The 55,526-nt window shown below is 74.9% G+C and carries 58 protein-coding genes (1 of these 58 running past the window's edge); 19 read left to right on the forward strand and 39 right to left on the reverse strand.

The window, feature by feature from the left end; all coding sequences use genetic code 11:
- Positions 1-297: 297 nt before the first annotated feature.
- From tyrS to argC, 9 genes are read right to left on the reverse strand one after another with little or no spacing between them, the layout of a single operon-like run.
- On the reverse strand, positions 298-1,590 hold the full coding sequence (gene tyrS / locus E4P43_RS11115; RefSeq protein ID WP_245159083.1) for a tyrosine--tRNA ligase: 1,293 nt from the start codon (positions 1,588-1,590) through the stop codon (positions 298-300).
- Entirely contained in the window at positions 1,587-2,249 is a 663-nt protein-coding gene (locus tag E4P43_RS11120; protein WP_135145517.1) for a DNA-3-methyladenine glycosylase, read from the reverse strand. The genes tyrS and E4P43_RS11120 overlap by 4 nt, the downstream gene beginning before the upstream one ends.
- Positions 2,250-2,251: 2 nt before the next feature.
- Positions 2,252-3,694: an argininosuccinate lyase gene (argH, locus tag E4P43_RS11125; protein WP_135145518.1), complete on the reverse strand. Its 1,443-nt coding sequence runs from the start codon at positions 3,692-3,694 to the stop codon at positions 2,252-2,254.
- Positions 3,691-4,230, reverse strand: coding sequence for an arginine repressor (locus E4P43_RS11130; RefSeq protein ID WP_135145519.1), 540 nt, complete (start codon positions 4,228-4,230; stop codon positions 3,691-3,693). The genes argH and E4P43_RS11130 overlap by 4 nt, the downstream gene beginning before the upstream one ends.
- Entirely contained in the window at positions 4,227-5,171 is a 945-nt protein-coding gene (gene argF / locus E4P43_RS11135; RefSeq protein ID WP_135145520.1) for an ornithine carbamoyltransferase, read from the reverse strand. The genes E4P43_RS11130 and argF overlap by 4 nt, the downstream gene beginning before the upstream one ends.
- Positions 5,168-6,355: an acetylornithine transaminase gene (locus E4P43_RS11140; RefSeq protein ID WP_135145521.1), complete on the reverse strand. Its 1,188-nt coding sequence runs from the start codon at positions 6,353-6,355 to the stop codon at positions 5,168-5,170. The genes argF and E4P43_RS11140 overlap by 4 nt, the downstream gene beginning before the upstream one ends.
- Positions 6,352-7,353, reverse strand: a complete 1,002-nt coding sequence (argB, locus tag E4P43_RS11145) for an acetylglutamate kinase (protein WP_209313838.1) — start codon at positions 7,351-7,353, stop codon at positions 6,352-6,354. Before argB ends, E4P43_RS11140 begins: the two co-directional genes overlap by 4 nt.
- A complete protein-coding gene (gene argJ / locus E4P43_RS11150; protein WP_135145522.1) occupies positions 7,350-8,501 on the reverse strand; it encodes a bifunctional glutamate N-acetyltransferase/amino-acid acetyltransferase ArgJ in 1,152 nt (383 codons plus the stop codon). Before argJ ends, argB begins: the two co-directional genes overlap by 4 nt.
- Complete coding sequence (gene argC / locus E4P43_RS11155) at positions 8,498-9,535, reverse strand: N-acetyl-gamma-glutamyl-phosphate reductase (RefSeq protein ID WP_245159084.1); 1,038 nt, start codon at positions 9,533-9,535, stop codon at positions 8,498-8,500. Before argC ends, argJ begins: the two co-directional genes overlap by 4 nt.
- A 142-nt stretch (positions 9,536-9,677) precedes the next feature.
- On the opposite strand from argC, the gene E4P43_RS11160 reads away from it, so the two are divergent.
- Together E4P43_RS11160 and E4P43_RS11165 are read left to right on the forward strand one after the other, a co-directional pair.
- Positions 9,678-9,989, forward strand: coding sequence for an STAS domain-containing protein (locus E4P43_RS11160; protein WP_167759153.1), 312 nt, complete (start codon positions 9,678-9,680; stop codon positions 9,987-9,989).
- A 51-nt stretch (positions 9,990-10,040) separates the two neighbouring features.
- A complete protein-coding gene (locus E4P43_RS11165) occupies positions 10,041-10,451 on the forward strand; it encodes a VOC family protein (RefSeq protein WP_135145525.1) in 411 nt (136 codons plus the stop codon).
- A gap of 22 nt (positions 10,452-10,473) precedes the next feature.
- Here the strand turns inward: E4P43_RS11165 and E4P43_RS11170 are convergent, their stop codons facing one another.
- The 3 genes from E4P43_RS11170 to pheS are packed head-to-tail and all read right to left on the reverse strand — an operon-like array spanning position 10,474 to position 14,796.
- Complete coding sequence (locus E4P43_RS11170) at positions 10,474-11,277, reverse strand: SDR family oxidoreductase (RefSeq protein WP_135145526.1); 804 nt, start codon at positions 11,275-11,277, stop codon at positions 10,474-10,476.
- The gene (gene pheT / locus E4P43_RS11175) at positions 11,270-13,732 is read right to left on the reverse strand and encodes a phenylalanine--tRNA ligase subunit beta (RefSeq protein ID WP_135145527.1); all 2,463 of its coding nucleotides are present in this window, start codon (positions 13,730-13,732) and stop codon (positions 11,270-11,272) included. The genes E4P43_RS11170 and pheT overlap by 8 nt, the downstream gene beginning before the upstream one ends.
- Positions 13,729-14,796, reverse strand: a complete 1,068-nt coding sequence (gene pheS, locus E4P43_RS11180; protein ID WP_135145528.1) for a phenylalanine--tRNA ligase subunit alpha — start codon at positions 14,794-14,796, stop codon at positions 13,729-13,731. Before pheS ends, pheT begins: the two co-directional genes overlap by 4 nt.
- Positions 14,797-14,907: 111 nt before the next feature.
- On the opposite strand from pheS, the gene E4P43_RS11185 reads away from it, so the two are divergent.
- Positions 14,908-15,750 carry a DMT family transporter gene (locus E4P43_RS11185; protein WP_135145529.1) on the forward strand — a complete coding sequence of 281 codons (843 nt, stop codon included), beginning with the start codon at positions 14,908-14,910 and terminating at the stop codon, positions 15,748-15,750.
- 87 nt (positions 15,751-15,837) lie between these two features.
- A complete protein-coding gene (locus tag E4P43_RS11190; RefSeq protein WP_167759154.1) occupies positions 15,838-18,075 on the forward strand; it encodes an EAL domain-containing protein in 2,238 nt (745 codons plus the stop codon).
- 3 nt (positions 18,076-18,078) lie between these two features.
- Here the strand turns inward: E4P43_RS11190 and E4P43_RS11195 are convergent, their stop codons facing one another.
- Entirely contained in the window at positions 18,079-18,375 is a 297-nt protein-coding gene (locus E4P43_RS11195) for a DUF4873 domain-containing protein (RefSeq protein WP_135145530.1), read from the reverse strand.
- A gap of 14 nt (positions 18,376-18,389) precedes the next feature.
- Positions 18,390-19,064 carry a TetR/AcrR family transcriptional regulator gene (locus E4P43_RS11200; RefSeq protein WP_135145531.1) on the reverse strand — a complete coding sequence of 225 codons (675 nt, stop codon included), beginning with the start codon at positions 19,062-19,064 and terminating at the stop codon, positions 18,390-18,392.
- Between the two features lie 63 nt (positions 19,065-19,127).
- Between E4P43_RS11200 and E4P43_RS11205 the strand changes: the two genes are divergently transcribed.
- Positions 19,128-20,054 (forward strand): diiron oxygenase, encoded by a 927-nt coding sequence (locus E4P43_RS11205; RefSeq protein ID WP_135145532.1) that lies wholly within the window; start codon positions 19,128-19,130, stop codon positions 20,052-20,054.
- 12 nt (positions 20,055-20,066) lie between these two features.
- Here E4P43_RS11205 and E4P43_RS11210 read toward each other — a convergent pair whose 3' ends face one another.
- From E4P43_RS11210 to E4P43_RS11230, 5 genes are all read right to left on the reverse strand, one after another.
- Positions 20,067-20,855 carry an RNA methyltransferase gene (locus E4P43_RS11210; protein WP_135145533.1) on the reverse strand — a complete coding sequence of 263 codons (789 nt, stop codon included), beginning with the start codon at positions 20,853-20,855 and terminating at the stop codon, positions 20,067-20,069.
- Between the two features lie 150 nt (positions 20,856-21,005).
- Positions 21,006-21,395, reverse strand: coding sequence for a 50S ribosomal protein L20 (rplT, locus tag E4P43_RS11215; RefSeq protein ID WP_135145534.1), 390 nt, complete (start codon positions 21,393-21,395; stop codon positions 21,006-21,008).
- Positions 21,396-21,430: 35 nt separating this feature from the next.
- Entirely contained in the window at positions 21,431-21,625 is a 195-nt protein-coding gene (gene rpmI / locus E4P43_RS11220) for a 50S ribosomal protein L35 (RefSeq protein ID WP_104525481.1), read from the reverse strand.
- 94 nt (positions 21,626-21,719) lie between these two features.
- Complete coding sequence (gene infC / locus E4P43_RS11225) at positions 21,720-22,406, reverse strand: translation initiation factor IF-3 (RefSeq protein WP_348522229.1); 687 nt, start codon at positions 22,404-22,406, stop codon at positions 21,720-21,722.
- Between the two features lie 289 nt (positions 22,407-22,695).
- Complete coding sequence (locus E4P43_RS11230; protein ID WP_245159086.1) at positions 22,696-23,184, reverse strand: PH domain-containing protein; 489 nt, start codon at positions 23,182-23,184, stop codon at positions 22,696-22,698.
- A gap of 51 nt (positions 23,185-23,235) precedes the next feature.
- Here E4P43_RS11230 and E4P43_RS11235 point away from each other — a divergent pair, with 51 nt between their 5' ends.
- The 3 genes from E4P43_RS11235 to E4P43_RS11245 all read left to right on the forward strand — a co-directional run bounded on the left by E4P43_RS11235 (position 23,236) and on the right by E4P43_RS11245 (position 26,048).
- A complete protein-coding gene (locus E4P43_RS11235; RefSeq protein WP_209313839.1) occupies positions 23,236-24,291 on the forward strand; it encodes an MBL fold metallo-hydrolase in 1,056 nt (351 codons plus the stop codon).
- On the forward strand, positions 24,270-24,833 hold the full coding sequence (locus E4P43_RS11240) for a uridine kinase (protein ID WP_135145536.1): 564 nt from the start codon (positions 24,270-24,272) through the stop codon (positions 24,831-24,833). Before E4P43_RS11235 ends, E4P43_RS11240 begins: the two co-directional genes overlap by 22 nt.
- 93 nt (positions 24,834-24,926) lie before the next feature.
- Complete coding sequence (locus tag E4P43_RS11245; RefSeq protein WP_245159087.1) at positions 24,927-26,048, forward strand: uroporphyrinogen-III synthase; 1,122 nt, start codon at positions 24,927-24,929, stop codon at positions 26,046-26,048.
- A 3-nt stretch (positions 26,049-26,051) separates the two neighbouring features.
- On the opposite strand, the gene E4P43_RS11250 is transcribed toward E4P43_RS11245, so the two are convergent.
- Positions 26,052-26,624, reverse strand: coding sequence for a GNAT family N-acetyltransferase (locus E4P43_RS11250; protein ID WP_135145538.1), 573 nt, complete (start codon positions 26,622-26,624; stop codon positions 26,052-26,054).
- 40 nt (positions 26,625-26,664) lie between these two features.
- Entirely contained in the window at positions 26,665-28,059 is a 1,395-nt protein-coding gene (locus tag E4P43_RS11255) for a nitrate/nitrite transporter (RefSeq protein ID WP_135145539.1), read from the reverse strand.
- 146 nt (positions 28,060-28,205) lie between these two features.
- Here E4P43_RS11255 and E4P43_RS11260 point away from each other — a divergent pair, with 146 nt between their 5' ends.
- Positions 28,206-29,009: a hypothetical protein gene (locus E4P43_RS11260; protein WP_135145540.1), complete on the forward strand. Its 804-nt coding sequence runs from the start codon at positions 28,206-28,208 to the stop codon at positions 29,007-29,009.
- Here the strand turns inward: E4P43_RS11260 and E4P43_RS11265 are convergent.
- Together E4P43_RS11265 and E4P43_RS11270 are read right to left on the reverse strand one after the other, a co-directional pair.
- Entirely contained in the window at positions 29,006-29,680 is a 675-nt protein-coding gene (locus tag E4P43_RS11265; RefSeq protein ID WP_135145541.1) for a class I SAM-dependent methyltransferase, read from the reverse strand. The two genes, E4P43_RS11260 and E4P43_RS11265, sit on opposite strands and share 4 nt — an antisense overlap.
- Positions 29,677-30,624 (reverse strand): NAD(P)/FAD-dependent oxidoreductase, encoded by a 948-nt coding sequence (locus E4P43_RS11270; protein ID WP_135145542.1) that lies wholly within the window; start codon positions 30,622-30,624, stop codon positions 29,677-29,679. Before E4P43_RS11270 ends, E4P43_RS11265 begins: the two co-directional genes overlap by 4 nt.
- 68 nt (positions 30,625-30,692) lie before the next feature.
- On the opposite strand from E4P43_RS11270, the gene E4P43_RS11275 reads away from it, so the two are divergent.
- Together E4P43_RS11275 and E4P43_RS11280 are read left to right on the forward strand one after the other, a co-directional pair.
- Entirely contained in the window at positions 30,693-31,274 is a 582-nt protein-coding gene (locus E4P43_RS11275) for an XRE family transcriptional regulator (protein WP_135145543.1), read from the forward strand.
- Position 31,275: 1 nt separating this feature from the next.
- Positions 31,276-31,680, forward strand: coding sequence for a hypothetical protein (locus E4P43_RS11280; RefSeq protein ID WP_135145544.1), 405 nt, complete (start codon positions 31,276-31,278; stop codon positions 31,678-31,680).
- Between the two features lie 10 nt (positions 31,681-31,690).
- Here E4P43_RS11280 and E4P43_RS11285 read toward each other — a convergent pair whose 3' ends face one another.
- Genes E4P43_RS11285 through E4P43_RS11295 form a run of 3 tightly spaced genes read right to left on the reverse strand, consistent with a single transcriptional unit; the run spans position 31,691 to position 37,151 of the window.
- Complete coding sequence (locus E4P43_RS11285) at positions 31,691-32,017, reverse strand: Rieske (2Fe-2S) protein (RefSeq protein WP_135145545.1); 327 nt, start codon at positions 32,015-32,017, stop codon at positions 31,691-31,693.
- Positions 32,014-34,542, reverse strand: coding sequence for a nitrite reductase large subunit NirB (gene nirB / locus E4P43_RS11290; protein WP_135145546.1), 2,529 nt, complete (start codon positions 34,540-34,542; stop codon positions 32,014-32,016). The genes E4P43_RS11285 and nirB overlap by 4 nt, the downstream gene beginning before the upstream one ends.
- Positions 34,542-37,151 (reverse strand): molybdopterin oxidoreductase family protein, encoded by a 2,610-nt coding sequence (locus tag E4P43_RS11295; protein WP_135145547.1) that lies wholly within the window; start codon positions 37,149-37,151, stop codon positions 34,542-34,544. The genes nirB and E4P43_RS11295 overlap by 1 nt, the downstream gene beginning before the upstream one ends.
- A 119-nt stretch (positions 37,152-37,270) precedes the next feature.
- Here E4P43_RS11295 and E4P43_RS11300 point away from each other — a divergent pair, with 119 nt between their 5' ends.
- The 4 genes from E4P43_RS11300 (at position 37,271) to E4P43_RS11315 (ending at position 39,870) form a co-directional block, all read left to right on the forward strand.
- The gene (locus E4P43_RS11300; RefSeq protein ID WP_135145548.1) at positions 37,271-37,933 is read left to right on the forward strand and encodes a GNAT family N-acetyltransferase; all 663 of its coding nucleotides are present in this window, start codon (positions 37,271-37,273) and stop codon (positions 37,931-37,933) included.
- Positions 37,934-37,956: 23 nt separating this feature from the next.
- A complete protein-coding gene (locus E4P43_RS11305; RefSeq protein WP_135145549.1) occupies positions 37,957-38,856 on the forward strand; it encodes an alpha/beta hydrolase in 900 nt (299 codons plus the stop codon).
- Positions 38,853-39,503 carry a class I SAM-dependent methyltransferase gene (locus E4P43_RS11310; protein ID WP_245159088.1) on the forward strand — a complete coding sequence of 217 codons (651 nt, stop codon included), beginning with the start codon at positions 38,853-38,855 and terminating at the stop codon, positions 39,501-39,503. The genes E4P43_RS11305 and E4P43_RS11310 overlap by 4 nt, the downstream gene beginning before the upstream one ends.
- A gap of 85 nt (positions 39,504-39,588) precedes the next feature.
- Positions 39,589-39,870 (forward strand): DUF1905 domain-containing protein, encoded by a 282-nt coding sequence (locus E4P43_RS11315; protein ID WP_135145550.1) that lies wholly within the window; start codon positions 39,589-39,591, stop codon positions 39,868-39,870.
- Here the strand turns inward: E4P43_RS11315 and arfB are convergent.
- The 5 genes from arfB to E4P43_RS19900 all read right to left on the reverse strand — a co-directional run bounded on the left by arfB (position 39,867) and on the right by E4P43_RS19900 (position 43,247).
- Positions 39,867-40,307, reverse strand: a complete 441-nt coding sequence (gene arfB, locus E4P43_RS11320; RefSeq protein ID WP_135145551.1) for an alternative ribosome rescue aminoacyl-tRNA hydrolase ArfB — start codon at positions 40,305-40,307, stop codon at positions 39,867-39,869. The genes E4P43_RS11315 and arfB overlap by 4 nt on opposite strands.
- 23 nt (positions 40,308-40,330) lie before the next feature.
- On the reverse strand, positions 40,331-41,344 hold the full coding sequence (locus tag E4P43_RS11325) for a phosphotransferase (protein ID WP_135145552.1): 1,014 nt from the start codon (positions 41,342-41,344) through the stop codon (positions 40,331-40,333).
- A 43-nt stretch (positions 41,345-41,387) separates the two neighbouring features.
- Positions 41,388-41,879, reverse strand: a complete 492-nt coding sequence (yidD, locus tag E4P43_RS20510; RefSeq protein WP_245159089.1) for a membrane protein insertion efficiency factor YidD — start codon at positions 41,877-41,879, stop codon at positions 41,388-41,390.
- Between the two features lie 152 nt (positions 41,880-42,031).
- A complete protein-coding gene (locus E4P43_RS11335) occupies positions 42,032-42,889 on the reverse strand; it encodes an SDR family oxidoreductase (protein WP_135145553.1) in 858 nt (285 codons plus the stop codon).
- A gap of 217 nt (positions 42,890-43,106) precedes the next feature.
- On the reverse strand, positions 43,107-43,247 hold the full coding sequence (locus E4P43_RS19900; protein ID WP_167759155.1) for a hypothetical protein: 141 nt from the start codon (positions 43,245-43,247) through the stop codon (positions 43,107-43,109).
- 157 nt (positions 43,248-43,404) lie between these two features.
- On the opposite strand from E4P43_RS19900, the gene E4P43_RS11340 reads away from it, so the two are divergent.
- From E4P43_RS11340 to E4P43_RS11355, 4 genes are all read left to right on the forward strand, one after another.
- Positions 43,405-45,945 (forward strand): DEAD/DEAH box helicase, encoded by a 2,541-nt coding sequence (locus E4P43_RS11340; protein ID WP_135145554.1) that lies wholly within the window; start codon positions 43,405-43,407, stop codon positions 45,943-45,945.
- 143 nt (positions 45,946-46,088) lie between these two features.
- Positions 46,089-46,286 carry a hypothetical protein gene (locus tag E4P43_RS11345; RefSeq protein WP_135145555.1) on the forward strand — a complete coding sequence of 66 codons (198 nt, stop codon included), beginning with the start codon at positions 46,089-46,091 and terminating at the stop codon, positions 46,284-46,286.
- Between the two features lie 60 nt (positions 46,287-46,346).
- Positions 46,347-47,126, forward strand: coding sequence for a sulfite exporter TauE/SafE family protein (locus E4P43_RS11350; protein WP_135145556.1), 780 nt, complete (start codon positions 46,347-46,349; stop codon positions 47,124-47,126).
- A complete protein-coding gene (locus E4P43_RS11355) occupies positions 47,123-47,887 on the forward strand; it encodes a sulfite exporter TauE/SafE family protein (protein ID WP_135145557.1) in 765 nt (254 codons plus the stop codon). The genes E4P43_RS11350 and E4P43_RS11355 overlap by 4 nt, the downstream gene beginning before the upstream one ends.
- Positions 47,888-47,935: 48 nt before the next feature.
- Here E4P43_RS11355 and E4P43_RS11360 read toward each other — a convergent pair whose 3' ends face one another.
- The 8 genes from E4P43_RS11360 to E4P43_RS11395 all read right to left on the reverse strand — a co-directional run.
- On the reverse strand, positions 47,936-48,475 hold the full coding sequence (locus tag E4P43_RS11360; RefSeq protein ID WP_135145558.1) for a hypothetical protein: 540 nt from the start codon (positions 48,473-48,475) through the stop codon (positions 47,936-47,938).
- Positions 48,476-48,584: 109 nt separating this feature from the next.
- Positions 48,585-50,255, reverse strand: coding sequence for an alpha-amylase family protein (locus E4P43_RS11365; RefSeq protein WP_135145559.1), 1,671 nt, complete (start codon positions 50,253-50,255; stop codon positions 48,585-48,587).
- Positions 50,252-51,244, reverse strand: a complete 993-nt coding sequence (locus E4P43_RS11370) for a TIGR03885 family FMN-dependent LLM class oxidoreductase (protein ID WP_135145560.1) — start codon at positions 51,242-51,244, stop codon at positions 50,252-50,254. Before E4P43_RS11370 ends, E4P43_RS11365 begins: the two co-directional genes overlap by 4 nt.
- A 9-nt stretch (positions 51,245-51,253) precedes the next feature.
- Positions 51,254-52,402, reverse strand: coding sequence for an acyltransferase family protein (locus E4P43_RS11375; protein WP_135145561.1), 1,149 nt, complete (start codon positions 52,400-52,402; stop codon positions 51,254-51,256).
- Positions 52,399-53,220 carry an alpha/beta hydrolase gene (locus tag E4P43_RS11380; protein ID WP_245159091.1) on the reverse strand — a complete coding sequence of 274 codons (822 nt, stop codon included), beginning with the start codon at positions 53,218-53,220 and terminating at the stop codon, positions 52,399-52,401. Before E4P43_RS11380 ends, E4P43_RS11375 begins: the two co-directional genes overlap by 4 nt.
- 80 nt (positions 53,221-53,300) lie before the next feature.
- The gene (locus E4P43_RS11385; RefSeq protein ID WP_135145563.1) at positions 53,301-53,984 is read right to left on the reverse strand and encodes a response regulator transcription factor; all 684 of its coding nucleotides are present in this window, start codon (positions 53,982-53,984) and stop codon (positions 53,301-53,303) included.
- The gene (locus E4P43_RS20215; RefSeq protein ID WP_209313840.1) at positions 53,981-55,246 is read right to left on the reverse strand and encodes a sensor histidine kinase; all 1,266 of its coding nucleotides are present in this window, start codon (positions 55,244-55,246) and stop codon (positions 53,981-53,983) included. The genes E4P43_RS11385 and E4P43_RS20215 overlap by 4 nt, the downstream gene beginning before the upstream one ends.
- 77 nt (positions 55,247-55,323) lie before the next feature.
- On the reverse strand, positions 55,324-55,526 hold the 3' portion of the coding sequence (locus E4P43_RS11395) for a LysE family translocator (protein ID WP_135145564.1). Its footprint extends 430 nt past the window's final position; the window shows 203 of its 633 coding nt (coding positions 431-633); the start codon falls outside the window, past its right edge — the gene reads right to left on this strand; it ends in the stop codon at positions 55,324-55,326.

The raw sequence follows: 55,526 nt of genomic DNA on the forward strand, positions 1-55,526 counted from the left end.
CAGGAGCACAAAGCCCTGGCACGGGGTATTACTTGGCACTGACTTTCGGCACGCTGTTGAGTTCTCAAGGAGCGGACGCGCAGAAACTCGACCCTTCCGGGCTTCGTCCCTGGCTGGATGTCCAACTCTACGCCGGTTTCCGGTCGGCCCGCTACCCGCAGGCCCCGGTCCGGCGGCCCTCCCGGGCCGCGCGGCGCAGAGAGAAAGTTACACGCCCGTTCACTGCGACGTCAAACCCGGGCCCGGGTGACGCCGGACACGCCCTGGAGGCCGGCTCCGGACCGGTGGGTCCGCAGGTCAGGCGCCCCGTCGCACCCCGGCGACGGTCCGCCGTCCTCGGCGCAGGACCAGCCACCCGCCGGGCAGCCAGGCCTCCTCCCCCGGCACGACGTCGGCGTCCGTGACGCGCTCGTTGTTGAGGTAGGCGCCGCCCTCCTTGACGGTCCGCCGCGCCTCCGACAGGGAGCCCACGAGGCCCGTCTGCTGCAGCAGCTGCGCGACGGTGGGCAGCTCGCCCTCGACCGTCACGCTCCCCGCCTCCTGCAGCGCCGCCGTGAGGGTGCCGGCGTCCAGCGACGCCAGGTCCTCCCGCCCGAACAGCGCCCGCCCCGCGGCCTCGGCCTGGCGGAGCTGCTCCTCCCCGTGGACCAGCCTCGTGAGCTCCTCGGCCAGCGCCCGCTGGGCCGTCCGGGCCGCCGGGCGCTCCACGCTCTCCGCGACGAGCGCCTCCACCTCCTCGGCCGGCCGCTCGGAGTACAGCGGGAGCCAGGCGCGGGCGTCGGCGTCGTCGGCGTTGAGCCAGAACTGGAAGAAGGCGTACGGCGACGTGAGCGCCGGGTCCAGCCAGACGGCGCCGCCCTCGCTCTTGCCGAACTTGGTGCCGTCGGACTTCGTGACCAGCGGCGTGGACAGGGCGTGCACCGACGCCCCCTCGGTGCGGCGCACGAGGTCGATGCCGGCGGTCAGGTTCCCCCACTGGTCCGAGCCGCCGGTCTGCAGGGTGACCCCGTGCCGCAGGTGCAGCTCGCGGTAGTCGTTGGCCTGCAGGATCTGGTAGCTGAACTCGGTGTAGCTGATGCCGGCCTCGCTGTTCAGCCGGGCCGACACCGCCTCCTTGGCCAGCATCTTGCTCACGCGGAAGTGCTTGCCCAGGCCGCGCAGGAAGTCGATGGCCGACAGCTCACCGGTCCAGTCGAGGTTGTTCACGTAGACCGGGCTCTTGAGGCCGTCGGCCTCGGCGGGCAGCTCGAGGAAGGGGGCGACCTGACGGCGGATGCTGTCCACCCAGGCGGCCACGACCGACGGGTCGTTGAGCTGCCGCTCGGAGGAGGGGCGCGGGTCGCCGATCAGCCCGGTGGCGCCGCCGACGAGGACGACCGGCTGGTGCCCGGCCCGCTGCAGGGCGCGCAGGACCATGAACTGCAGCAGGTGCCCGACGTGCAGGCTCGGCGCCGTCGGGTCGAAGCCGGCGTAGTAGGCGACGGGGCCCGCGGCGAGGTGCTCACGCAGCTCGGCCTCGTCGGTGCTCTGGGCGATCAGGCCTCGCCGGTGCAGCTCGTCGATCACTCCGGGGGCGGAAGGCGTGGTCACGGGAGACCATCCTGCCCGGCGCCCCGCCGCCGCGGCTTCCCACCCGCCCGGAACGCGCTCACCGAGGGTGCGCCGGTCTCCCAGAACCGCCACGGCAGCTCGGTCGCCACGCTGATGCCGACCCGCGGTCCGGCCGAGATGCCGGCCGGCGCCGGCCCCTGGTGCAGGCGCACCGGGGATGCCGGGTCCAGCAGGTCGGTGTCGAGGTCCGTAGGCCCGATGGCCAGCGCCTGGGTCAGCCGCGCCGGCCCGCCGGCCAGGTCCCGGGCGGTGCGGGCCGCCGGCCGTCGCGACCGGGCGAGCTCCTCCCCCACCACGACCTCCCCGGCCCGCAGCAGCACCGCCTCGCCGTCGCCCTCCGGGCCGACGACGACGTTGGCGCACCAGTGGACGCCGTAGGAGAAGTAGACGTAGAGCCGCCCCGGCGGGCCGAACATGATCGCCGCGCGCGGCGTCGGCCCGCGGTGGGAGTGGGCGGCCGGGTCGATGCCCGAGCCGGAGTACGCCTCGACCTCGGTGAGGCGCAGCGCGGCCGTGCCCTCCGGCCGGTCGGTCACCACCCAGCAGCCCAGCAGCGACCGGGCCACGACGTCGACCGGCCCGAGCAGGTCCTCCTCGCGCACGAGGGGGCCCGGCCCGGGCCGGGAGGGCTCCGCCATGCTCAGAGGGCCGGCGCCACCGGCGACGACGACGCCCAGCCCGCGTGCTCGGTGGCCAGCGCCTTGAGCCCGGCCATCTGCTCGGCCACGCGCACCGGCGCCGTCCCGCCACGCGTGCTGCGGGCGGCCAGGGCGCCGCTCACCGAGAGCACCGAGCGCACGTCGGGCGTGAGGCGCTCGTCGATGCCGGCGAGCTGGTCGTCGTCGAGCTGGTCGAGCTCCAGGCCGGCCTCCTCGCAGAAGGCCACCATCGCGCCGCTGATCTCGTGCGCCGAGCGGAACGGCACGCCCTGGCGGACGAGCCACTCGGCGACGTCGGTGGCGAGCGCGAAGCCCTGCGGTGCGGCGGCCTCCAGGACCTCGGGGCGCAGGGTCAGGGTCGCGACCATCCCGGTGACGGCGGGCAGCAGCAGGAGCAGCTGGTCCATGGAGTCGAAGACCGGCTCCTTGTCCTCCTGCAGGTCCCGGTCGTAGGCCAGCGGCAGGCCCTTGAGCATCGTGAGGATGCCGGTCAGGTTCCCGACGAACCGGCCGGACTTCCCGCGGGCCAGCTCGGCGATGTCGGGGTTCTTCTTCTGCGGCATGATCGACGACCCGGTCGCCCAGGCGTCGTCCAGGCGGGCCCAGCCGAACTCGGTGGAGGTCCAGAGCACGACCTCCTCCCCCAGCCGGGAGAGGTGCACGCCGAGCAGCGCCGCGACGAAGCAGAACTCCGCGGCGAAGTCGCGGTCGCTGACCCCGTCGATCGAGTTCTCCGACGCCCGGTCGAAGCCGAGCTCGGCGGCGACGGCGTCGGGGTCCAGCGGCAGCGAGGAGCCGGCCAGCGCCCCGGAGCCGTAGGGGCTGACCGCGGCGCGCCTGTCCCAGTCGCGCAGCCGGTCGACGTCCCGGGCGATCGAGTGGGCGTGCGCCAGGAGCTGGTGGGCGATGAGCACCGGCTGGGCGTGCTGGAGGTGGGTCATGCCGGGTGCCGCGACGTCCTGGTACCGCTCGGCCAGCCCCAGCAGGGCGAACTCCAGCGAGGACAGCTCGCCCACGAGGGTGCGCACGTGGTGGCGCAGGTAGAGCCGCAGGTCGGTGGCGATCTGGTCGTTGCGGCTGCGGCCGGCGCGCAGCTTGCCGCCGAGCGCCCCCAGCTTCTCGGTGAGGCCGCGCTCGAGGGCCTCGTGCACGTCCTCGTCGCTCTCGATCGCGGTGAAGGTGCCGTCGGCGACCTCGGTGGAGAGCTCGCGGAGGGCGCCGAGCATCTGCTCGAGCTCGTCGTCGGCGAGCAGGCCGGCGCGGTGCAGCACGCGGGCATGGGCCCGGGAGCCGGCCAGGTCGAACGGCGCGAGCTGCCAGTCGAAGTGGGTGGACTTGCTCAGCGCCGCCATCGCCGGCGACGGGCCGCCGCCGAAGCGACCGCCCCAGAGCCGGGTCTGCGATCCAGGTGCGGGGCTGCTCACGTGCCGGGTTCCTCTTCCAGGTCGGCGCTCAGTTCGGGGTAGACGGCCGGCGTGCGCTGCGCGAGCGCCCGCAGCCGGTCGGCCAGGGCGGGCCCGCCGTCGGGGGCCCGCGAGACGACCAGCAGAGTGTCGTCCCCCGCGATCGTGCCCAGGACGTCGGGGAGGCCGACCTTGTCCAGCGCCGAGGCGAGGAACTGCGCCGCGCCGGGTGGCGTCCGCAGCACGGCGAGGTTGGCGCTGCCCTCGGCGCTGGTGAGCAGGTCGGCCAGCAGCCGGGTCAGCCGCGCCGGAGCGGCCTGCGCCGGTCTCAGCGGGGCGTTCTCCGGCGGGACCACGTAGGACGCCGGAGCGCCGTCGGAACCGCGCAGCTTGACCGCACCGAGCTCTTCCAGGTCCCGCGACAGCGTCGCCTGGGTGACCTCGATGCCGGCCTCGGCCAGCAGGGCGGCCAGCTGGGTCTGGGAGCTGACCGGCTGCGCCTCGATCAGCTCCCGGATGCGGGCCTGGCGGGCCGAGCGGCCGACGGCGGAGGTCATGACCGCTCCAGCAGCCAGAGCAGGAGGGCCTTCTGGGCGTGCAGCCGGTTCTCCGCCTCGTCCCAGACCGCGCTCTGGGGCCCGTCGATGACGTCGGTGGCGATCTCCTTGCCGCGGTAGGCCGGCAGGCAGTGCAGGACGACGGCGTCGTCGGCGGCCCGGGCCAGCGCCGCCTCGTCCAGCGCGTAGGGCAGGAACGGCGCGACCCGCGAGTCGTGCTCGCCCTCCTGGCCCATCGACACCCAGGTGTCGGTGACCAGCACGTCGGCGCCGTCGGCCGCGGCGTCGGCGTCGGCGGTCCAGCCGACGGAGCCGCCGGTCGCGGCGGCGATCTCCTCGGCCCGCTTCAGCACCTGCGGGTCCGGCTGGAAGGTCTCCGGGGACCCGATCCGCACGTGCATGCCGGCCGTGGCGCCGCCCAGCAGGTACGAGTGCGCCATGTTGTTCGCGCCGTCGCCCAGGTAGGTCATGGAGCGCCCGGCGAGCGAGCCCTTGTGCTCGATGACCGTCTGCAGGTCGGCCAGGATCTGGCACGGGTGGTACTCGTCGGTGAGCGCGTTGACCACCGGGACGCGGCTGGTCGCCGCCATGGCCTCGATGCGCTCCTGGCCGAAGGTCCGCCAGACGATGGCGGCCACCTGCCGGTCGAGCACCCGGGCGGTGTCCTCCACCGACTCGCCGCGGCCGAGCTGGCTGCTGCCGGCGTCGACGACCAGCGGGAAGCCGCCGAGCTCGGTGATGCCGACGGAGAAGGACACGCGGGTCCGGGTGGAGGGCTTGTCGAACAGGACCGCGACCGGGCGCGGCGTCCCGTTGGCCGCGCGCAGCGGGGTGGGCGCCTCCGCCGTGCCCCGGCCGGCCTTGAGCGAGGCGGCCAGCGCCAGCACCTCGGCCTGCTCGGCCGGGGAGAGGTCGTCGTCCTTGAGGAAGTGCCGGGTCACTGCTGGGTCTCCATCGCGGTGTCGAGGGCGCTCGGCAGGGCGGCGACGAAGGCGTCGACCTGGGCGTCGGTGAGGACGAGCGGCGGGGCGAGCCGGAGCACGCCCGGGGCCACCGCGTTGGTGAGGAAGCCGGCCGAGCGCAGCGTGGTCTCCAGGGCCGCGGCGACGTCGGCGGTGAGGACGACGCCGAGCAGGGCACCCCTCCCCCGGACACCGCTGATGCCGGGGTGGCCGAGGCCCTCGATGCCGGCGGTGAGCCGGTGCTCGAGCTCCTTGGCCCGCTCGAGCAGGCCCTCGTCGCGGATCGTGTCGAGGACGGCGAGGGCCGCCGCGGCGGCGATCGGGTTCCCGCCGAAGGTGGAGCCGTGCGAGCCGGCCGTCAGCAGCTCCGCGGCCTCCCCGAAGGCGAGCATCGCGCCGATCGGCAGGCCGCCACCGAGCGCCTTGGCCAGGGTGATGACGTCGGGCTGCAGGCCGTCGGCCTGGGAGGCGAACCAGTGGCCGGTGCGGCCGATGCCGGTCTGCACCTCGTCGAGGGCGAACAGTGCGCCGGCGTCCTTCGCGGCCGCCTCGGCCGAGGCCAGGTAGCCGGGGGGCGCGGGCAGCACGCCGCCCTCGCCGATGATCGGCTCCAGCAGCACCATCGCGGTCTGCTCGGAGACGGCGTCGGCCAGCGCGTCGGCGTCGCCGTAGGGCACGTAGGACACCCCGCCCGGCAGCGGGGCGAAGGCGGCGGCCTTGGACGGCTGGCCGGTGAGCGCGAGCGCGCCCATGGTCCGGCCGTGGAAGGCGCCCTCGGCGGTGATCACCTGCGGGCGGCCGGTGAGCCGGCTGAGCTTGAACGCCGCCTCGTTGGCCTCGGCCCCGGAGTTGCAGAAGAAGACGCGGCCGGGGCGGCCCGCGAGGTCGAGCAGCCGCTCGGCGAGCAGCACCCCCGGCTCGTGCATGGCCAGGTTGGAGACGTGCCCCAGCTTCCCCGCCTGGGCGGTGATCGCCTCGACGACCTTCGGGTGGGCGTGGCCGAGGATCGTCGTCGCGATGCCACCCAGCAGGTCGGTGTACTCGGCGCCGTCGACGTCGGTGACCGTGGCACCGCTGCCGGAGGCCAGCGCGACCGGCGGCACCTTGTAGTTGCTCATCATGACCGCCGACCAGCGGCGGGCCAGCTCCTCCGTGTGCGTCATGGTGCTGTGCCCTCCTTCGTGGTCGTGGCAGGGACGACCATCGTCCCGGTGCCCTCGGTCGTGAACATCTCCAGCAGCAGGGCGTGCGGCGTGCGGCCGTCGACGACGGTCGCCCGCTTCACCCCGCTCTCGACCGCCCGCAGGCAGGCGGCCATCTTCGGGACCATGCCCGAGTCCAGGCCCGGCAGGATCTCGGCCAGCTCGGTGGCGTCGATCTGCTGCACCAGGGAGTCGCGGTCCGGCCAGTTGGCGTAGAGGCCCTCGACGTCGGTGAGGACGACGAGCTTCACCGCGCCGAGCGCCGCGGCCAGCGCCGCCGCGGCGGTGTCGGCGTTGACGTTGTGCACGACGCCGTCCCGGTCGGGCGCGACGCTGGCGACGACGGGGATCTGGCCGGCGTCCAGCAGCGCCTGCACCGGGGTGGTGTCGACGGCGACCACGTCACCGACCAGGCCGACGTCGACGGGCTCGCCGTCGACGACCGCGGTGGTCCGCTGCGCGGTGAACAGGCCGCCGTCCTCACCGGAGAGGTGCACGGCCATCGGGCCGTGCTGGTTGATCAGCCCCACGATGTCGGGGCCGACCTGGCCGGTGAGCACCATGCGGACGACGTCGATCGTCTCCGGCGTGGTGACCCGCAGCCCGCCGCGGAACTCGCTGGCGATGCCCAGCCGGGTGAGCATGGCGCTGATCTGCGGGCCGCCGCCGTGCACGACGACCGGGAGGATGCCGCAGGTCCGCAGGAACACCATGTCCTCGGCGAAGGCCCGGCGGCAGGCGTCGTCGACCATGGCGTGGCCGCCGTACTTGATGACGACGACGTTGCCGTGGAACTCCTTGAGCCAGGGCAGCGCCCCGGTGAGGACGGCGACCTTCGCGGCGTCGCCCTCGGGGTCGTGGGTGCGCATGACCCGGTGGGTCCCGACGGTGCGCGGCAGCTTCGGCGGCGGGGCGTGCTCGTCGATCCGCACGTCGGGCGGGGTCGGGTCCTGGTTCATGTGGAGTAGGCCGAGTTCTCGTGCACGTAGGCGATGGACAGGTCGTTGGTCCAGACGGTGGCCTGCTCGGCGCCGGCCCGGAGGTCGACGTCGATGGTGATGGCGCGGCCGGTGAGGTCGACGCCCTCGCGCGGGTCGCCGATGGAGCCCCCGCGGCAGACGGTGACGCCGTTGATGGTCACGTCGACCTGGTCGGCCTCGAAGGCGGCGTCGGTGGTGCCGATCGCGGCCAGCACCCGGCCCCAGTTCGGGTCGTTGCCGAACAGGGCCGTCTTGAGCAGGTTGTTGCGCGCGCACGCCCGGCCGGCGGTGAGCGCGTCCTCGACGCTGGCGGCGTTGCGGACGGTGATCGCGATGTCCTTGGTGGAGCCCTCGGCGTCGGCGAGCAGCTGCATGGCCAGGTCGGTGCAGGCCGCGGTGAGCGCCTCGGTGAGCTCCTCCTCGGACGGTGTCGCGCCGGTGGCCCCGTTGGCCATGACGAGCACCGTGTCGTTGGTCGACAGGCACCCGTCGGAGTCGACCCGCTCGAAGCTGACCGCCGTCGCCTGCTTCAGCGCCCGCTGGAGGACGTCGGGGTCGGCGGTCGCGTCGGTGGTGAGGACGACGAGCATCGTCGCCAGGCTCGGCGCGAGCATGCCGGCGCCCTTGGCCATGCCGCCGACGGTCCAGCCCTCCCGCTCCTGCACGGTGGTCTTCGGGACGCTGTCGGTGGTCATGATCGCGCGGGCGGCGTCGGGCCCGCCGTCCTCGCCGAGCGCCTCGACCGCGGCGGTGACGCCGGCGGTGAGCTTGTCCATGGGGAGCCGCACGCCGATCAGCCCGGTGCTGGCGACGGCGACGTCGATCGCGCCGATGCCCAGCCCGGCCGCGGCGTGCTCGGCGGTGGCGTGGGTGTCCTGGAAGCCCTCCGGGCCGGTGCAGGCGTTGGCCCCGCCGGAGTTGAGGACGACGGCACGCACCCGCTGACCGGCGAGGACCTGGCGGCTCCACTGCACGGGCGCGGCCGGGAAGCGGTTGGTGGTGAAGACGGCGGCCGCGGCGTCGTCCGGCCCGGTGTTGAGGACGACGGCGACGTCGGGGTCGCCGGAGGACTTGAGCCCCGCGGCGACGCCGGCGGCGGAGAACCCCTGCGGGGCGGTGACGCTCACGGTGCGACTCCTACGACCGGGAGGCCGGTGGTCTCGGGGAGGCCCAGGGCGATGTTGGCGCACTGGACCGCCGCTCCGCCGGTGCCCTTGGTCAGGTTGTCGACGGCGGCCACGACGACCAGCCGGTTCGCGTCGGCGTCGACCGCGAGCTGCAGCGCGACGGTGTTGGCGCCGAGCACCTGCGCCGTGGTGGGCCACTGGCCCTCGGGCAGCAGGTGGACGAACGGCTCGTCGGCGTAGGCCTGCACGTAGGCGGCGCGGGCGGCCGCGGCGTCGACGCCCGGATCCAGGGGCGCCGAGCAGGTGGCGAGGATGCCGCGGCTCATGGGCACGAGGGTCGGCGTGAAGCTCACACTCACCGGTCCCCCGGCGGCCTGCGACAGCCCCTGGACCATCTCGGGGGTGTGCCGGTGCACTCCCCCGACGCCGTAGGCGCTGGCCGCGCCCATGACCTCGCTCCCCAGCAGGTGCGGCTTCGGCGACTTGCCGGCCCCGGACGTGCCGGAGGCGGCGACCACGACGACGTCGGGCCCGACGATGCCCGCCGCCAGGGCCGGCGCCATGGCGAGGGTGACCGAGGTCGGGTAGCAGCCGGGGACGGCGACCCGGGTCGCGCCGGCGATCCTCTCCCGCTGGCCGGGCAGCTCCGGCAGGCCGTAGGGCCAGGTGCCGGCGTGCACGCCGCCGTACCAGCGGTTCCAGGCAGCGGGGTCGTTGAGCCGGTGGTCCGCGCCGCAGTCGATGACCAGCGTCTCGGCCGGGAGCTGGTCGGCGATGGCCGCGGACTCCCCGTGCGGGAGCGCCAGGACGACGACGTCGTAGCCGGCGAGGCTCGCCGCGTCGCTGGGCTGCACCTCCATGTCGGCGAAGGGCAGCAGGTGGGGCTGCAGCTCGCCCAGGCGTCGGCCGGCGCTCGAGTTTGCGTGCACCCCGGCCAGCCGGAGGTTCGGGTGCCCGGCCAGCAGCCGGCACACCTCGCCTCCCGCGTACCCGGTGGCGCCGGTGACCCCGACCGTCCACGTCTGCGCGTCCACGATGCATGACCATACACGACCATGCATGAACGTTCATACGGGGTTCACAGGTGAGGGACAGTCACCGTCCGCGTTTCTGTCAGCACCCAGCGGCACAGTGGTTCGTGTGCGGCGAGGTGCGCCGCGCAGGGAGGAGCCCACCGTGACCGTCGAGGCCTTCGGCACCATCGAGCTCGTCGACGAGGAGTCTGGGCCGGTCCTCCTGCTGCGCGGCGAGGTCGACTCGACGGTCGTCGCGCTGTGGGACGCCACGGACCACGACCGCCGGCCGCCGGTCGCCGTCGACGTCTCCGGCACCACGTTCCTCGACTGCCGCGGCCTGCGCATGGTCGTGCGGGCCACCGAGGAGACCCGGCGCTCCGGCCGGATCCCCGAGCTGCGCCGGCCGTCGAGCTCGGTGCGCCGCCTGGTCGACCTCTCCGGCGCCACCCCGCTGTTCGCGACCGTCGCCTGACCCGTCCAGCCGGTGGCGATGAGTTCCGGCCCGGCCGGAGGTCTGAGCCGTATGACCACCTCACAGGCCACGGCCACCACGCTGACCCAGCTCTCCACCGCGATGTTCACCGTGCGCGACCAGGACGCCGCGCTCGCCTTCTACACCGACGTCCTCGGCTTCGAGGTCCGCGGCGACCAGCGCTACGGGGAGGCGGGCGAGGACCGCTGGCTGGAGGTCGCTCCCCGCGGCTCGGCCGCCCGCCTCGCCCTGAACCCGCCCATGGGCGGCGACGAGCCGGGTGGCTCGGCGATCGGCGTCGAGAGCACCGACGTCCTCGCCGAGCACGCCCGCCTGGCTGCCCGGGGCGACGTGGAGGTCGGCCCCACCCCGACCCGGGCGCCCGGCGCGCCGCTCCTGTTCGGCGTCACCGACCCCGACGGCAACATCGTCTGGATCGTCGAGGCCGAGCCGGCCGAGTGAGCTCCCCGTCCGGGGACCGGGCTCAGGCCAGCGGGTCGGTGTCGCCGTAGGGGCGCAGGCGGAGCCGGCGGGCGGCGTCCTCGGGCGAGGTCGCCCGCAGCACGTCGAGGTCGTCCTTGCCCGCCCGCACGAAGCGGCCGGTCCACTGGTCGAGCTCGCCGGCGGCGATCGCGGCGACCAGCTCGACGACGGCCTCCGGCGGCGTCCAGTCCGTGAACCCCTGCCACATGTGCATCGAGCGGGTCATGGGGGTGTCGACGACGCCCGGCGCCACGTCGAAGGCGCGCACGTCGGAGCCCTCGAGCGCGGTGGCCAGCGACTCGGTGAGCCGCATCAGCCCGGTCTTGGCGACCGAGTAGGCCGAGTAGTCGGGGTTGGCCCGGGTGCTCATGCCGCTGGCGATGTTCACGACCCGCCCGCGGTTGCGCAGCACCATCCACGGCACCACGTGGCGGATGGTCAGCTGCGCGCCGCGGACGTGGCTGGCGACGACGTCCCACCACTGGTCGGCGTCGGCCTCCCACACCGGGACCTCGTACTCGTCGATCAGCCCGGCGTTGTTGACCAGCAGGTCGACCTGGCCCAGCTTCTCCACCACCTCCGCGACCGCGGCCTCGACCGACGCGCGGTCGGTGACGTCGGCGGCCACGGCCAGGGTGCGGGCACCGGTGGCCGACGCGACCTCGTCCATCGCTGTGCGCAGCCGGTCGGCGTCCCGGGCGAGCCCGGCCACCGCCATGCCGCGGGCGGCCAGCCCCTCGACGAGGTGCCGGCCGATCCCGGTGGACGCCCCGGTCACCAGGGCCACGCCGGACAGCTCAGGCACGGAGCTGGGCCCCGGTCGCCGCGGTGGCGGCGGCGAGCGCCGCGTCGCGGACCGCCGTCGCCTCCTCGCCGGTGAGCGTCCGGTCCGGGGCCCGGAGGGTCAGCGCGTAGGCCAGGGAGCGCGAGCCCGACGGCACCGGCGCACCGGTGTAGACGTCGAACAGCCGAAGGGACTCCAGCAGCTCCCCCGCCCCCTCGCGCAGCGCGGCGGCGACCTCCGCCGCCGGCACCTCGTCCCGCACGACGACGGCGAGGTCGATGAGCACCGGCGGGAACGTGGAGATCGGCGGCGCCTGCGGCACGGCGGGCGCGGGCAGCGCGTCGGCGTCCAGCTCCATCACCGAGGTGCGCGGCGGCAGGCCGAGGTTCTCGCAGACCTTCGGGTGCAGCTCACCGGCGTACCCGACGACCGTGCCGTCGACCAGCAGCTCGGCGCAGCGGCCCGGGTGCCACGGCGCCCGCTCACCCGCGCGCACGGTCAGCTCCGCACCGGCCGCCTGCGCCACCACGCGCGCAGCCTGCACGGCGTCGGCCCACTCGGCCGGGCGGCCCGGGCCCCACCAGCCGCGAGGCTCGCGCTGGCCGGTGATCGCCACGGCCACGTGCCACGGCTGGGCCGGGACCGCGCCCAGCAGCGCGGCGAGCGTGGCGTCGTCGGGACGGCGGTCGACCCCCGGCAGCGGCGCGGCGGACCGCTCCCCACCGGGGAAGACGGCGCCGTGCTCGAACAGCGCGACGTCGCGGAGCCCGCGGGCGAGGTTGCGGCCCAGCGAGGCCAGCAGCCCCGGCAGCAGCGTCGTCCGCAGCGCGGGCGCCTCCTCCGACAGCGGGTTGCGCACGGTGTTCACCCGGCGGCGGTCGTCGTCCTCCGGCAGGCCGAGCGCGTCGAGCTGCGGCGCCCCGGTGAAGGGGAAGGCCGGGGCCTCGACGTAGCCGGCGTCGGCCAGCGCGCGACCGATGCTGCGCCGGCGGCGCTGCCGCTCGGTGAGCCCGCGCCCGGGCGGCGCGGTCGGCAGGATCGAGGGGATCTCGTCGAAGCCGCGGAAGCGCACGACCTCCTCGACGAGGTCGGCCGGCTCCAGCAGGTCGGCTCGCCACGACGGCGGAGTCACCCGGATCGCGGCGCCCTCGCCGACCACCTCGGCGCCGACCGCCGCCAGCACCTCGACCACCTGCTCCCGGGTGTAGGCGACCCCGGCGACGCGCCCGGGCAGGGCCGCGTCCATGGCGATGACCGGGCGCGGGCCTCGGGTGTCCACGTCGACGGGGGCACCCACCACCCGGGCGCCGCCGTGCTCCACGAGCAGCCCGGCGGCGCGGGCCAGGGCGACGACGGTGACCTCGGGGTCGGTGCCGCGCTCGAAGCGCTTGCCCGCCTCGCTGGGCAGCCGGTGCCGGCGCACCCCGCGGGAGATGCCGGTCTGCTCCCAGTGCGCGGCCTCCAGCAGCACCGCGGTCGTGCCGTCCCCGATCTCGGTCGAGGCGCCACCCATGACCCCGGCCATGCCGATCGGGCCGGACTCGTCGGTGATGAGCAGGTCGTCCTCGGTCAGCGCGCGGTCGGCGCCGTCCAGGGTGGTGAGCCGCTCCCCCGCCGCCGCCCTCCGGACCGTGATGGGCCCGCGCACGGTGTCGCGGTCGAAGGCGTGCATCGGCTGGCCGAGCTCGAGCATCACGTAGTTGGTGACGTCGACCGCCAGCGAGATGCTGCGGATCCCGCACTGGGCGAGCCGCTGCCGGAGCGCCCACGGGCTGGGCGCCGCCGGGCCCAGGTCCTCCAGCGCCAGCATGGAGAACCGGTCGCAGCGGTCGGGGTCGGCGACGCTGACCTGCCACGCCGGGGCGCCCGACCACTCGGGCAGGGGCAGGTCGGCCGGGTCGCGCCAGGAGACGCCGAGGACGCCGGCCAGGTCGCGGGCGATGCCGCGCATCGACATGGCGTAGCCGCGGTCCGGCGTCACCTCGAGGTCGAAGACGACGTCCTCCAGGCCCAGCACGTCGGCGGCCGGGGTGCCCGGCTCGAAGCCCTCCTGCCCCAGCACCAGGATGCCGGCGTGGTCCTCGCCGATGCCGAGCTCGCGGACCGAGCAGATCATCCCGTCGGAGACGTGGTCGTAGGTCTTCCGCGCCGCGATGGCGAAGTCGCCGGGCAGCACGGCACCCGGCAGCGCCGCGACCACCAGGTCGCCGACGGCGAAGTTCCGCGCGCCGCAGACGATGCCCCGAGGCTCGCTCTCCCCGACCTCGACCTGGCAGTAGCGGATCGGCTTCTTGAAGCCGGTCAGCTCCTCGATCTCCAGCACGCGGCCGACGACGAGCGGGCCGGTGGTCGCCGGCGGGCGGACGATCTCCTCGACCTCGAAGCCCAGCCGCACGAACGCGGCGTCCAGCTGCTCGACGGTGATGCCGGCCGGGAGGTCGACGATCTCGGACAGCCAGCTGACAGGGACCTTCACTGCTCAACCCCGAACGCAGAAGTGAAACGGACGTCGGCCTCGGCGATGTCGTGCATGTCCGAGACGGCGGAGCGGAACTGCAGCGCCCGCTCGATGCCCATGCCGAACGCGAAGCCGGAGTACTCGTCGGGGTCGATGCCGCAGGCGCGCAGCACCCTGGGGTTGACCATCCCGCAGCCGCCCCACTCGACCCACTGCGGGCCGTCGCGGTGCTCGGGGAACCAGACGTCGAACTCCGCAGAGGGCTCGGTGAAGGGGAAGAAGTGCGGGCGCCACCGGGTGCGCGCGTCGGGCCCGAACAGCTGGCGGGCCAGGTGGTCCAGCGTGCCGCGCAGGTGGGCCATGGTCAGGCCCTTGTCGACGGCGAGGCCCTCGACCTGGTGGAAGACCGGCAGGTGCGTCGCGTCGAGCTCGTCGGTCCGGTAGACCCGCCCCGGCGCGACGACGTAGATGGGCGGCTGCCGGTCGAGCATCGTGCGCGCCTGCACCGGGCTGGTGTGCGTGCGCAGCACCAGGCCCGAGTCCTCCGGTGCGACGAAGAAGGTGTCCATCATCGAGCGCGACGGGTGGTCCGGCCCGATGTTGAGGGCGTCGAAGTTCAGCCACTCCGCCTCGAGCTCCGGCCCCTCGGCCACCTCGTAGCCCATGCCCACGAAGATGTCGGCGATCCGGTCGGTCAGCGTCGTCAGCGGGTGGCGGGCGCCGCGGGGCGTGCGGTCCCACGGCAGCGTGACGTCGACGCGCTCCTCGGCCAGCACCCGGGCGTCCCGCTCGGCCTCGAGCTGCTCCAGCCGCTCGGCGTAGGCCTTCTTCAGGTCGCCGAGCACGCCGTTGAGCCGCTTGCCGGCGTCGGACCGCGCGGCGGGGGGCAGCGCCCCGAGCTCGCGACGGGCCAGCAGCAGCGGCGCGCGGTCGCCCAGGTGGTCGGGCCGGACGGCGGCCAGCTGCTCCAGGTCCGCGGCTGCTGCGAAGGCGGCGACGCCGAGCGTCAGCGCCTCCTCCAGGGACTCCTGGGAGAGCGCGGCGACCTGCTTCGGGTCGTACGGATCGTTGGCGCCAGACACGGGAGGCCATTCTGCCCGCCCTCCTGCCCGGCCCGCGCCTGGGTTCCCCGTACGGGGGTGCTAGAACGACCGCGGGCGCGCACCGGCGCGGACCGGACCCGGGAGGTGGGCGTGGCGGTCGTCCTCGCGCTGGCGTCGGCCGTCGTCTACGGGGCCTCGGACTTCCTCGGCGGGCTGGCCAGCCGCAGGGCGTCGGTGTTCGCCGTCGTCGCCCTCTCCCAGCTCGCGGGCCTGGCCGCGCTGCTCGTCCTCCTCCCCTGGCTCGGCGGCCCGGTGACCGCCGCCGACGTCGGCTGGGGGGCCGCCGCCGGCCTGGCGGGCTCCACCGGCCTGCTGGTCTTCTTCCGAGCGCTGGCCACCGGCGTCATGAGCGTGGTCGCCCCGGTCACCGCCGTCACCGCCGCGGCCGTCCCGGTCCTGGTCGGTCTGCTGGGCGGCGAACGCATCGGGCCGTGGGCCGCCGCCGGCATCCTGCTCGCGCTGGTCGCCGTCGTCCTCGTCTCGGCCGAGGGCGGTCTGCGCGCGCTGCGGGCCGCGCGGCCGGGCAGCCTCCTCCCGGCCCTGCTCGCCGGCACGGCGTTCGGGTTCTTCTTCGTCCTCCTGGACCGGACCTCGGAGGACGCCGGCCTCACACCTCTGGTCGCCGCGCGCGCCGCCTCGGTCGGGCTGGTCCTGCTGGTCGCGCTCGCCGGGCGCCGGTCGGTCCGCCCGACGAGGGCCGCGCTGCCGCTGGTCGTCGTCTCCGGCGTCGGCGACATGGCGGCCAACGCGCTGTTCCTGCTCGCCACCCAGGCCGGCGGTCCGCTGGCGATCACCGGGGTGCTCGCCTCGCTGTACCCGGTGAGCACCGTCGTCCTCGCCCAGCTCGTGCTGCGCGAGCGGCTGGTGCCCGCCCAGGTGGCCGGGCTGACGACGGCGGCCGCGGCGGTCGTGCTGATCACGCTGCCGGCCTGACCTCCCCCTTCGGGGTGGGACGCCGCGGCTCGGCTTCGGTCCGGGCACCGAGCGGCCGATCGACGACCCGTGGACCCCGTGCGCCCGATGCCCGACCCTGCCCTGGTCACAGCCCTCGCCGAGGCGCTGGCCCCCGGCGGGGTCCGCAGCGTCTTCCAGCCCATCGTCGAGCTCGACACCGGCCGGGTCGTCGCGCACGAGGCCCTCGCGCGCGGGCCGCAGGGCCCGCTGGAGCGCCCCGACCAGCTCTTCGCTGCGGCCCGCGTCGCCGGCCGGCTGGCCGAGCTCGACGGCGCCTGCCGCGTCGCGGCGTTCGACGGCGCGGTGCGGCACGGCGTCCTCGCCCCGCTCGCCCTGTTCGTGAACGTCGAGCCGGAGGTGCTGGACACCGCACCCCTCGACGAGCTGCTGGCCATCGCCGACTCCGCACCGGGCCGGCTGCGCGTCGTCCTGGAGATCACCGAGCGGGCGATCGCCGCCCGCCCGGCGGAGCTGCTGCGCACGGTCGCCCGGGTGCGGGAGCTCGGCTGGGGCATCGCGCTGGACGACGTCGGCGCCGAGCCGATGTCCCTGGCCTTCATGCCCCTGCTGCGGCCCGACGTGGTGAAGCTGGACCTGCGCCTGGTGCAGGAGCGGCCCGGCCCCGCGATCGCCCAGATCATGAACGCGGTCAACGCCTACGCCGAGGCCACCGGCGCCGCCGTGCTCGCCGAGGGCATCGAGGACGGCCGGCACCTGGCGATGGCCCGCGCCCTCGGCGCGACGCTCGGGCAGGGGTGGCTCTTCGGCCGCCCCACCGACACCCCGTCCACCGACCGGCCCGCCGGCGCGCTCCCCGCGCCGGCGCACGAGGCGCCGGTCGGGGCGTCCGACTCACCGTTCGCCTGCCTCCCCGAGGGCACCCGGCTGCGGCGCGCCCCCAAGACGCTGCTGATCGAGCTGAGCAAGCAGCTCGAGCGCGAGGCGATGCGGCTGGGCGAGACCTGCGTCGTCGCGGCCGCGTTCCAGGAGGCCCGCCACTTCACGCCCTCGACCACCCAGCGCTACCGCGACCTCGTCGAGCGGACCGGGTTCGTGTGCGCCCTCGGCGAGGGCCTCCCGGTCGAGCCGCTCCCCGGGCTGCGCGGTGCCGACCTCGCGCCCGCCGACCCGGTGCGCGGCGAGTGGGACGTCGTCGTCCTGGCCCCGCACTTCAGCGTGGCCCTGCTGGCCCGCGACCTCGGGACGACCGGCCCGGACCTGGAGCGGCAGTTCGAGTACGCGCTCACCTACGACCGCGACGTGGCGGTGCGCGCCGCGCGCAGCCTGCTCGGGCGGGTGGCACCCGGAGCGCCCGGCAGCGCGCCGGACCCCGCGTCCCGGCCGGCGCTGCCGGCAGCCACGGCAGCCACGGCGGCCGCCGCCGGGCTCCTCGGCGGCGACGCGCTCGCCCGGCGCGCGCTCGACGCCACGCCGAGCGGCGTCTGCCTGGTCGACGTCCGCCTGCCCGACCAGCCGCTGGTCTACGTCAACGCCGCCTTCGAGCGGCTCGCGGGGCTGCCCCGCGAGGAGCTGCTCGGGCGCAACTGCCGCTTCCTCCAGGGACCGGACACCGACGCCGCCGCGGTCGCCCGCATCCGGGACGCCGTCGCCGCCGGTGCGGAGTGCCGAGAGGTGCTGCTCAACGTCCGTGGGCCGGAGCGCTACCCGTGGTTCAACGAGCTCCACCTGTCGCCGGTCACCGACGAGTCGGGTGCGGTCGTGCAGTACATCGGCGTGCAGGTCGACGTCACCGAGCGCGTCGAGGCCGAGCGCGCGCTGCAGCGGGAGCGGGACCGCTCCCACAGCTACCTCGCGCAGATCGAGGAGCTCGCCGTCACCGACCCGCTGACCGGCCTGCCGACGGCGGCGCACCTGCGCCAGCAGGTGGAGACGGCGCTGTGGAACGCGCGCGCCACCGGCGACGCCGTGGCGCTCATCGTGGTCGTCGTGCAGGGCCACGCGCAGCTGGAGTGCGAGCACGGCCCGGCCGCCGCGGAGGCCGCGATGCGGGCCACCGCCGAGCGGCTGCGGAGCCGGCTGCGCCGCGGCGACCTGGTCGCCCGGTGGACCCGCGACTCGTTCGCCGTCGTCCTCTCGGGGCTGGCCTCGGCCACCAGCGAGGAGGAGACCGAGCGGGTGCTCGACCAGCTGACCGGGGCCGTCGCCGGCCCGGTCGTGGTCGAGGACCTCCCCGTGGTGCTCAGCGTGTCGACCGGCGCGGCCCGGTTCCCCGCCGACGCCGACGACCTGGCCGGCCTGCTGGCCGCCGCCGAGCACGCGGCCGGGCGGACCGCGGCGCGCTGACCGTCAGCCGCCGACCTCGTCCAGCAGCTCCACGCGGAACGGCGGCCGGCCCACCCCGGTGACCCGCGTGTTGCCCCAGGGGTCGGTCTCGGTGGCCTCGGCGACGGAGCTGCCCTGCGGCGTGGTGATCTCCAGCCGCGTGCGCGGAGCCACCCGCGCCGCGACCCGGCCGGACCACACCACGGACCCGGCGAGCGGGTCGAAACGGGCGCCCAGTGCCGCCCGGGCGGTGCTGGTCACGCCGTCGACGACGACGGTGACCTCGCCCTCGTAGCCCTCTGGCTCCTCGTGCTCGCCCATCGGCCCCCTTCCGGTCAGCTCCGCGGTGGGAGCAGCGTCCCCAGCCCGCCGTCGGCCAGCGCGGTGAGCTGGTCGACCAGGTCCTGCGACGGCACGGTGCGCGCCACCGACCACCAGTGCGCCGCCAGCTGCACCATGCCGACGACGCCGTACGCCCACGTCATGGCGCCCTCGGTGGGCCGGCCCGCCTTGGCCAGCCGGTCCTCGATCAGCCCGCCGAGCGCCGTGGCGACGGCGTGCTCGGTGGCGGCGACGAGGTCCGCCCGGCCGGCACGGCCGGTCTGGGCGTAGGCGAAGCGGTAGAGGGCCGGCTCGTCCTCGATGAGCGCGACGAACGCGGCGATGACCGCCCGCAGCCGGTCGCGGTCGTCCCCCCGGTCGACGACGAGCTCGCCGAGCAGGCGCGGCAGCAGGATCGCCTGGGAGATGCGGTCCAGGACGGCGTCGATCAGCTCGTCCTTGTCGCTGAAGTAGCGGTAGATGACGGTCTTCGAGACCCCGGCGCTGCGCGCGACGTCGTCGACGGAGAAGTCCGGTCCGACCAGCCGCACCGCGGCGACGGCGGCGCCGACGAGGTCCTCGCGACGGGCCCTGCGGTGCTCGGTCCAGCGGGACCGCCGCCCGTCGGTCGCGGGTGGCGGCGGGGTGGCGGCCTGGGACGCACCCGGCGTCTCGGCCACCCGTTGCATGTGTTCCAAGGTAACAGCTACCTTCCGTTCCAGTCGTACTCGACGTCCTGGGGGAGCCCGCCGATGACCACCATCCTTCCGTCCGCGCCCGACCGCTCGACGAGCAAGGCGCCCGTCGACCGCCAGGCGCTGTCCACCCGGCTGCTCGGGTCGGCGGCCAAGAGGTCCTACGACCCGGTGGTGGACATCGACTGGACGGCGCCGATCCCCGAGGACCTCTACGGTCTGTCACCCGAGTGGTCGACGCTGTACGGCACGCCGCTGTGGCACTCCCTGGACCACTCCCAGCGGGTCACGCTGACCATCCACGAGTACTGCTCGATCTCCGGCATCGGCATCTGGTTCGAGCACCTGCTGATGCAGCTCGTGCTGCGCGACATCTACGGCGACGACCCGGCCCAGCCGCACGTGCAGTGGGCGCTCACCGAGATCGCCGACGAGTGCCGGCACTCGGTCATGTTCGCCCGGACCGCCCAGACGTTCGGGGCGCCGTCCTACGGGCCGCCGGCGACCCTGCTGAAGCTGGGCAAGGGCTACGCCAAGCGGGCGGACGGGCCGGCCGCGTACGCCGCGATCCTGGTGGCCGAGGAGATCCTCGACATCTTCCAGCGCGACCTCATGAAGGACGAGCGCGTCCAGCCGCTGACCCGGGCGACGAGCCAGATCCACGTCGTCGAGGAGGCGCGGCACATGCGCTTCGCCCGCGAGGAGGTCGCCCGCCGCACCCCGGAGCTGTCCTTCCTCCAGCTGCGCCGGCACCGGACGATGGTGGCCGCGTGCGCCGCCATCGTCGCCGAGAACCTGGTGCAGCCCCAGGTCTACGCCGCGGTCGGCCTCGACCCGAAGGTGGCCCGGGCGGCGGCGCGGGGCAACGAGCACTACAACGCGAAGCTCAAGGAGTCCGCGGCCGGGCTGGTCTCGTTCCTCCGCGGCGTCGGCCTGGTCGGCGGTCCCTCGGAGCGCCTCTGGAAGCGTGCCGGGCTGATCTGACCCCGCGCCGGCTCAGCGCTGGGCGAGCTGGGTGGTGTAGAGGCAGATCGCGGCGGCAGCGGCGAGGTTGAGGCTCTCGGCCCGCCCGCGCATCGGGATCCGGACGCGTGCGTCGGCCAGTCCGGCGAGCTCGGTGGGGACCCCACGGGCCTCGTTCCCGAAGAGCCACAGCACCGGGCCGGCGAGCTGCGGGCCCAGCTGGTCGAGGGAGTCCTCTCCCCCGCCGTCGGCGGCCAGCACCGTCACCCCGGCGGCCCGGAGGGCGGGCAGCAGCGTCCCCAGCGGCGCGCCGCGGACGACGTCGACGTGGAACAGGCTCCCGGCGCTCGACCGCACCGCCTTGCCGCCGTACGGGTCGGCCGACCCGGCGCCGAAGACGACGGCACCCGCGCCGCACGCGTCGGCGGTCCGCAGCACGGTCCCGGCGTTGCCCGGGTCGGCGAGCTCGGCCAGCGCCACCGACAGCCGCGGCGGCGCCGTCGTGAGGCTCTCGGCCGGGACGTCGCGGAGCGCGCAGACGGCGACCAGGCCCTGCGGGGTCACGGTCTCCGAGAGACCGGCCGCGGCCTTCTCCGTCACCAGCCGCACCGGGACGGTGGTGCCGGCGAGCAGGTCGTGGTGGGCGGCCGCCGCGGCCTCGGTGGTGAAGACCTCGCGGACGCCGTCGGGGTCGGCCAGCGCCTCGACCACGGCCTGGCGGCCCTCGGCGAGGAACAGGCCGGCGGCGTCCCGGCCGGCGCGCCGGGTGAGCTTGCGCGCGGCGACGATGCGGGCCGACCGCTCGGTCAGCAGCTCGGTCACGCGGTCCCCTTCCTCGACGGGATCTGCACACTCGCCCTCATCGGGCGGCTGATGCGGGCGAGTGTGCAGATCTCGCCCCGGACAGACGGCGACGCCGCCGGCGCCGACCCGTGGGGGCCGGACGCCGGCGGCGTCGTCAGTGCTCCAGGCTCAGGCGGCCTGGGCGCCGGTCGCCTCAGGGTTCGCGGCGAGCGCGGCCCGGGCGGACTCGACGAGCGCGGCGAAGGTGGCCGGCTCGTTGACGGCCAGCTCGGCCAGGACACGACGGTCCAGCTCGATGCCGGCCAGCTTGAGGCCCTGCATGAACCGGTTGTAGGTCATGTCGTTCAGGCGGGCCGCGGCGTTGATGCGGGTGATCCACAGCTTGCGGAAGTCACCCTTGCGCACCTTGCGGTCGCGGTAGTTGTAGGTGGCCGAGTGGAGGATCTGCTCCTTGGCCTTGCGGTACAGCCGCGAGCGCTGGCCGCGGTAACCGCTGGCCTGCTCGAGGACGCTACGACGCTTCTTCTGGGCGTTGACCGCCCGCTTCACGCGTGCCACGTGAGAGCTCCTGTCTTCTCGTCAGTAAAGGGCGGTCAGAGACCGAGCAGCTTCTTCATCCGCGGCGCGTCGGCCTTGGACAGGACGCCGATCCCGCTCACGCGGCGCTTCCGGCCCGAGGACTTGACCTCGAACTTGTGCTGGTTGTTGGTGTGCTCGCGCACCAACTTCCCGGAGCCCGTCACGCGCACGCGCTTGGCCGTGCCCTTGTGGGTCTTCTGCTTCGGCATGTCCCTCGTCCTGTTCGTGTCCATGTCGGTGCCGGCGGCAGCGCTGGGCTGCCGCGGGCACCGCCGTCGTCGTTCGTGCGGTCCTGCTGGCCGGTCAGGCGCTGGGCGCCTGCTCCTCGACCGCTTCGTTCTTCGCCGGACGCGCCTTGGCGGCCTGCGCCTGCTGCTGCAGCGCCTGCGCGTTCTTGTGCGGCGCGATCACCATGACCATGTTCCGGCCGTCCTGCTTCGGGTTGGACTCGACGACGCCCAGCTCGGACACGTCGGCAGCCAGCCGCTGCAGCAGGCGGTAGCCCATCTCCGGGCGCGACTGCTCGCGGCCGCGGAACATCACGGTGATCTTGACCTTGTCGCCGCCCCTGAGGAAGCGCTCGACGTGGCCCTTCTTGGTCTCGTAGTCGTGCGGGTCGATCTTGAGACGGAGCCGCATCTCCTTGATGACGGTGAGCGCCTGGTTGCGCCGCGACTCACGCGCCTTCTGGGCGGCCTCGTACTTGAACTTGCCGTAGTCCATGAGCTTGGCGACGGGCGGCCGGGCCATGGGAGCGACCTCGACGAGGTCGAGCTCGGAGTCCTGGGCCAGGCGCAGCGCTTCGCCGATCGACACGATGCCGACCTGCTCGCCCTCGGGTCCCACGAGGCGGACCTCGGGGACACGGATACGGTCGTTGATGCGGGGCTCGGTGATGGCCTCTCCTCTGCTGCTGCGTGGGAGGAGTCGCTGGCCCACCCGGGCGCCGACAGACGTGAGGCCCCGCGAGCGTCTGCTCACGGGGCCCACTCGCCGGTGGCGCACGACCCGTGACGGGTGCGTGCGCACGCGATGACCGACCGGTGGCCGGTTCTCGCGATCCGGGACCTGGGCGCCCAGGGGGCGTCAGGTGGGAGCGGGCTCCTCTTGTTGTTCAGCGGCCCGGGGCGGGGCCGCTGGGTGGTTCGCGCGCCTCGATGTAGCGGGGAGGCACGCCCACTCTACAGCGTGTCCACCCCTCGCGGCATTCCCCCCTCGCGAGGGACCGGAACGGCCCCTGCGCAGGGCCCGCGGAGCGTGGAGGGCACCGGGGCCGTCTTCAGTCGTCGTAGAGCAGCGGCGGCCGGACCGGGTCCTTCGCGCGGGCCGCGGCGTGCAGGGCGCGCAGCGCCTCCACCCCGCGCACCGCGCTCTGCGCGTCGAAGGACTGCAGCCCCAGCAGGGACACCTCGTCGCCGTTCTCCAGCAGCAGCGAGCCCCAGTAGGACGTCCGGTCGAACCGCACCGCGCGCACCGCCGTCCACGGCAGCTGGTGGTGGACCAGGAGGTTGCGGACCCGGACGCCGTCGGCGTCGGCGTCCACCCGCGATCGGCCGAGGAACACCACGCCGAAGGCCAGCACCAGGCCGAGGCCGGCGATGGCGACCTGGTCGACCGGCCCGTAGTCGACCACCGTGTTGGTCGTGGAAGGCAGCGTGAGGGCCACCAGCACCATCACGACGACGACGACCGCCGCCACGACGGCGAGCACCAGGCGCATGAGACGCGGGACGATCGACACCGATGCGGGCGGCTGGGGTCCGGGCACACCCGCATTCTCCCAGGCACCCCGCGGACGGCGGCTGGCAGAGTGCGTGTCGTGGAGATCACCGGCACCGCCCAGCACCAGGCCTGGGAGACCCGCACCCTCCCCCCGGTGGAGCAGCTGCGGCCCGACCTGTGGTCGATCCCGGTGCCGATCCCGCACAACCCGCTGCGCTACGTCAGCACCTACGCCTTCGCCCTGGAGGGCGGCGGCCTGGGGCTGCTCGACACCGGCTGGGAGAGCGAGGAGGGGTGGGCCGCCCTCAGCGCGGGGCTGTCCTCGATCGGCGGCGGCATCGAGGACCTCCGCGGCGTCCTGGTCACCCACCTGCACTTCGACCACCTCGGCCTGGCGGCACGGGTGCGCGAGGCCAGCGGCGCCTGGGTCGCGATGCACCCCGCCGACGTCGACGTCGTCCGCCGGCTGACCACCACCGAGGCGCAGGCGGCCGTCGACGGCGAGGTGGCCTTCCTGGTCAGCCTCGGCGCGCCCCGCGAGGAGGCGCTGAGCGACGTGGGCGGAGCGGAGAACCTCGCCGGCTTCTCGCGCATGGCCGTCGCCGACCGGCTGCTCGAGGACGGCGACCGAGCGGCCTTCCCCGGCTGGGACCTGCGCGCGGTCCACACGCCCGGCCACACCCCCGGGCACCTGTGCTTCGCCGAGGGGCGCACCGGGCTGTTCTTCGCCGGCGACCACGTCCTCCCGAAGATCAGCCCGAACATCTCCAGCGGCCCCGGCTCCGGCCGCGACGGCGACCCGCTCGGCGCCTTCCTGACCTCGCTGCAGGCGGTCCGCGACCTGGAGCCGACGGAGGTGCTGCCGGCCCACGAGTGGCGGTTCCGCGGCCTGGCCGAGCGGGTCGACTCCCTGACCGAGCACCACGAGCGGCGGCTCGCCGAGCTGCTCGCGGCGATCCGGGCGCACCCGCACTCCACCCCGTGGGACCTCGCCGCCCACCTGACCTGGTCCCGGCCGTGGGAGCAGTACGCCCGCCGGATGAGGATCTTCGCCGTCACCGAGACCGACGCGCACCTGCGGCTGCTGGCCCGGCGCGGTCTGGTGGTCGGCAGCGGCGACCCCGTGCAGACGTGGACCGCGGCGGTCCGCTGAGCGCCGCCGCCCTGGCCGAGCGGGTGCTGTCCGCTCCCCCGCGGCTGGGCGGCACGCGCCTGGTCTGCATCGACGGGCCGGCCGGGTCGGGGAAGACGACGACGGCCGGGCGGCTGGCCGCAGCCCTCGGGGACGGCGTGGACGTCGTGCACATGGACGACCTCTACGCCGGCTGGACGCTCACCGGGGCCGCCGCCCGGCTGTCCGCCGGCGTGCTCCGACCGCTGGCCGAGGGGCGGTCCGGCGCCTACCACCGCTTCGACTGGCCGGCCGGCCGCTTCTCCCCCACCCCCACCCCCGTGCCGGTCGTGCCGGTGCTCGTCGTCGAGGGCTGCGGCAGCGCCTCCCGCGCCGTCGACCGGTGGGCGACCCTCCGCGTGTGGGTGGAGGCGCCGCCCGCGCTGCGGCTGGCCCGGGGCGTGGCCCGGGACGGCGCCCACCTGGCCGGCGAGTGGCACCGGTGGCAGCGCACGGAGGCGGCGCACTTCGCCGCCGACGGCACCCGCGACCGGGCGGACGTCGTGCTCGACGGCGGGGCGTGACTCCGGTCACCCTGGCGGGACGGGTCGGCTGAGGACACACGCCGGTAACCGCGATCGCCCACCATGGGAGCGAAGCGCTGGCGAGGGGGACACGTGACCGACACCGTCCGGGAACAGACGACCGAGGTGCTGCCGCTGGCCGGCTACACGGTCGCGGTGACCGCCGCCCGCCGCGCCGAGGAGCTGGGTGCGCTCCTGGACCGGCGGGGTGCCCGCGTCGTCCACGCGCCGGCGATCCGCATCGTGCCGCTGGCCGACGACGCCGAGCTCGTGGCTGCCACCCGCCGGGTGCTGGAGGCGCCGGTGGACCTGGCGATCGCCACCACCGGTGTCGGCTTCCGCGGGTGGCTGGAGGCCGCGGAGGCGTGGGACCTCCCGCTGGTCGAGCACCTGTCGGGTGCGCGCGTCCTCGCCCGCGGCCCCAAGGCGCGCGGCGCCATCCGCGGCGGCGGCCTGGTCGACGCCTGGTCGCCGGAGTCGGAGTCCTCGGCCGAGGTGCTCGAGCACCTGCTGTCGGGCGCCGAGGGGCCGCTGGCCGGCCGGCGGATCGCCGTCCAGCTGCACGGCGACCCGCTGCCGGACCTGGTCTCCGGGCTGCGGGAGGCCGGTGCCGACGTGCTGACCGTGCCGGTCTACCGGTGGGTGCTGCCCGAGGACGTCGCCCCGGTGCGCCGGCTGGTCGCCTCGATCGTCGCCGGTGGCGTCGACGCGGTCACCTTCACCAGCGCCCCCGCCGCGGCGAGCCTGCTGCAGGTGGCCGACGGGCTGGGCCAGCGGGACGCCGTCGTGGCGGCGTTCCAGGAGCGGGTGCTGGCCGTCGCCGTCGGCCCGGTGACCGGCGGCCCGCTGGACGCCGCGGGGATCCCCCACGTCCGTCCCGAGCGCTCGCGCCTGGGCGCCCTGGCCCGGGAGGTCGTGGCCCGCCTGCCCGAGCGGGACCCGGTGCTGCAGGTGGGACCGCACACGCTGCAGGTGCGCGGGCACGCCGTCGTCGTCGACGGGTCGCTGGTCGAGCTGCCGCCGGGGTCGCTGGCGGTGCTGCGCGAGCTGGCCCGCCGGCCGGGCCACGTCGTCGGACGGCCCGAGCTGGTCGCCGCCCTGCCCGGTGGCGGCGACGGGCACGCGGTGGAGATGGCGGTGACCCGGCTGCGGGCCGCGCTCGGGGCGCCACTGGTGGAGACCGTCGTGAAGCGCGGCTACCGGCTGAAGGTCTGACCCCTACCGCAGGTCCAGCCGCATGAGGACGCGGGGGAACCCGTTGAGCACCGAGCCGGTGTCCGCCACCTTGGCGAAGCCGGCCCGCTCGAACAGCGCCCTGGTCCCGACGTAGGCCATCGTCAGGTCGACCTTCCGGCCCTCGTTGTCCACCGGGTACGCCTCGACCGCCGGCGCCCCCTTCGACCGGGCGAACTCCACGGCGCCGGCCACGAGGTGGTGGGAGATGCCCTTCCTGCGGTGCCCGGGGCGCACGCGGACGCACCACAGCGACCACACGTCCAGGTCGTCGACCCGCGGGATCCTCCGGTTCGTCGCGAAGGAGGTGTCCGCGCGCGGGTGGACCGCCGCCCAGCCCACGACCTCGTCCCCGTCGTAGGCCAGCACACCGGGCGGCGGGTCCTCCCGCACGAGCTGCCGCACCCGCTCCCCCCGCGCGGGGCCGGCCAGCGCGAGGTTCTCCTTGGACGGGACCCGGTAGCTCAGGCACCAGCACACGTTGGCGTCCGGCCGCTTCGGGCCGACCATCGTCGCGACGTCGTCGAACTCGGTCGCCGGGCGCACCTCGATCGCCATGCGCGGATCCTGGCAGGAGGCGCTGACACCCGGCGAGGGGTCAGACGCGGCCCAGGGGGCGGCCCGGGCGCAGGTACACGAACCAGGTGACCGCCACGCAGACGACGTAGAACGCGATGAACACCAGGTAGGCGGAGTCGCCGGTGCCCGTGGTCAGGAACGACTGCCGGAAGGCGAGGTTCACCAGCACGCCGCCGAAGGCACCGACCGCGCCGGCGATGCCGATGAGCGCGCCGGACATGCGCAGCGCCCGCCGGTCGGCGACCTCGGCCTCGCCGCCCTCGGCCACCTGCTGCAGCGCCTGCGACCGGAAGATCGCCGGGATCATCTTGTAGGTCGACCCGTTGCCCAGGCCGCTGAGCACGAACAGCGCCACGAAGCCGACGACGAACAGCGGCAGGGACTCCAGCTGGCTCGCCGTCCACACGACCAGCGCGCCGGCGGCCATCGCGACGAAGTTCCAGCAGGTGATGAACGCGCCGCCGAACCGGTCGGCGAGCGACCCGCCGAACGGGCGGATGAGCGAGCCGAGCAGCGGGCCGAGCCAGGTCAGCGAGGCAGCGGCCAGCGGCGTCGCGAAGGACTCGGCGAACTGGTTCTGCAGCACCTGGCCGAAGGCGAACCCGAACCCGATGAACGAGCCGAAGGTCCCGATGTAGAGGAACGACATGATCCAGGTGTGCGGCTCGCGGGTGGCCTCGCGCATGGCCCGCGGCTGGTTGCGCGCCATCGTGAGGTTGTCCATGACCAGGGCCGCACCGACCGCGGCCGCGACGATCAGCGGGATGTAGACCCACAGGACCAGCCGCGGGTGCGCCGCCCCGGCGGTGGCCAGCACCAGGAGCCCGACCAGCTGCACCACCGGGACGCCGAGGTTGCCCCCGCCGGCGTTGAGGCCCAGCGCCCAGCCCTTGAGCCGGTCGGGGTAGAAGGCGTTGATGTTCGCCATCGAGCTGGCGAAGTTGCCGCCGCCGACGCCGGCCAGGCAGGCGACGAACAGCAGGGTGCCGTAGTCGACCCCCGGCTCCAGGACGACGGCCGTGGCGATGGTGGGCACCAGCAGCAGGGCGGCGCTGACGATCGTCCAGTTCCGCCCGCCGAACCGGGCGACGGCGAAGGTGTAGGGCAGCCGCACGAAGGCACCGAGGGCGGTGGGCAGCGCGGTCAGCAGGAACTTGCCGGCGGGGTCGATGCCGAACACCGGCTCGGGCAGGAACAGCACCAGCACCGACCACAGGCTCCAGATCGAGAAGCCCACGTGCTCGGAGAAGACGGAGAAGAACAGGTTCCGGCGGGCCACCCGCTTGCCGGTCGACTCCCAGAACTCCGGGTCCTCGGGCCGCCAGTCGTCGATCCACCGCCCGGACCGGCCCGGGGGTGCGGGCGCGGCCGTGGTCGGCGTGCTGGCGGACGGCGGGCGGGTGGGAGCGGCCATGGCGACGACGGTGACGGCGGACCGTTTCCCCGGCGTCGCCCCGCGGGTGAACTCGTGTTCCGTTTCGCTCACTCCGCCTGCCCCGCTGTGGTGAGGCCCTGGCCTCCGGAGTGCAGCGGAAGCGCCGGAACGGCGAAGATCACCGGGTGACCGCCGCCGAGGAGCCCGCCGTGGAGACGCCGACCGCCGGCCGTGCGCTCATGGAGGCCGGCAGCCCGGTCGCCGGGTCGATGAGCGCGGCGGCCGCGGCCGTGGTGTTCGAGCCGGCGACCGCGCGGGTGCAGGTGGACGAGCGCTTCGCGGCCGTGCTGCGCACGGTGGCCGAGGACGCGTCCGGCCTCATCGGCCGCGAGCGGGTCCGCGCCGGCGCCGCGCTGTCCTTCGCCGTCGAGTACGCCGCGACCGTCCACCGCAACGGTCGCCCGGTCCGCACCGACCGGTTCTTCCCGCCCCGGCCCGGCAGCCGGCCGGTGGCCGAGGAGCTGGCCGAGGCCGTGGTGGCCGCCGCCCGCCGGTCGACCGACGAGCGGCGGGTGCGCCACCTGGGCTACCTGCTGGCCGAGGTGACGGCCTCCGCCGACATCGACGCCGACCTGGTCACCCGGGCGCTGCGGCTGGCCGAGGGGCTCACCTGGCGCCAGCTGGCGCTGCTGGCCGCCGTCGGGCGCCGGGACCGCCTGCCGCTGCCCATGGCCCCCCTGGAGGACCACCCGCAGGCATGGACCGCCTGGGGCGCCCGTGAGGACGTCGCGGACCTGCAGCGCGCGGGCCTGCTCGACCCGCCGCCGGCGCAGCCACGCCCGGGCGGCGCCGCGCTGCCCCGGCTGCGGGCGGCGGACCTGCGGCTGACCCGCCGGGGGGTGCTGGTGCACCGGCTGATGGTCCTCGAGGTCCTGCGCGACGACGCCGTGGCCGCCGCGCTGGCCGACCTCGGGCTGCCCCGCTCCTAGGCCCGCCGCCGGGCCACGAGCACGGTGTCCGGCGTGGCGTTGCCCGTGCGCTCCACCGCCTTCGGGTCGCGGCTGCGCGTCTCGGTGAGCACGCTGTCCCACTCCGCCGGGTCGAGCACCGCGGCGACCTCCTCGGCCGTGTACATCGCCTCGGGGTCGTGCCGGTGGCCCTGCTGCCCGTGGCCGTGACCATCCCCGTGCCCGTGCTCGCCGGGCGGCTGGTGGTCGTGGGCAGGGCCGGCGTCCATCAGGTGCCCGACGACCAGCAGCGTCCCGCCGGGTGCGACCGTCGCGGCCAGGCGCTGGAACAGCTCGGCCCGGGAGGCCCCGCGCGCGTGCAGGTAGTGCGCGGTGACCAGGTCGAAGTGCGTGGCGGGCGTCCACTCGTCCAGGTCGGCCTGCACCCACTCGACCCGCTCGTCCAGCCCCTGCTCGCGGGCCTGGGCAGCGGCGCGCTCCAGCGCCACGGCCGAGAAGTCCACGCCGGTCACCCGCCAGCCGCGCTGGGCCAGCCAGAGCGCGTCGGCGCCCTCGCCGCAGCCGGCGTCCAGCGCCGTCCCCGGCGCCAGGTCGGCCGCCTCGACGACGAGCTGCCGGTTGGGACGCCCGCTCCACACCGACGGCGCGGACCGGTACAGCTCCTCGTAGGACTCCCGGTCGGTCGCACTCATGCCGCCACGCTCCGCTTCTGGGCCACCGCTGCCCGGGTGTCCTCGCTGATCAGGTCCGCGTTGATCATCGCCCCTGCGCGCAGGCCCTGGGCGGCCGCCACGACGACCTGCGCGCTCAGGTCGCCGACGTTGCCGGCCACCCAGACGCCCGGGACGTCGGTGCGCCCGGTGGGGTCGGCCGGCAGGTAGGTACCCATCACCGCCCCGTGCATCTCCTGCGGGACCGGCTCCGCGCCGAGCGCCTCGAGCAGGCCGGCGTTCGCCGTGAACCGGGGGCTGACGACGACGGCGTCCCGGGCGATGAGCTCACCGGTGGCCAGGCGGACGTCGGCGCCGCCCTCCAGGCCGGCCACCTCGCCGCGCACGATCCGCACGCCGCGGGCCTCGAGCTGCTCGAGCTCCTCGGTGCTCGGCTCGGCGACGGTGTGCACGAAGAGGACCACGTCGGCGGTCCACTGGCGCCACAGCAGGGAGGCGTAGGCGCCGACCACGCCGGTGCTGATGATGCCGACGGCCCGGTCGCGGACCTCCCAGCCGTGGCAGTACGGGCAGTGCAGCACCGCGCTCCCCCACCGCTCGGCGACGCCGGGCAGGTCCGGCATCTCGTCGGTGAGGCCGGTCGCCAGCAGCAGCCGGCGCGCCCGCACCGCCGTACCGCCGTCCAGCTCGACCCGGAAGCCCTCGCCCTCCCGGACCGCAGCGGCCACCCGGCCCTCCACCACGGTGGCGCCGTAGCTCTCCGCCTCGCCCCGCCCGACCGCGTACAGCTCGGCCGGTGGGGTGCCCTCCCGCCCCAGGTAGTTGTGCACGTGCCCGGCGGGGGCGTTGCGGGGCTGCCCCGCGTCCACCACCAGCACGCTGCGCCGGGCGCGAGCCAGGGTGAGCGCTCCGCTCAGCCCTGCCGCGCCGCCTCCGATGACCACCACGTCGTACCGCTCGTCCATGCCGCCCACTGTCTGCCGTGCGCCCAGCACCTGGCAAGCATCGTTGCTGGTCTGGCAAACTGGTCGACGTGACCGACGACGACGTCCTGCAGAGCGTGGGCCCGCGCCTCCGGGGGCTGCGCACCGAGCGCGGGCAGACCCTGGCCGAGGTCTCCGAGGACACCGGCATCTCGGTCAGCACGCTCTCGCGGCTGGAGTCCGGCGGGCGCCGTCCCACCCTCGAGCTGCTGCTGCCGCTGGCCCGCAGCTACGGCGTGGCGATCGACGACCTGGTCGGCGCGCAGGCGCCGGCGGACCCCCGCGTGCACGGGCGCCCCATCACCCGGGACGACGGCATGACCATGGTGCCGCTGACCCGCCAGGCGGGCGGCCTGCAGGCCTACAAGATGGTCCTGCCCGCGCGGTGGCGGGTGGACGACACCGACCAGAAGGTGCACGAGGGCTACGAGTGGCTCTACGTGCTCTCCGGCCGGATCCGGCTGCTCCTCGGCGCGCGCGACTTCGTGCTGGGGCAGGGCGAGGTCGTCGAGTTCGACACCCGGGTGCCGCACACCTTCTCCAACCCGTTCCCCGAGCCGGCCGAGGGCCTGGTCCTCTTCGGCCCGCAGGGCGAGCGCATGCACGTCCGCGCCCGCCCGCAGGGCCGCTGACGTGCTCGCCCGCGGTGCCGCGACGGCGCTCACCGCGCTGCTGGCCGGGACCGGCTGCGCGGCCGGAGGGACGGTCTGCTCCGCAGTCGGCTGGCACAACGCGGTCGTCGTCGAGTTCGCGGAGGGCTGGCCGGCGGTCGAGGGCGGCGTCACCCTCGAGTGCGACCCCGCCTGCTACACCGACGTCCTCGTCGACCCCGAGGCGGCGACGGTGGACCCCACCGGCGGCGGACCGGCGACCGTGCTGCTCGGCATGTCCACCCCGGGGTCGATCGTCGTGCGCGTCGTCGGGGCCGACGGGGCGCGGCTGACCGAGGTCGACGCCGACCTCGACTGGCGCCGCGTCGGTGGCAGCGAGCAGTGCGGCGGGCCGCACGAGGCGACCGTCGTCGTCCCGGCACCCTGAGACGGGCAGGTCAGACGTCGACCACCAGGTCGCCGTCCACCTCCCGCACCGGGAACACGCGGACCGGCGCGGCGCCGCTGGTCGATGCGCCGTCGGACCACCGGTAGGCGTACTGGTGCAGCGGGCAGACCAGCACGTCGACGTCGGTCTGCCCGTCGGCCAGCGGCCCGCCCGCGTGCGGGCAGGCGGCCTGCGTGGCGTGCAGCGACCCCTCGCGGAGCCGGAACACCGCGACCTGCTCACCGCCGGCCACGAAGGTGCGCCCCTCCCCCGGCGGCACGTCGTCGACCCGGCCGACGACCACGCCGGTCGCCGTCGCGACGTCGGCGACGCTCATCGGACCGGCACCTTCGGCAGCGCCACCAGCGGCAGGGCCGGGCGGAACTGGCCCGGCGTGGCCGCCTCCTTCGCGTCCTGCCCCCAGGGGTCGGTGTACGCGTCGACCGAGCGCTGGATCCCGGCGTCGAGGTCGGCGCAGATGCCCTCGCTGTCCTCCAGCAGGACCGCCTTGATCCTCTCCAGCCCGATGCGGGGCACGAAGTCGTAGGTGCGCTCCAGCCAGTTGGCGTTCTCGCGGTAGTACTGCATGAACCGCCCGGCCAGCGTCATCACCGCGTCCCGGCCCTCGACGGTCGCCAGCAGGTCGCCCTTGCGGACGGAGGCGCCGGCCGCGCCCCCGATGTAGACCTCCCACCGGCCGTTGCCGACCGCGACGACGCCGACGTCCTTCACGTAGGCCTCGGCGCAGTTGCGGGGGCAGCCGACGACGGCGAGCTTCATCTTCGCCGGGCTCTCGATGCCCTGGAAGCGGGTCTCCAGGTCGATGCCCAGCTGCGTGGAGTCGTCGAGGCCGAAGCGGCAGAAGTCCGACCCGACGCAGGTCTTCACGGTGCGGAAGCTCTTGCCGTAGGCGTAGCCCGAGGGCATGCCGAGGTCGTTCCACATCGCCGGCAGGTCCTCCTTGCGGACGCCGAGCAGGTCGATGCGCTGGCCGCCGGTCACCTTCACCATCGGGACCTCGTACTTCTCGGCGACGTCGGCGATCCTCCGCAGCTGCGCCGGCGTCGTCACGCCACCCTTCATCTGGGGGACGACGGAGAACGTGCCGTCGCGCTGGATGTTGCCGTGGACCCGGTCGTTGATGAACTCGGCGTCCTTCTCCGGGATGTAGTCCGAGCCCCAGACCATCTTCAGCAGCGAGGTCAGGCCCATCTTCGACCTCGCGTCGTCCTTGCCGCCCGGGGCGAGCGCCGCGAAGACGGCCGAGACGCTGCGCAGGTCGTGCTCGCGGATGGCCCGCATCAGCTCGGGCTTCGGCATGGGGATGCCGGGGACGTAGTAGCTGGCAGCCGGGTCCTCGGCGAGGTCGCCGTCGGCGGCCCACTCGACGATCTGCTTGACCAGCGACTTGCAGGAGCCGCAGCCCTTGCCGGCGCGGGTGCGGTCCATGACCTCGCCGACGCTGCCGCACCCGCCGGCGACCGCGCCGCAGATGTCGCCCTTGGAGACGCCGTTGCAGTTGCAGACCTGGGAGTCGGCCGGCATGTCGGCGACCCCGACCTCCTCGACGCCGTCGGAGAGGTCGACCAGCAGCCGGATCCGCTCCTCCGGCAGCGGCGCCCCGCGGTCGAAGGCCTGGGTCAGGAAGGCGACCTTGCGGGTGTCGCCGAGCAACGTGGCGCCGACCAGCTTGTCGTCGCGGATGACGACCGAGAGGTGCACGCCGCGCCTGGGCTCGGAAATGACCAGGAACTCGTCGTCGTCCCGCTCGGGGGTGTTGATGCCCATGACCGCGACGTCGACCCCGACCACCTTGAGCTTGGTCGCGGTGCGGCTGCCGGTGTACTCGGCGCCGGGGTCCGTGCCGGTGAGCACGTCGGCCAGCACCCTGGCGTGCTCCCAGGCGGGGGCGACCAGGCCGTAGACCGAGCCGCGGTGCTGGGCGCACTCGCCGATCGCGTAGACGTCGGGGTCGTCGGTGCGCAGCTGGTCGTCGACGACGATCGCCCGCTCCACCTCCAGCCCGGACCGGACGGCGACGTCGGTGTGCGGGCGGACGCCGGCGGCGACGACGAGCAGGTCGCAGTCCAGCCGTCGGCCGTCCTTCAGCAGCACGCCCTCGACGTGGTCGCTGCCCAGCACCTCCGTGGCGAGGACGTCGAGGTGCACGCCGATGCCGAGCTCCTCGACGCTGCGCTTGAGGATCGCGCCGGCCTCGGCGTCCAGCTGGGCGTTCATCAGCCACGGCATCGCGTGCACCAGCTCGACCTGCAGCCCGTGGCCCTGCAGCGCGCGGGCCGCCTCCAGGCCGAGCAGCCCGCCGCCCATCACGACCGCCCGCGTGCAGCGGCCCGTGGCCTCGAGCATCGCGCGGGTCTCGTCGATGGTGCGGAAGCCGTAGACGCCCGGGAGCAGCTCGCCGTCGTCGCGGCGGACCCCGGCCATCGGCGGGATGAAGGAGTAGCTGCCGGTGGCCAGGACCAGGTGGTCGTAGGGGGTGACGCTGCCGTCGGCGGCGTGCACCTGCTTCGCGGCGGTGTCCACCCGCTCCACCCGGACGCCGGCCCGCAGGTCGATGCCGTTGTCGCAGTACCAGTCGTGGGAGTTGAGCACGATGTCGTCCTCGTGCGACTCCCCCGCGAGCACCGGGCTCAGCATGATCCGGTTGTAGTTGCCGTGCGGCTCGTCGCCGAAGACGGTGATGCGGAACTGCTCGCCGCCGCCGCGCTCGAGCACCTCCTCGACGAAGCGGGCACCGGCCATGCCGTTGCCGACGACGACGAGCCGACCGCGGGGGTCGAGCTCGTCGTCCAGGTGCAGGGTGCTGGTGCCGGCCAGTCGGGCCCCGAGGACGGCCCGCATCAGACCTCCACCAGCCCGAGGTCGACGACGATCTCGCCGGTGGTCCCCTCGGGCGCGGCCGCGTGCAGCTCGACCACGGAGCCGCCGGGCAGGTCCTCGACCACCCGCAGCGGCACGTGCGTGTCGGCCTTCGCCCCGATCGGGAACCAGCGCATCGGCTCGCCGTCGCGCACCAGCAGGACGTACACCAGCTCGCCGGTGGCGTTGCCGCCGCGGAAGTACAGCGCCTGCGCGCTGCACCCGGCGGGCACGGTGTACCGCAGCGCCGGGTCGACCGGGCCGGGCTTCGCCAGCCCCTCGCCGGTGATCGGGAAGACGCCTTGCAGGAAGCGGGGTGTGCTCTTCACGGGGGTTCTCCTGGCGGTCGTCGAACGGGGCGTCGGTCGGGACGGCGGGTGCGGCACCGGAGCGGTCGGGGGCCGGTGCCCGGTCGGGCGCGGCTGGGTGGCCGCCGCGGGCGGCGGGAGGCGTTCCTCCGGCCCGCTGACGCGGGTGACGGAGACGGCGCAGGCCTTGAAGGGGGGCATCTTCGACGTCGGGTCGAGCGCGCCGGCGTCGGTGAGCGCGTTGGCGCTGGCGCCGCCGCCCCAGTGGAAGGGCACGAACACGACGTCGGGCCGGATGGTGTCGGTGAGCTGGGCGTGGAAGCGGGCGCGCCCGCGGCGGGTGGCGAGCTCCACCACGTCGTCCTGCTCGATCCCGAGCCGCCGGGCGAGGTCGGGGTGCAGCTCGGCGCGCGGCGTGGGCGCGACGAGCTGCAGGCTGCGGGTGCGACGGGTCTGGGTGCCCGACTGGTACTGGGCGAGGACCCGGCCGGTGGTGAGCACGAAGGGGTGGTCGGCGTCGGGCCGCTCGTTCGCCTCGACGTGCTCGACGCGCAGGAACCGCGCCCGCCCGTCGGGGGTGGCGAACCGCTCGGTGAACAGCCGGGGAGTGCCGGGGTGCGTCTCGTCGGGGCAGGGCCAGAAGACGCCCTGCTCCTCGTCGATGCGCCGGTAGCTGATGCCGGAGTAGTCGGCCGTCCCGCCGGCACTGGCCCGGCGCAGCTCCTCGAACACGGTTTCCGGGTCGCCGCTGAACGTCGCGCCTGCGCCGAGCCGGTCGGCGAGCGCGGCCAGCAGCTGGAGGTCGTCGGGAACACCCTGCGGCGGGTCCAGCGCCCGGCGGCGGCGGATGACCCGGCCCTCGAGGTTGGTCATGGTCCCGGCCTCCTCCGCCCACATCGCGCTGGGCAGGACGACGTCGGCCAGCTCGGCGGTCTCGGAGAGGAAGAAGTCGCTGACGGCGAGGAAGTCCAGGTCGCGCAGCCGGCTGACCACCCGCCGGGCGTCGGGCGCGCTGACCGCGACGTTGCTGGCGAGGACCAGCAGGGTCCGGACACCGCCCTCGGTGCCGAGCGCGTCGAGCAGCTCGAAGGCGCTCCTCCCCGGCATCGGCAGGTCGTCGGGGTCGACCCCCCAGACCGCGGCGACGTGCGCGCGGGCTGCGGGGTCGGCCAGCGACCGGTACCCGGGCAGCTGGTCGGCCTTCTGCCCGTGCTCGCGGCCGCCCTGCCCGTTGCCCTGGCCGGTGACGGTGCCCCAGCCGCTCCCCCGCCGCCCGGGCAGGCCGAGGGCGAGCGCGAGGTTGATCCACGCCTGGGCGGTGTCGGTGCCGCTGCGGTGCTGCTCGGCGCCGCGGGCGGTGAGGATCATCGCCTTGTCCGCCCGAGCCGGGGCGTAGACGGTGCGGCGCTGGTCGGCGACCGGCACACCGGTGAGCCGCTCGACGCGGTCGGGCCAGTAGGCGGCGACCCCGGTCCGGACGTCCTCGAAGCCGGTGGTGCGGCTCTGGACGTACTCGGTGTCGACCAGGCCCTCGGCGACCGCGATGTGCAGCAGGCCGTTGGCCAGCGCCAGGTCGGTGCCGGGCAGCGGCTGCAGGTGCAGGGCGGCGTTCCGCGCGGTCGCGGTGCGCCGCGGGTCCACGACGATGTGCTGCGCGCCCCGCTCCCGGCCGGCGTCGAACCACTGCATCGCCGGCGGCATGGTGTCGGCCGGGTTGCTGCCGACCAGGACGACGACGTCGGCGTCGGCGATGTCGGCCAGCGGGAAGGGCAGGCCCCGGTCCAGCCCGAACGCGCGGTTGGCGGCGCCCGCGGCCGAGGACATGCAGAACCGGCCGTTGTAGTCGATGGCGGAGGTGCGCAGCGCGACGCGGGCGAACTTGCCGAACTGGTAGGCCTGCTCGTTGGTCAGCGACCCGCCACCGAAGCAGCCGACGGCGTCCCGGCCGTGACCGGCCTGCGTGCTGCGGATGGCCGCGACCAGCCGGTCCAGCGCCTCGTCCCAGGTGCTCTCCACCAGCGGGCTGGTGCGGTCCCCGGGGACGGCGCGGACCAGCGGCCGGGTGAGCCGCTCGGGGTGGTCGAGCAGCTCGGCCGACGACCAGCCCTTGGAGCACAGGCCACCGCGGTTGGTCGGGAAGTCCAGCGGGACCAGCGTCGCCGGACGGTCCCCGGCGGTCACCGCCATCCCGCACTGGAGGGAGCAGTAGGGGCAGTGCGTGCTCGTCGTCCGGCTCGTGCGCGCGCCAGGGACGGCGGTGGGCGGCGAGGCGGGAGCGGGCACGGGGACGAGAGTGCGTCGCCGTCGTTTCCCGCCGTCGACCCCGGCGTCAACGCTGCGTTCCGTTCACCTCACGGTGGCCGCCGGGCGGGTGTGCGGTGCCGCCGTGGTCGAATTCGGGGGTGACTCCTCCCGGCCCGACCGTCCGCCGGATCGACGACCCCGACGAGCCCGGCCCCGACGTCCGGGTGGCCGAGCAGCGCGACGTCCCGGCGATCGCCGCCACGCTCACCGTCGCGCTGGCCGACTCCCGCTGGACCCGGTGGGCGCTCCCCGACGACGGGCGCATGCAACGGCTGACCCGCCTCCACGAGCTGGACGCCGCCCACCGCGGGGTGTCCACCGGCACGGCCTGGGTCACCGAGGACCTCGACGCCGTCGCCGTCTGGGAGCCGCCGGCCGGTGCTGCCGGCACGCGGCCGCTGCCCGACGACGTGCGGCGCGCGCTGGCCCAGGAGCTGCCCTACCTGGGCGGGTCGCGGGCGCGCGTCGTCGCCGAGACCGAGGCACTGGTCACCGCGGCCCTGCCGGACGAGCCGCACTGGCGGCTGCGGCACCTCGGCGTCCGGCCGTCCTCCCGCCGCCGGGGGCTCGCCGCCGCCGTCATGGCGCCGGTGCTGGTGCGCTGCGACGCCGAGAGGACCAAGGCCGCCGTCGCCGTGACCAGCTGGGCGAACGTCCGCTTCCTGCGCGGCTTCGGCTTCCAGCCGACGGAGACGACCCGGACGACGGACGACGAGCTCCCCCTGTGGGTGCTGGTCCGCGAGCCGCTCTCGCTGCGCTGACCCCACCCACCCGAGAGGACCCCGTGCCCAGCTCCGTCGCCCGCCTGCTGCCCCCGCTGTTCCGCCTGCTCGGCTTCCGGCGGGAGTTCGACTCCCCCGAGGCCTTGCTGGCCGGCGTCCAGGAGCGGCTGGTGCGTCCCGTCCCCTACGGGCCGCCGCGCGGGCTTCGCTCGGTGCGGATCGAGCGGGACGTCGAGCACGAGACGGGCTGGCCGGTCTACCGGGTCCTGCCCCGGGACCGGACGCCGACCGGCGCCGCCGTCTACGTCCACGGGGGCGCCTGGGTCAATCAGATCCACCCGCTGCACTGGCGGCTCGTCGCCGGGCTCGCCGCCCGCAGCGGGGTCGCGATCACCGTTCCGATCTACCCGCTCGCGCCGATGGGGACGGCGGCGGTGGTGGTGCCCGCCGTGGCCGACCTGGTCGCCGGTCTCGTCGAGCGTTCCGGCGCGGAGCGGGTCACCGTGCTGGGCGACTCGGCGGGCGGCCAGATCGGGCTCTCCGCCGCCCTGCTGCTGCGCGACCGCGGGGTGCCGCCGCTGCACGGGACGGTGCTCATCTCCCCCGCGCTGGACCTCACGCTGGCCAACCCGGAGATCGAGATCGTCGAGCGCACCGATCCGTGGCTGGCTCGTGCCGGCACCCACGCGGCGATCGACCTGTGGCGAGGCGACCTGCCGCGCACCGACCCCGTGGTGAGCCCGCTCTTCGGCGACCTGGCCGGGCTCGGCCCGCTCACCGTGTTCAGCGGCACGCGCGACATCACCAGCCCGGACACCCGGCTGCTGGTCACCCGCGCCCGTGCGGCCGGTGTGCAGGTCGACCACCACGAGGAGGAGGGCCTGGTCCACGTGCACGCGCTGCTACCGGTGCCGGAGGGGAAGCGGGCACGTCGGCTCATCGTCGACGTCCTCGGCGCGTGACGCCCTCCGATGCGGGTCAGCCGGAACTGCTCGCGACCCGTGCGGCCTACGACACGGTGGCCGAGGACTACGCCGATCTGCTCCGGGACGAGCTGGCCGGCAAGCCGCTGGACCGCGCGCTCCTGGGCGCGTTCGCCGAGCTCGTGGTCGAGGGACCGGTCCTCGACGCGGGCTGCGGTCCAGGGCGGATCGCGGCCCACCTCGCCTCGCTCGGCCTGGACGTGCGCGGGATCGACCTCTCCCCCGGCATGGTCGCCGTCGCCCGGCGCGACCACCCGGAGCTGCGGTTCGACGTCGGGTCGCTGACCGCCCTGGACCTCCCGGACGCGTCGTTCGGTGGGGTTCTGGCCTGGTACTCGCTCATCCACCTGCCACCGGACCAGCTCCGGGTCGCCGTCGAGGAGCTGGCGAGGGTCCTCCGGCCCGGTGGTCCGCTGCTGACCGCCTTCCAGGTCGGTTCGGGGACCGTTCGCGTCGACCGTCCCTACGGGCACGACGTCGAGCTGCACGCCTGCCGGCTGGATCCCGACGAGCTCGCCGAGCTGCTCGGGCAGGCCGGTGTGCCCGTGGTCGCCCGGACGATCCGCGCACCGCAGGCGTGGGAGCGGACGCCGCAGGCCTACCTGCTGGCGCGCCGCGAGGGCTGACGCCGGTGGGACGGCGCGGCCCGCCGTCGTCACCGCTGACCGTGCCCACCGATGACTTCCCGGCTCGGCGGCGGTCGTACACGCCATGACCGACGCCGCGCACCTGGACCTCACGTTCACCGCACCCATCGAGAAGGACGGCGCCTTCCCGACCTACCTCGTGGTGCCCGACTCGGCCGAGGTGCTCGGCACCCGGCGCGCCGTGAAGGTGACCGGCACCGCCGACGGGCACGCCTTCGCCGCCACCCTGATGCCCTCGGGCAGCGGACCGCACTGGCTGCCGCTGCGTGCCGCGATCTGCACCGCCATCGGCAAGGGACGGGCGGGTGACCAGGTCACCGTCCACCTGCAGCAGCGGCTGAGCTAGTCCCAGGAGCCCCGCTGCTTCTTCAGCTGGCTGCGCTGCTTCTTCGCCTGGATCCGGCGCTCCTGGGACCCCTTGGTCGGCTTCGTCCGCCGCCGGGCGGGGGCCGGGGGCGCCAGGGCCGCACGCAGCACCGCGGCCAGCCGCTCCCTGGCGGCCTGCCGGTTGCGCAGCTGCTGGCGGTGCTCGCTGGCGGCGATGGTGAGGACGCCGTCGACCAGCCGGGAGCCGAGCCGCGACGCCAGCCGGGCGCGCTGCGGGTCGCTCAGGCCGGGGACCTCCAGCGGCCGCACCGACAGCTCGACCCGCGAGTCGGCGGTGTTGACACCCTGGCCGCCCGGCCCCGAGGACCGGGAGAACCGCCAGGACAGGGCGCCCGCGGGCACGACGAGGGAACCGGTGACGGGCAGGTCACCGGAGGCGTCGTCGGTCGCGGGCACCCGCCCAGTCTGGCCGACGGTGATCACGCGGCGCCGTGCAACGTCCCGGGAGCGAGGTGCCGCGCGGTCCAGCCCGGCACCTGGGCGGCCCACTCGGCCCGCTCCTCGCGGTGCACACCGCGCAGGATCCGTCGCCAGGTGACGGCTCGCTGCAGCGGTGCGACCCGCAGCGCCACGGCGCACAGCTCGCGCAGCTCGGGCGCCGTCCCGAAGTCCAGCCACTGGTCGAGGTAGGCGTCGCGGAGCCGGAACAGGGCCGGGTCGCCCACGGGCAGCTGCAGGACACGGGCGGCGAACCGGAGTGTCACCAGCAGGACCAGGAACGGGTGGGAGACAGACGCGTCACCCCAGTCGAAGAAGCGGTGCCGCCCGTCCTCGACGAAGACGTTCGCGTCATGCAGGTCGTCGTGCTGCACCGACGCCGGCACCCCGGCAGCAGCCAGCTCGCCGCACAGCTGTGCGTACGCGTCCAGATCGGCGAGCACCCGGTCTCGGTCCTCCACCGACAGCCCGTCCGGCTTGCCGGCCTGCTGCAGCTCGTCGTCGGCCACCAGCTCCGCGACGAGGTCGGGCAACCGCTCGGGCCGGTGGTCCGGCACGCCGAGGGCCACCAGCTCGTCGGCGTGCGGCGCCACCTCTGTCTGCATGCGGGCGTGGTCGACCAGCATCGACTCCCAGTCCGCTGCAGCGCGCGACCCGACGTCGCGCATCGTGCGGCCGCCGTCGGGCAGGAGCAGCAGCCGCCGCTCCGGCTCCACCGCCAGGGGGACGAGGACGCGCTCGGGGACCCAGCGGCCCAGCGCCGTGGCCAGCGCGGGCTCCTGCGCCGACCCCGGCCCCACCGACTTCAGCCAGACCACGCTCCCGTCGCGGAGCGACAGCCGGAAGGCGGTCGACCATGACCGCACGTGCGGCTGCTCCGGCTCGCCGGCGAGCGCCAAGCCGGTCCGACCCAGCTGCTCGCCCGCCCAGTCCAGGGCTGAGCGCCGCCAGGCCGGGTCCTGCCACGTTCGCATGCCGGTCGTCTCGGTGGTCACCGGACGACGATAGGAGCGGGGTTCCCCTGTCCCGAGCCAGTTCTCAGGCCGGCACCGGGTCCGCTCCGCCGGCCGCGCCGGGGCGGCACCGCACGAGGCGCCGCAGGGTCAGCCACGAGCCGCGCAGGGCGCCGTGGGTCTCCAGCGCCTCGACGGCGTACGCCGAGCAGGTGGGCGTGTACCGGCAGCACGGTCGGCGCTTCGGGCTGATCTCCCGCTGGTAGTAGCGGACGGCGGCGATCAGCCTCGCGGCGGCACCGCTGCCCTCCTGCCCGGCGCGGATGGCCGGGAGGGAGCGCGGCGCGACGAGCATCAGCTCCAGGCCGCAGCCGACGGCGTTGGCCAGGCAGCAGCCGGTGTTGAGGAAGAGCAGGTCGCGCAGGCACGAGTCGTTGCGCCGGGGCCGGTAGCCGTAGCCGGGCGGCGGGCCGTACCCGCGGCCGTAGTGGCCGGAGTAGTGGCCGCCGTAGCCGCCGTAGCCGCGGCGCGGACGCCGCCGGCGGGGACCCCAGCCACTGCTCCAGATGAAGACCATGGCTGGCCAGGTACCGCGGGAGGACGGCGGCCATGCGTGCTCCGCCCGGGTGGTCGCGGATCACTGCACCGCGAGGACGAGCCTCTCCTCCGGCACGCGGACCTCGGTCTGCTGCGCGAGGCCGGCGTGCCGGAGGTGAGGCCGGTGCCGGCTCAGAGGATCGGCTTGCCGCCGGTGACGGCGACGCGGGCGCCGGAGACGTAGGACGCCTCGTCGCTGGCCAGCAGCACGTACACCGGGGCCAGCTCGGCCGGCTGCCCGGGACGGCCCATCGGCACCTGCTGGCCGAAGCTCTCCACCTTCTCCTCCGGCATGGTCGCCGGGATCAGCGGCGTCCAGACCGGCCCCGGCGCCACGCTGTTGGCGCGGATGCCCTTCTCGGCCAGCATCTGGGCCAGGGAGGCGGTGAAGTTCGCGATCCCCGCCTTGGTCATGGCGTAGGCGATCAGGTTCGGGCTCGGGTTGTCGGAGTTGACCGACGACGAGTTGATGATCGAGCCGCCCGGCCCCATGTGCGGTAGCGCGTCCTTGCACAGGGTGAACATCGCGCTGAGGTTGGTCGCGACGGTGTAGTCCCACTCGTCGTCGGAGATCTCGTCGAGCGAGTCGTGGCTCATCTGGAACGCGGCGTTGTTGACCAGGATGTCGATCTTGCCGAACTCCTCGACGGCCTTCGGGACGATCGTCTTGCAGTGGGCGCGGTCGGAGATGTCGCCGGGCACCAGCACGCACTTGCGGCCGGCCTGCTCGACGTACTTCGCGGTGTCCTTGGCGTCCTCGTGCTCGTTCAGGTACGAGATCAGGACGTCGGCGCCCTCGCGGGCGAAGGCGATGGCGACGGCCCGGCCGATGCCGCTGTCACCGCCGGTGATCACGGCGGCCTTGCCGGCGAGGCGACCGGAGCCCTGGTAGCTCTCCTCGCCGTGGTCCGGCTTGGGCGTCATCTCCCCCAGCGTGCCGGGGACGCTCTGCTGCTGGGCGGGCTGGCTCTCAGGGCGGGGTGACGACATGGTTCTCCTCGGGGTGCGCTTCGCGGTGCCCGGGCTGTGCTCACCGGGCCGACGCCTGCGCACCTACCCCGGCGGCAGCCACCCGGAACCCGTCGTACGCCGCCTCGATCGCCCCGCGCTCGTTCGGGCCCGGACAGCACACGACCCGGGCACTGGGCGGGGCGCACGTCGCTGCGCGCCCCTCCCACTGCCCGGGTCGGGTGGTGCCTCTGCTGGCTCAGGCTGCTCGCGCCACGCTCGCGACGGCGGGGATCGCCGTCACCGAGCCGGACAGCTGCCAGCGCATCTCGAGCCGACGCTTGCCGTTGCCGTCCACGACGGGAACCCACCGGCACTCCGGGCATCCAAGATCACGCATCGTCCATCCACCTTCCGTTCACCTGTTGTTCACCTCACTCTCCGCTATCGGCATCGGTGATGCACACCACGAGATTCCGTTACCGTTCCGTTATGAACACGGCCGGTCCGGGCCGTACGCGGGAAGCACACCGGCATCGGGCACGCTGTCGCTCACGATGACCGCCACTCCCCTGCTCGCCGACCCGGCCGACCTCACCGCCCTGCGCAAGCTGGGCGACGACGCCGACGAGCTGTTCGCCTCCTTCGCCGCCTGGGCGGAGTCGAACGGCACGACGCTGTACCCGGCCCAGGAGGAGGCGCTGATCGAGCTGGTCAGCGGCGCCAACGTCGTCCTCGCCACGCCGACCGGGTCGGGCAAGTCGCTGGTGGCCAACGGCGCCCAGTACGCGGCGCTGGCCGCGGGTCGCCGCAGCTACTACACCGCGCCCATCAAGGCGCTGGTCAGCGAGAAGTTCTTCGCGCTCTGCGGGGTCTTCGGCGCGGCCAACGTCGGCATGCTCACCGGCGACGCCAGCGTGAACCCCGGCGCGCCGATCATCGCCTGCACGGCCGAGGTGCTGGCCAACATCGCCCTGCGCGAGGGTGCCGACGCCGACATCGGCCTCGTGGTCATGGACGAGTTCCACTTCTACGGCGACCCCGACCGCGGCTGGGCCTGGCAGGTGCCGCTGCTCGAGCTGCCGAGGGCGCAGTTCCTCCTGATGAGCGCCACCCTCGGCGACGTCACCTTCCTGCGCGAGGACCTCACCCGCCGCACCGGCCGGCCCACCGCCTTGGTGGCCAACGCCGAGCGCCCGGTGCCGCTGCACCACTACTACGCGACGACGCCGATGCACGAGACGATCCAGGAGCTGCTGGACACCCAGCAGGCGCCGGTCTACGTCGTCCACTTCACCCAGGCCTCGGCGCTGGAGCGCGCCCAGGCGCTGATGAGCGTCAACGTCGCCACCAAGGAGCAGAAGGCCGCGATCGCCGACATGATCGGCGGCTTCCGGTTCTCCTCCGCCTTCGGCACCACGCTGAGCCGGCTGGTCCGCCACGGCATCGGCGTCCACCACGCCGGGATGCTGCCCAAGTACCGGCGGCTGGTGGAGCAGCTGGCCCAGGCGGGGCTGCTCAAGGTCATCTGCGGCACCGACACCCTCGGCGTCGGCATCAACGTGCCCATCCGCACCGTCGTCTTCTCGGCGCTGTCCAAGTACGACGGCACCCGCATGCGGCTGCTCCAGGTGCGCGAGTTCCACCAGATCGCCGGCCGCGCCGGGCGGGCCGGGTACGACACCGCGGGGACCGTCGTCGTCCAGGCGCCGGAGCACGAGGTCGAGAACCTCAAGATGTTCGCGAAGGTCGAAGGCGACCCGAAGAAGCGCCGCAAGCTCGTCCGCAAGAAGGCGCCCGAGGGCATGGTGCCGTGGAGCGAGGCGACCATGACCCGGCTGATCGAGTCCGAGCCGGAGAAGCTGACCAGCCACATGCGGGTCTCGACGTCGATGGTCCTCGACGTCGTCGACCGCCCGGGCGACCCGTTCGTGGCGATGCGCCGGCTGCTCACGGAGAACCACGAGCCGCGCAAGAAGCAGCTGCGGCTGATCCGCGAGGCGATCGGCATCGCCCGGTCGCTCCTGCAGGCCGGCGTGCTGGAGCGGCTGCCCGAGCCCGAGCCGGACGGCCGCCGCTACGACCTCACCCTGGACCTGCCGGAGGACTTCGCACTCAACCAGCCGCTGTCGACCTTCGCACTGGCCGCGATCGACCTGCTGGACGCCGGGTCCGACTCCTACGCGCTCGACGTCGTCAGCGTCATCGAGGCCACCCTCGACGACCCGCGGCAGATCCTGTCCGCCCAGCTGAACAAGGCCAAGGGCGAGGCCGTCGCGCAGATGAAGGCCGAGGGCATCGAGTACGACGAGCGCATGGAGCTGCTCGAGGAGGTCAGCTACCCGAAGCCGCTGGAGGAGCTCCTCTCCCACGCCTTCGACGTCTACCGGCAGACCAACCCGTGGGCGGCCGACGCGCAGCTCTCGCCGAAGTCGGTCGTGCGGGAGATGTGGGAGCGGGCGTTCACCTTCCGGGAGTTCGTGAACACCTACGGGCTGACCCGGTCCGAGGGCGCGGTGCTGCGCTATCTCTCCGACGCGTTCAAGGCGCTCCGCTCCGGCGTCCCGGCGTCCGCCCGGACCGAGGAGGTCACCGACCTGGTCGAGTGGCTGGGCGAGCTGGTGCGCCAGGTGGACTCCTCGCTGCTGGACGAGTGGGAGGCGCTGACCAACCCCGAGGAGGACGCCGTCGCGGAGGTCGCCGTCCCGGCCCGACCGCGGCCGCTCACCGGTAACGAGCGGGCGTTCACCGCGATGGTGCGCAACGCGCTCTTCCGCCGGGTCGAGCTGTGGGCGCGGCGGCGCTGGTACGACCTCGGCGAGCTGGACTCCGGCTCCGGCTGGGACGCCGACCGCTGGGGCGAGGTCGTGCAGGCCTACTTCGCCGAGCACGCCGAGGTGAACACCGGCGGCGACGCCCGCGGGCCGGCACTGCTCATCTGGGACAGGTCCGGTCCCGGGGTGTGGAAGGTGCGCCAGATCGTCGACGACCCGGCCGGCGACCACGACTGGGGCTTCGACGTCGAGGTGGACCTGGAGGCCTCCGACGAGGAGGGCGCCGCCGTGCTCCGCCTGGTCGACGCCGGCCGCAGGGACTAGCCCCGACGGGTGGGGTGCGGACCGGCAGGCGGTGCGGCGGGAACGACTGCCCCGGCCGCGCAGTTGTCATGGGTGCGCTGGTCTCCAGGACGGGCCGGCCGCTGCCGATGTGTCAGACATCGACCGAGACCCGAGGAGGGGCGATGAACTACCTGCGCCAACTGCAGGCCGAGCGACCCGTGCTCTTCTGGATCGTCGTGCTGGTCGGCTTCTACGTCGCGTTCCAGCTCCTCCTGTTCGTCGCCGCGCTGATCCTCGGCCCGTTCGGCCTCCCGGGCTGGGCCCCGCTCGCCCTGGTCCTGGTCATCGCCGTGGTCGTCGCACGCCGGCAGCAGCGCTAGGCACCTCCCCGGGCGGAGCCGCGCCGCGCGGCCCGTGACACCCTCGACGGCGATGCGCGCATGACCGGCTGGGAGATGGTGGCGGTCCTGGCCGCGGGGCTCGCCGCGGGTGGGATCAACGCCGTCGTGGGCTCCGGGACCCTCGTCTCCTTCCCCGTCCTCCTGGGCGTGGGGCTGCCGCCGGTCCCGGCGACCATCAGCAACTCCCTCGGCCTCGTCGCCGGCAACCTGACCAGCTCGATCGGCTACCGCGAGGAGCTGCGCGGCCAGCGGCGCCTGCTGCTGAGCCTGGTCCCCGCCTCCGTCCTGGGCGGGCTGACCGGCGCCTTCCTCCTCCTGCACCTGCCCGCCTCGACCTTCGAGGCGGTGGTGCCGGTGCTGGTCGCGGTCGCCGTCGTCCTGGTCGCGGTGCACCCGCTGCTCCGCCGGGGGCTCGCCCGTCGCCGGGCGGACGACGCGCCGGCGACCCGCCTGGGCCCCGGACGCATGGCCGGCCTCTTCGGCAGCGCCTACCTGACCGGCACCTACGGCGGCTACTTCGCCGCCAGCCAGGGCGTGCTGCAGATCGGTCTGTTCGGCCTGTTCCTGCAGGAGTCGCTGCAGCGGCTGAACGCGATCAAGAACGTGCTCACCCTGACCGTCAACACCGTCGCGGCCGGCGCCTACGTCGTCGTCGCCACCGACCGGGTGGACTGGACGGCGGCGGGCCTGCTGGCCGCCGGCTCGCTCGTCGGCGGCTACGTCAGCTCCCGGTACGGCCGCCGGCTGCCCGAGCCGGTGCTCCGGACCGCCATCGTGGTGCTCGGCGTCGTCGCGATCGGGGTGCTGCTGAGCCGATGAGCGTGCTGGAGTTCCTCTTCCTCGTGGCCGCCGGCGTCGGCGCCGGTCTCACCGGCAGCATCGCCGGCCTGGCGTCCCTGGTCAGCTACCCCGCGCTGCTGGCCACCGGCCTGCCGCCGGTCACCGCGAACGTCACCAACACGGTGGCGCTCGTGCTCAACGCGGTCGGTTCGGTGAGCGCCTCGCGACCGGAGCTGCGCGGTCAGGGCCGACGGCTGCGGCCGCTGCTGGCCGCCGCCGTCCTCGGCGGGACGACCGGCGCGGTCCTGCTCCTCCTGACGCCGTCGGACGCCTTCGAGCGGATCGTCCCCTGGCTGATCGCCGGGGCCTCGGCCGCGATCCTGGTGCAGCGGCCGCCCCGGGAGCTCGCGGCCGACGGCGTTGCGCACGCTCCGCCCCGGGACCCGCGCTGGCTGCCGCTGGGCACCTTCGCCGTCACCATCTACGGCGGCTACTTCGGCGCGGCGGCCGGTGTGCTGCTGCTGGCGATGTACCTGCTCACCACCGGGGAGGGCCTGCCCCGCGGCAACGCGATGAAGAACGTGGTGCTCGGCGTGGCCAACGGCGTCGCCGCCCTCGGCTTCGTCGTGCTGGCCGACGTCGCGTGGTCGGCCGCGCTCCCGCTGGCCCTGGGCTTCTTCGTGGGCGGGCGGATCGGGCCCCGCGTGGTGCGCCGCGCCCCGCAGGCCGCGCTGCGCACGGTCATCGCCGTGGCGGGCCTGGGCCTGGCGGTCCACCTCGGGATCCAGGCCTACACGTGACCCGGTGCGCCCGTCCTGGCCAGGTGGCCGGGACGGGCGCACGAGCGGTCAGCCGCGGCCCACGTACCCGGCGAGCACCAGGACGGCGACGCCGACCAGCAGCAGCAGCCGGGCGGGGGTCAGCCCGTTCACCAGGTCGGCCGTGGCCTCCACCCACTGCGGGCGGACGCCGGCGTCGCGGGACCGCTGCCGCACGATGCGCACCTCGTCGGCCAGCAGGGTCCCGGCCGTGCCCAGCACGCCGAGCCCGAGCACGACGAAGACCAGCGCCAGCCGCTGCTCGAAGCTCTCGGCGACACCGCCCAGGACGGCGGCCACGATGCCGCCGACCACCAGGCCGAGCAGGCCGCCCGCCACGGGCGCCCAGGGGCCCATCACCGTCAGCGGCCCGCGACGCGGCATCCGGGGTGCCGGGCGCACGGTGACCGGGGAGGTGCCGTGCACCTCGGGCGGCAGGTCACCGCCCGCGGCCGGGGTCGGCGCGGCCGGGGTCTCCGCGGTGGGCGGGGGCGGCGTGCCCACCGGCCGGACCACCGGGATCTCGGCGGTCCCGGGACCGGTCGACGTGCTTCCGTTGCGTTCACTCATGACTCGATCACCTCGCCCGCCACGCTAGGCGCAGGTCGACCCGCGGTCCGGGACGCCGCCCCGGCGGGGTGCGCACGCTGCGTGATGCCGCGCCGGGGGCGGCGCGAGGTCACACCAGCCGGCGGCTGTCCTGGGCCACGACCCGCAGCCACCGGTAGCCGTAGCCCCCGAGCGCGACCTCCGCGACGCCGCCGTCGGAGACGGGGACCTCGCCGGGCTGGAGCAGGTCCACGAGCCGGTGGGAGGAGTCGCAGCCCTCGAGGGTCAGCGGCACGGTGCGCGGCTCCGGACCGAGGTTGTGCGCGGCCACCAGCGCGCCGTCGTCCCAGGTGCACAGGTGCGCCAGGACCTCCGGGCACGGCTGCTCCAGCACCTCGAACCCGCCCCACCCCAGCTCGGGCGACTCCCGGTACCGGCGGATCAGCAGCTTCATGAACGACAGCAGCGAGTCCGGGTCGTTGCGCTGGTCGGCGACGTTCACGTACTCGGGGGCGAACCCGCCGGTGACCACGGGTCCCGGCAGCTTCCGCGGCTCGGCGGGCGAGAACCCGCCGTTGCGGCCCGAGGTCCACTGCATCGGCGTCCGGACGGCGAGCCGCCCCTCGGCGTCGAGGTCCTCCCCCATGCCGATCTCCTCGCCGTAGAAGAGCACCGGGGTGCCCGGCAGCGAGAACAGCAGGCTGTAGACCATCCGCACCCGGCGCGGGTCGCCGTCCAGCATCGGCGGGAGCCTGCGCCGCAGCCCCCGGCCGTAGACCTGCATGCGCTCCTCGGGACCGAAGGCGGCGAACACCTCGGCCCGCTCCTCGTCGGACAGCTTGTCGAGGGTGAGCTCGTCGTGGTTGCGCACGAACGTCGCCCACTGCGCGTCGGGGCTCAGGCCCGGCCGCTCCTCCAGCGCGGCGGCGAGCGGACCGGCGTCCCCGCGGGCCAGCGACAGGTAGAGCGCCTGCATGCCCATGAAGTCGAACTGCATGGTGAGCTCGTCGCCGTCGGTGCCGCCGAAGAACTCCAGCTGCTGCTCGTAGGGCAGGTTCACCTCGCCCAGCAGGATCCCGCTCCCCGACCGGCGGCCGACCAGCGCCCGCAGGTCGCGCAGGTAGTGGTGCGGGTCCGGCAGCGCCCCGCCGTCGGCCCCCTGGGTCTCCAGGAAGAACGGGACGGCGTCCACGCGGAAGCCCGACAGCCCCAGCTGCAGCCAGAACCCCATGATCTTGGCGACCTCGTCGCGGACGAGCGGGTTCGTGATGTTCAGGTCGGGCTGCTCCTTGTAGAACTTGTGCAGGTACCACTCCCCCGTCTTCTCCGACAGCGTCCAGACGCTGTCCTCCTGGTCGGGGAAGACGACCTGGTCGGAGGTGTCCGGCGGCGGGTCGGAGCGCCACACGTAGAAGTCGCGGTACGGCGAGTCCTTCGAGGACTCGGCGGAGCGGAACCACGGGTGCTTGCGCGAGGTGTGGTTGACCACGAGGTCGGCGATCACCCGCATGCCGCGGTCGTTGGCCGTGCGGATCACCTCGACCAGGTCGCCGTGGGTCCCCAGCCGGGGGTCGACGCCGTAGAAGTCGGTGATGTCGTAGCCGTCGTCGCGCTCGGCGGTCGGGTAGAAGGGCATCAGCCACAGGCAGGTGACGCCGAGGTCGGCCAGGTGGTCGATGCGCTGCGCGAGCCCGGCGAAGTCGCCGGTGCCGTCACCGTCCCAGTCCATGAAGGTCTCGACGTCGAGGCAGTAGACGACGGCGTTCTTCCACCACAGGTCGCTGGTGTCGGTGATCCTCACCGGGGCACCGCCACGGCGGGGGCCGGCGCGGTGACGCCGAGCTGCGGCAGGACGTGCTCGCCGAAGGCGTCGAGAAACGCGCGCTGCTCGACGCCGACGTGGTGCAGGTAGATCTCCTCGAAGCCGAGGTCGACGTACTCCTGCAGCCACGCGGCGTGCTGCTGCAGGTCGGCCGACACCCGGACCGCGCCGGTGACGTCCTCGGGGGTGACATGCGCGCTGGCCTGTTCGAAGGCCTCCGGGCTGTCGAGGTCCCAGCACAGCGGCGGGGGGAAGACGTTGCTGCGCCACTGGTCGTGGGCCATGCCCAGCGCCCGGTCGGCGTCGGGGTCCCACGAGACGTGTACCTGCAGCGCCAGCTTGCCCCGTCCGCCGGCGTCCCGGTACGCGGCGACCATCTCGCGCAGCTTGTCGTGCGGCTGGTTGATGGTGACCAGCCCGTCGGCCCAGTCCGCGCCGTTGCGGGCGGTGGCCACGCTGACCGCGGGGGCGATGAGCGCCGGGGACTGCTCGGGCAGCGTGTAGACCTTGGCGCGGTCGACGGTGACCAGCCCCTCGTGGCTGACCTCCTCCCCCGCCAGCAGCGCGCGGATGATGGCCACGCACTCCCGCAGCCGGGCGTCCCGCACCTCCTTGCGAGGCCACTTGTCCCCGGTGACGTGCTCGTTCATCGCCTCGCCGCTGCCCAGGGCCACCCAGAAGCGGCCCGGGAACATCGCGCCCAGCGTCGCGATGGCCTGCGCCACGATCACCGGGTGGTAGCGCTGGCCGGGCGCGTTCACCGCGCCGAACGGCAGCGCCGTCGTCGCCATCGCGGCGCCGAGCCAGGACCAGGCGAACCCCGACTCCCCCTGCCGCGGGTTCCACGGCGTCAGGTGGTCCGAGCACATGGCCGCGGTGAACCCCACCTCCTCGGCGTGCCGGACCGCGTCCAGCAGGGCGGCGGGGTGGACCTGCTCGTGGGAGTTGTGGAACCCGATCACCGGCATGGGCCATGCCTACCGAGGTCGGCTGCCGGCGTCCACCGCAGACCAGCGGGCCCGCCACCTGGGCCGGCCGGGTGGCGACGTCGAGGTGACCGCCGCTGCCGCTCCCGGCACCGGCGCGCGGGAGCGGTGCACGGCGCCGCCGAGGACCACCGCCAGGACGACGACCCAGCCGGTCCTCGCCGCCAGCCAGCCCGGCGTGGCGGTGCCCTCGTGCAGGCCGGGCAGCGGTCCGACCCGCAGGGTGGCGAGCCAGACGGCGGCGAAGACGGCCTGGTGCAGCAGGAAGACGGGGTAGGCGCGCCGCCCGAGGGCCGCGAGCGCCCTGGCCGCACGGCCGTCGCGCGCCAGCCCCGGTAGCAGGAGCGCCGCTGCGCCACCCTGCCCGAGGACGAGTGCGAGCGTCGCCACCGACGGCGGGTCGAGGTTGGACCGGTCCGCGCCCGGGACACCCACCGCGGTCGGCGGCACCGCACCGGACAGGACCAGGACGACGACCGCCAGCACGCCGCCCGCCAGCAGCGCCGCTGCCACCTGGGGTCGCAGCGGCCGACGTGCCATCGCGATGCCCAGCTGCCACGGCACGCACCACACCGCGAGCACGGCGACCGGAGCCAGGGCCGTCCCGGGCGCGACGGCGGCCAGGACGCCCGCCGTGGCGACCCCGGCGACGACCGCGGAACCGCCGAACCTCGCGTCCAGGCGCACCAGCACCGGCGTCGCCGCCGACAGCAGGAGGTGGACGGCGAGGAACCACGACGGCGTCACGACGATCCTGACGGTCCGGACGACCAGGCTCTGCGGTGCGCCGGCCAGGGCCATGACGACCACGACCAGGGCCACCGCTGCGGCGACCGCGCCGGCCGGTCCGGCGAGACGACGCACCCTGGCCCACCACCACCGGCCGGCGGGCCGGGTCGAGGCGCCCCAGCTGCGAGCGGCGGCGAACCCGGCCACGAGGCAGAAGAGGCCCAGCGTCTGCAGGAGCCAGCTCACCGGTGCCAGCTCCGGCATCGTGCGCAGCGGGCTGTCCAGCCCGACCGCGCCGGTGACCTCGTCCGGCGCGAGCGGCGCCGTCACCAGCCAGTGCCCGAGGACGACCCCGAGCATGGCTGCCCCCCGGAGCACGTCCACCCCCCGCTCGCGGCCGGGCGCCGTCACCGCTGCACCGCCGGGCTGCGGCCGAGCACGACGTCCGCGAGTCCGGTGAGGGCGGCGGAGCCGGGCCGGAAGTAGCCGTCGTGGCCCTCGGTCCCGCCGACCGGCAGCGCGCGGGCGCCGAACGCCGGCGAGGTGGGGTCGGTCCCGTGGCCGAGGTCCCCGACCCGGAGCGCCGGGACCCGGGCGATCCAGTCCCCCGTCGTGCGGGCCGACCAGACCACGGCGGACGTGCCCAGGTCCGCGACCGAGGAGGCCCGGGCCCCGGGGCTGCCGAGCAGGACCAGGCCGTCGGCGGCGAGCTCGTCGGCGGCGAGCGCCACGACCACCGCCCCGTAGCTGTGCCCGATGACGGTGAGCCCGCCGCGGCGGGGGAGGTCGTCGACGAACCGGACCAGGGCCGCGGCGCCGGCGCGGGCCAGGCGGCCGGTCGCGGCGTCGAGGGAGAGCCCTCCGGGTGTCACGTAGCCGACCCAGACGACGACCGCCACGTCGTCCCCGGCCGCGTCCGCGAGGGCCTGGGCCCAGCCCATCGGTCGGCGTCCCGGATCCCTGTGGTCGGCGATCCGGGCCAGGTCGATCTCGGCACCCGGCACCAGGACGGCGACGTGGTCCGCGGTGGCCGGGTCCCCGAGGGCGACGACGGCCAGACCACGACCGGCCGGGTCGCATCCGAGCACCCGGGCCGGCGCCACCCGTGCGGCGAGCCCGGCGGCGCAGGTGGGATCGAGCCCGACGGGCGGCGGCACCGCCGCCTCGGCGGGGCCGACGACCAGCAGGGAGGCGAGACAGAGCACGGCGGACCGGGCCGCCCAGCGCATGATCACGACACCTGACGCTAGGCACGCCGCGCGCTCGCGGCGTCACACCGGGGAGCCGTTCCGCCGGCATACCCCGGTACTCAGCTGCCGGGCCTGACCAGCCCGCTCTCGTACGCCAGGACGACGGCCTGGGCGCGGTCGCGCAGCCCCAGCTTCGTGAAGATGCGGCTCACGTGGGTCTTCACCGTCTGCTCGGCCAGGTACAGGCTCGCCGCTATCTCGGCGTTGCTCTCCCCTCGGGCGACGTGGCCCAGGACCTCCACCTCCCGCTCGGTCAGCGCGTCCAGGCGCACCGTCCCGGCGGGGGCCTCCGGCACCGCCCGCGCCGCGACGAAGTCCGCGATGAGCCGCCGGGTGACCGCCGGGGCCAGCAGGGCGTCCCCGGCCGCCACCACCCGCACCGCGTGCAGCAGCTCCGCCGCCGTCGCGTGCTTGAGGAGAAATCCGCTCGCTCCCGCCCGCAGCGCGTCGTACACGTAGTCGTCGAGGTCGAACGTGGTCAGGACGATCACCCGCGGCGCATCGTCCGACGGAGGGTCGAGCAGCGCTCGCGTCGCCTCGAGCCCGTCCAGCACCGGCATCCGGACGTCCATGAGGACCACGTCGGGCGCCTCGCCGGTCCCGCGCAGCTCGGCGTGCAGCCGCAGGGCCGCCGCGCCGTCGCCGGCGGTGCCGACCACCTCCATGTCGGGCTGGGCGGCGAGGAGGGCCGCGAAGCCCTCCCGGACCATCTGCTGGTCGTCCACCAGCAGGACGCGGATCACCGGTCCACCCCGGCTCCGAGCGGCAGCCGGGCGGCGACGCGGAAGCCCCCGTCGGGCAGCGGTCCGGCCTCCAGCCGGCCGGCGTGCACCTCGACGCGCTCGCGCATGCCCTGCAGGCCCAGCCCCGCACCGGACCGGCCGGGGGCGGCGCCGGGGCCGTTGGTGACCTCCAAGAGCAGGTCGTCGGACTCCCGGACGACGCGCACCCGCACCGCCGAGCCGGGGGCGTGCTGGGCGGCGTTCGCCACCGCCTGCTGCACGACCCGGTAGGCGGTCAGCCCCACGAGGTCCGGGACGACGAGCGGCTCGACGTCCCAGGTGACGTCGGTGCCCGCAGCCCGCACGTCGGCGAGCAGCCCGGGCAGGGTGCCCAGGCCCGGTTGCGGTGCCCGCTCGGCCGACTGGTCGTCGGAGCGCAGCACCCCGAGCAGGCGCTGGAGCTCGGTGAGGGCCTCGCGCGCCGTTCCGGCGATCTCGGTCAGCTCGCCGACCGCGGGCTCCTGCAGGGGTGCCAGCCGGTAGGGCGCCGTCTCGCAGCGCACGGCGATCAGGGACAGGTGGTGGGCGACGACGTCGTGCATCTCCCGGGCGATGCGGGCCCGCTCGGCGAGCGCCCCGCGCGCGGCCTGCGTCTCGGCGGCCCGGACCTGCTCCTCGACCAGGTTCCGGCTGGCCCGCTGGCGGGCACCGAGGCTGGCTCCGACCACGAGGGGGACGCCGACGCCGAGGAGGGCGGGCATGAAGGTGAGCGGCGGCGTCCAGGGCGACCACCCCGGCAGCGTCAGCACGACGAGGAAGGACAGGGCGCCGACGACGACCGTGTCACGTGGCGGGACCGCCCAGGCCGCGGCGAGCAGCACCGGGCACCAGAAGCACCACTGCCAGGGCTCGAGCAGCGCCGCGTCCCCGCCGTCGCCCTGGACCAGGAACGGCGTCGCGACGAGCCACACGGTGGACAGCCGCCAGCCGTCCAGCGGGCGGTACAGGGCCAGGACCACGGCGACCGGCAGGGGCAGGAGCAGCAGGAACGCCACTCCGCCGTTCGCCCGGCCGCTGTCGTTGAGCACCCCGCCGGCGGTGGCGACCGCGACGACGAGCGCGTACCCGCCGACGACCACCAGCAGCCACCGGTCCAGCCGCCGCACGTGGGTCCGCCACGGCGGGTCGGTGGGGCCGGGGGACGTCCAGAGGACCTCGGCGACGGCCCGCCCGGCTGCGGCGACGGGACCCGGACCTGCGGCTTCCGGATTCGCGGTCAGCACCCGACGAGCCTAGGAGGCGGCACGACGCCCCGGCGTCACCCTGGGGTAGCACTCCGGGCGGGCACCCCCTACCCGGGTCAGCGTGCCGAGAGAGCCAGTCGCACCCCGAAGCCGATCAGCGTTCCCCCCGTGACCCCGTCGACGACGCGGACCGAGCGGGGGCGCCGGAGCCACCGGCTGAACGCCGACGCCAGCCCGATCAGCAGCGCGAACCACGCGAGGGAGAGCACCGCGTGGACGCCGGCGAGCAGGAGCCCCACGAGCAGCGGGTCGCTGCCCG

Origin of the sequence: Blastococcus sp. TF02A-35 (assembly GCF_004571075.1) — a bacterium.
GTDB lineage: Bacteria > Actinomycetota > Actinomycetes > Mycobacteriales > Geodermatophilaceae > Blastococcus.

Bases quoted from the DNA above. Each gene is read 5' to 3' on its own strand.
- E4P43_RS11205 (WP_135145532.1), top strand. From the start codon at position 19,128: ATGACCACCATCCTTCCGTCCGCGCCCGACCGCTCGACGAGCAAGGCG.
- yidD (WP_245159089.1), bottom strand. From the start codon at position 41,879: ATGGTCTTCATCTGGAGCAGTGGCTGGGGTCCCCGCCGGCGGCGTCCG.
- E4P43_RS11250 (WP_135145538.1), bottom strand. From the start codon at position 26,624: ATGGCGATCGAGGTGCGCCCGGCGACCGAGTTCGACGACGTCGCGACG.
- E4P43_RS11335 (WP_135145553.1), bottom strand. From the start codon at position 42,889: ATGTCGTCACCCCGCCCTGAGAGCCAGCCCGCCCAGCAGCAGAGCGTC.
- E4P43_RS11190 (WP_167759154.1), top strand. From the start codon at position 15,838: ATGCCCGACCCTGCCCTGGTCACAGCCCTCGCCGAGGCGCTGGCCCCC.
- E4P43_RS11285 (WP_135145545.1), bottom strand. From the start codon at position 32,017: ATGAGCGTCGCCGACGTCGCGACGGCGACCGGCGTGGTCGTCGGCCGG.
- E4P43_RS11315 (WP_135145550.1), top strand. From the start codon at position 39,589: ATGACCGACGCCGCGCACCTGGACCTCACGTTCACCGCACCCATCGAG.
- E4P43_RS11370 (WP_135145560.1), bottom strand. From the start codon at position 51,244: ATGCCGGTGATCGGGTTCCACAACTCCCACGAGCAGGTCCACCCCGCC.
- E4P43_RS11200 (WP_135145531.1), bottom strand. From the start codon at position 19,064: ATGCAACGGGTGGCCGAGACGCCGGGTGCGTCCCAGGCCGCCACCCCG.
- E4P43_RS11265 (WP_135145541.1), bottom strand. From the start codon at position 29,680: ATGAGTGCGACCGACCGGGAGTCCTACGAGGAGCTGTACCGGTCCGCG.
- E4P43_RS11195 (WP_135145530.1), bottom strand. From the start codon at position 18,375: ATGGGCGAGCACGAGGAGCCAGAGGGCTACGAGGGCGAGGTCACCGTC.
- E4P43_RS11270 (WP_135145542.1), bottom strand. From the start codon at position 30,624: ATGGACGAGCGGTACGACGTGGTGGTCATCGGAGGCGGCGCGGCAGGG.
- E4P43_RS11255 (WP_135145539.1), bottom strand. From the start codon at position 28,059: ATGGCCGCTCCCACCCGCCCGCCGTCCGCCAGCACGCCGACCACGGCC.
- argB (WP_209313838.1), bottom strand. From the start codon at position 7,353: ATGAACCAGGACCCGACCCCGCCCGACGTGCGGATCGACGAGCACGCC.
- E4P43_RS11380 (WP_245159091.1), bottom strand. From the start codon at position 53,220: ATGCGCTGGGCGGCCCGGTCCGCCGTGCTCTGTCTCGCCTCCCTGCTG.
- E4P43_RS11130 (WP_135145519.1), bottom strand. From the start codon at position 4,230: ATGACCTCCGCCGTCGGCCGCTCGGCCCGCCAGGCCCGCATCCGGGAG.
- rpmI (WP_104525481.1), bottom strand. From the start codon at position 21,625: ATGCCGAAGCAGAAGACCCACAAGGGCACGGCCAAGCGCGTGCGCGTG.
- E4P43_RS11355 (WP_135145557.1), top strand. From the start codon at position 47,123: ATGAGCGTGCTGGAGTTCCTCTTCCTCGTGGCCGCCGGCGTCGGCGCC.
- E4P43_RS11360 (WP_135145558.1), bottom strand. From the start codon at position 48,475: ATGAGTGAACGCAACGGAAGCACGTCGACCGGTCCCGGGACCGCCGAG.
- E4P43_RS11140 (WP_135145521.1), bottom strand. From the start codon at position 6,355: ATGACGCACACGGAGGAGCTGGCCCGCCGCTGGTCGGCGGTCATGATG.
- E4P43_RS11340 (WP_135145554.1), top strand. From the start codon at position 43,405: ATGACCGCCACTCCCCTGCTCGCCGACCCGGCCGACCTCACCGCCCTG.
- E4P43_RS11345 (WP_135145555.1), top strand. From the start codon at position 46,089: ATGAACTACCTGCGCCAACTGCAGGCCGAGCGACCCGTGCTCTTCTGG.
- E4P43_RS11120 (WP_135145517.1), bottom strand. From the start codon at position 2,249: ATGGCGGAGCCCTCCCGGCCCGGGCCGGGCCCCCTCGTGCGCGAGGAG.
- E4P43_RS19900 (WP_167759155.1), bottom strand. From the start codon at position 43,247: ATGCGTGATCTTGGATGCCCGGAGTGCCGGTGGGTTCCCGTCGTGGAC.
- nirB (WP_135145546.1), bottom strand. From the start codon at position 34,542: ATGCGGGCCGTCCTCGGGGCCCGACTGGCCGGCACCAGCACCCTGCAC.
- E4P43_RS11165 (WP_135145525.1), top strand. From the start codon at position 10,041: ATGACCACCTCACAGGCCACGGCCACCACGCTGACCCAGCTCTCCACC.
- E4P43_RS11350 (WP_135145556.1), top strand. From the start codon at position 46,347: ATGACCGGCTGGGAGATGGTGGCGGTCCTGGCCGCGGGGCTCGCCGCG.